The organism is Chryseobacterium amylolyticum, assembly GCF_051011775.1.
In the GTDB taxonomy this organism is placed as follows: domain Bacteria; phylum Bacteroidota; class Bacteroidia; order Flavobacteriales; family Weeksellaceae; genus Chryseobacterium.
On record NZ_JBPCHX010000009.1, the window covers coordinates 1 to 57,671 of the forward strand.

The following is a 57,671-nucleotide window of genomic DNA, read 5'->3' on the forward strand; positions in this document are numbered from 1 at the left end:
TCCCATTCCGAACACAGAAGTTAAGCCCACCAGCGCCGATGGTACTGCTAACGCGGGAGAGTAGGCCGCCGCCAGTTTTTATTTTATTTTTAAAAATCCTTTATCATAACGATAAAGGATTTTTTTTTGCTTTATACCCAAGACAGGCTTAAGCTATGAGTAATGAGTAATAATTGATGAATGATAAACGATACACCAATCACTCATTATTCATCATTCATCGTTTATCCCACGTTGTCACTCCGCAGGAGTCTAAACAATGCATTTACATTTGAAATTATAATTCATTATAAATCTTAAGCATTCAAAGCCTTTATGACCACTCAACTTTGGGACCCTGAAGCTCTGATAACTAAGTCTGGATTCCTGCGGAATGAGACAACTAGAACAGGGGTAAGACCATTGAAACACAGGGTATTTATAAACTCAAGGTGTATAACTCTTTATTACTTCCATCCCAAACCCCAGAATCCATACCCCGGAACCCGTATCCCGAGTCTTGTAACATCATTCATCATGGGTCTCTTATCAGTAAATGATGTACTGCTGTCACTATTACCGTTTATCATTCCCTCCACGTTGTCACTCCGCAGGAGTCTAAACAATGCATTTACATTTGAAATTATAGTTCATTATAAATCTTAAGCATCCAAAGCCTTTATGACCACTCAACTCTGGGACCCTGAAGCTCTGATAACTAAGCCTGGATTCCTGCGAATGACACAACTGGAACAGGAGTAAGACCATTGAGACAGAAGCATTATAACCCACGGTTTACAACTTTATAATTTATGGTATGGATTAAAACTCAGAAGCACATACCACGGTACGCGTATCCCGAACCCAGGTTCCGATCATTTATAACTCATCATTCATCGTTTATCATTTACCACTCATCACATACCCCCTTGTCACTCCGCAGGAGTCTAAACAAGCCATTTTACATTGAAATTATAGTTCATTATAAATCTTCAACATCCAAAGCCTTTGACTGTTCAACTCTGGGACCCTGAAGCTCTGATAACTAAGTCTGGATTCCTGCGGAATGACATAATTGGAACAGGATTAAGACCATTGAAACAGAAGCATTATAACCCATGGTTTCAACTTTATAATTTATGGTATGGCTTAAAACTCAGAAGCAGATACCACAGAACCCGTATCCTGAACCTGGTTCCCATCATTAATAACTTATCATTCATCATCATAGCCCCGATAGCAATGGTTACCCCGCAGCAAGCGCTGAGACCCTTCGGCTTCGCTCAGGGTGACAGCGCAGGCGCGAGGAGTAAGAATGAATAGCGGGAGAAAGCTCCTGATGTACAATTATATATATGATGGCCAACAGAATGAATAGCTACAGTCTGATGATAGCTGATATTTCTGAATTTGTATCCAACTTTATTCAATTATAAGAGATTTTTGTTTTTAGAATTCCAAAATTATGTAACTTAGTACCATCAAATTCATTACGAATCTAAAAATATATAATATGAAAAAACATTTATTCCCTTTATTTTTACTGCTATTAGGTTTAAATGCGCAAGCACAGCAGGATTTCTTTGCGATTACCGGAAAAGATACTCAAAGTATTACTTTCAATGATTTTCGTGCTATTGATGGTACAAACGGAGTGTCAGGAGAGAAATTTTTTACGGCAGATTCTTCTGCAAAAGTATTTTCACAAACTAAAAAAGGTATTGTAGCGGAAGACAGAAATTCTTACAGCAATTCTCAGGCAGTAACGTTAGCTGCACTTGCATATGATACTTCGAATAATAACCTGGTATACATGCCTATGTTTTCTTCGAATATCTATGTTTTGAATCCGAAGACAAAAGAAATCACTTTAGTGGAAAATAATGAGGCAAGAGTGTCATCATGTGATATTAATTCTCATATTGCCAGGATGGCAACGGGGTATAACGGTAAGATTTATGCTGTAAATAATGCCGGAACACAATTTTTAGAAATCAGTAGAAAGGATGGACAATATGTGGTGAATGACCTGGGAATTATCAAAGATGATGCTTCTAATGGCAGAAATTCATTTACCGCTATGGAAACTGGATTTGGAGGGGATATGGTCGCAGATGCAGATAACAATTTTTATATTTTTTCGGCTTCGGGAAATGTTTTCAAAGTCCTGACGAATGATTTAAAAGCTAAATTTATAGGTAAGATTGCAGGCATTCCGGATAACTATTCTGTAAACGGATCGGCAGTAAATGCTCAGGGCAAAGTCGTAATAGCCAGTGCAAAAGGGGGAGCATTATATGAAGTAGATCTTGCAACTTTACAGGCAAAACAGCTACCGGGTGAGCAAGGACTTCATATTTATGATCTGGCGAGTAAATATTTTGTGAATGATAAACATTCAACAGCAAACACTTTTGCAGATCTTGATATTTATCCAACAAGAGTTGATGAACATTATATTAATGTTCATGCTGGCAACAAAATAAAAGGCACTGTTAAGCTGAATATCTTTGATATGGCAGGTAAGAATGTTATGACTCAGAATGTTTCAGTAAAAGAAGGCTCATCAGATGAGAAAGTATACCTTAAAGGATTGGTGACCGGTGCTTATATTGTAAATATTACTGATGAATCAGGAAAAGTAATATTCAATAAAAAGATTCTTGTAACCAAATAGCAGATTGCTATAAATCAATATATAAAAACCTTTTCAATCTGTTTTGAGAAGGTTTTTTAATGATTATTTGATATTCAATAAGTTTTATTTTTCGATATTAAAATGTACTTTTATAAAAAAATATAGATGAAACTATACTTTAATGTAGGATATATTGTAAAGGCGGGAGAGAATTTGCAGCTGGTATTTGGTGAAGATGAACATGCCTTACACGTCCATACTATGTTTTATGCAGAAAATGGGTTATGGAAATGCGAAGTAGACTATTTCTCAAAATCCATTACTTATCGATATAGGGTTGTTAATGAAAAAGGAAATGTTTTAAGAGAGGAATTCGTTCCGCATCATTTAAGTTTTCCTCATAATTATAAGGAGTTTATCATCTTTGATGAATGGAACAATAAAAACTTTCCTGAAAATTATTTAAACAATAAAATTCTCTATAACAAGCTGCATGATTTTGTTCCTGAAAGAATAACGGTTTTAAAAAAACATACCCATCTCTTCAGAATAGAAGCTCCTATTTATAATCCGGATTGGAGAATTGTTCTTTTTGGAAGTACAGCATCTTTGGGAAACTGGAACTATGACAAGGTTATTCACCTGCACCAGACCGATTTTGGAATGTGGGAAGCCTCTGTTGAAATTCCTGAAAATGAATTTGTCGAGTTTAAATACTGTATATTTGATATCAAGGAAAACAGGGTCATAGATGTAGAAACCGGCGGAAACAGATCAACGGCTGCCAATCTGTTAAGCGATGTACTGCAGATTGTTTCCAATCATTATTTCAGGTTTAAAGGATACCAGATGTACCATGATGCCGGTGTGGCAGTTCCGGTATTCTCTCTGAGAAGTGAAGATGGCTTCGGGGTAGGAGAATTTGCGGATTTAAAAAAACTGGCAGACTGGACGAAAGAAACTAATCTTGGTATTATTCAGATTCTTCCGATTAATGATACTACAGCCAGTTATTCCTGGACAGATTCATATCCATACGCTGCAGTGTCCGTTTATGCTTTACACCCACAATATATCTCTTTAGAAAACCTTGACTACCTTATACCGAAAGAATTAGTTGAAGAGTATTTGTCTCAAAAAGAAAAGTTAAACGCCTTAGATCTGATCGACTATGAAACGATGATTGAAGGGAAATGGAAATATCTTACAGCTGTTTTCAATAAGGAAAAAGACAAAATTTATAAAGACAGAAACTTCAAAAAATTCATTAAGGATAATGAATACTGGCTCGTACCCTATTCAGCATTCTGTGTTTTGAGGGATAAATATAAGACACCGAATTTTAATGAGTGGAAAACCCACAAAAAATATATTGCCGGAAAGATCTCACAGTTCTTTACCACGAAAAGCAAAGATTACGATACCTCAATGCTCCATGCCTGGGTACAGTATCAATTACACTTGCAGCTGAAGGATGCCGTTGATTATACCCATAACCTGGGAATTTCGTTGAAAGGAGACCTCCCGATCGGTATTTACAGATACTCTGTGGAAGCATGGACAGAACCAGAGTTATTCGGAATGGATTTTCAGGCAGGTGCACCACCGGATCAGTTTACAGAATTGGGACAGAACTGGGAATTCCCTACCTACAATTGGGAAGCTATGAAAGCAGATGACTACAGATGGTGGAAAAACAGGTTCAAAGCATTGGAGCAATATTTTGATGCCATGAGAATCGACCATATTTTAGGTTTCTTCAGGATATGGAGAATGCCTGTTTCAGCCGTACAAGGAATATTAGGGTACTTTTATCCGGCTGTTCCTATTGTAGCGGATGAATTTAAGGCCTGGCAGATTCCGTTCAATTTTGACAGGTATTGTAAGCCATTTATCAACAACAAGATCTTATGGGATTATTTTGGAGATGAAAGCGGAAAGGCTCTTGAATTGATGAACCGTAATGAAGACGGTACCTATGCTTTTAAAGAAGAGTTTGATACCCAGAGGAAGCTGGTTGATTTCTTTAAGAAAAAATCCTATGGCCTGCTGGAAGAAAAACTGATTTCTCTATGTGCCAACGTTTTATTCCTCCCAGAGGAAAGAAATGGGAAAACGGTTTACCATCCGAGATTCAATGTATACAATACAGAATCTTATAAATACCTTCCGGAATCTGAGCAGAAAAATATTTATGATTTGTACCATGACTATTTCTTCAGAAGACAGGATCATTTGTGGTATGAAAAAGCCATGGAGAAACTTCCCGTTATTCTGAATGCTACCAAAATGCTGATCTGTGGAGAAGATCTGGGTATGGTACCTGCGTGTGTTCCTGTTGTCATGGATGAATTGGCCATTATCGCTCTTAAGGTGCAAAGAATGCCTTCTGAAAATATACCGTTCTATAATCCTAAATATGCCAATTATATGAATGTGGTAACCGCTTCTTCCCATGACAGCTCAACATTAAGACAGTGGTGGAAAGAAGATTCCGTTCTTACACAGAGATACTATAACGAACAGCTGATACAGTATGGCAAAGCACCTGAAGACCTGAACCCTCATCTTGCAGAGATTATTATGAAGCAGCATCTGTATAATGATGCCATGCTTGCTATTTTCCCGATTCAGGAATTTCTGGCAACTGATGCAGAACTTGCCAATAAGGAAATTGATAATGAAAGAATTAATAATCCCGCAGTTTTCCCCCATTACTGGCGCTACAGAATGCATATAAAACTGGAAGACCTGAAAGAAAGAACATCTTTCAATAAAAAAATCGCCCATTGGATAAAAGACAGTGGAAGAGTATAAATTTAACAATTGATTATCAGTTAGTTAAAAATATTTTAAAAGAAGTTTGATCTTAGGATTTAACTTCTTTTTTTTATTTATATCAAAGAGATAGAATTAAGATATTCTGCTATATATTAACCAATTAACGACTATAGAGATGAAAAAAATATTTTTAGGATTAGCTTTTGGGTTAGGCGTTTTGGCGTCTGCTCAGCAATATCCGAATAATGGTTGGAATGATGACGGTTATTATCAGAATGATGGAGGCTATTACAGCGATGAAGATGACAGAAATTATTTTCCTGACGATTATTACTACAATTATCCTCAGGATTATTATCCAAATGATTATTATCAAAGCTATTATAACGACTACAGAGGAAGTATTATTAATATCGACTGGAACGGATTTTTTATACAGAACAGATTAAGCAGATGGCAGGTAGATCAGATCATGAGATTGAATAACCTGTATGCAAGTTTTTCAGCATGGAATAATTTCTACAGATATAATCCGGACAGATGGTACTATGACAGGTTCTATGCACTGGAAAGAATCCTTGGACCAAGAGTATTTGTAGTTTTCCAGAATAACTACTACAGAGGCTACAGCCCGGTTGTATATTTCCAGAATTACAGAAGAACATATTATGTGCCGAGATATACTGTAATGCCGAGATACAGAAATATCAATGTTAATATTTACAGAGTAGACCGTTCAAGATTCCGCAGAATGGATAACCCTACTTTTAATATTATCAGAAGAGACAGCAGGCCGGACAATGGTTTCAGAAACACAAGAAGTGAGAACTCGGGAGGCTTCCGTGGTAACAATGGAAGTAACAATAATTCAGGATTCAGAAACGATCATAACGGTGGTTTCAGAAACAGCAATGGTGGCGGTTTCAGAGGGAATTCTGATAATGGAGGAAACAGAGGAAATGCAGATGGCGGCTTCAGGAATAATGGAGGTGGTTTCAGGGGAAACAGTGAAGTAAGAAGAGAAGCTCCTAAACGAGAAGATAATGGCGGTTTCAGAGGAAACAGCGGTGGAGGATTCAGACAGAGATCTGAAAATCCTGCTCCAAGACAAGAAAACCGTGGTAATAACGGAGGCGGCTTTAGAGGCAGTTTAGTAAGGAATTAATTTTCATATATTATATTTAAGTGGTGTGAAGGGCAGGTTTTTATAATCTGTCCTTTTTTTTGTTGTTTTATTGGTTTATTTTTGTTAAAAATTAACATTATTTATGAATTTGTTAATTTAACTTGTGTTTTAATTCATAATCAAAAAGACATATAACAATTAATTAAATTTTAAAAGATGAAAAAATTAGTTTTAGCAATAGCATTTATCGGAATGGGAAGTTTTGCAATGGCCCAACAAACTACAACCCCACAGGACAGACAGGCAAGAGCTGTTGAAAGGAAGCAGAGAATGGAGCAGAAACAACAGGAACATTTAGACAAGATGCAGAAAGACCTTAACCTTAATGCATCTCAGGTCGCGCAGATAAAGGCACTTCAGGATAAAAGAAAAGCTGAAATGAGAGCTGAGTTTGACAAAAATAAAATTGAAAGACAAGCTAAAATGCAGGAAATGCAGGCCAAAAGAGCACAAATGGATGCTGACATGAAAAAAATCCTTACTCCTGATCAATATGATAAATGGCAGGCTGACAGAAAAGCAAAAGCAGAGAAAATGAAAATGGCAATGAAAGAAAGAAGAATGATGAAAAAGCCTATGAATACGGGAACTGCTGATGTAAAATAACAGTTTGTAATTTTAGTTTTTTAATGTGTTAAGGATGGATATATTTCCATCCTTTTTATATTAATTTTCCCTAAAACTTTTGATTTCGGGCTTTTATTCCCTATTTTTGACTATAAATTTAATACTTATGGTTAGCGAAAAAATTGCGAAATTAATTAACGAACAAATTGCCCACGAACAATACGCTGCTCAATATTATCTTTCAATGTCTGCATGGTTTTCAGGAAAAGATTTGGATGGAATTGCCAACTATTTCAGAGTACAGAGCAAAGAAGAATTGATGCATGCAGATAAAATGTTTGATTATTTGAATGATGTAGGTGGGGAAATTATCATCGGGGAAATTCCAAAACCTCCGCATGAGTTCGAAAACGCAACAGATATTTTTGAGAAAGCACTGGCACATGAGAAAATCGTAACTAAAAGTATTTTCAATATTGTAAAAAATGCAAATGAGGAAGGAGATTTTGCAACGACATCATTCCTTCAATGGTTTATCAATGAGCAGGTAGAAGAAGAAGCAAGTGCCTCTCAATATGTAACGAAAATCAAAATGGTGTGTGATAATCCGTCAGCATTATACCTTTTTGACCAGGAATTGTCTCAGAGAGTGTTTACTCCTGATACAACAGCTTAAGATTGAAAAGCATTCAAAATATAAAACCGTTATCTTCTGGGATAGCGGTTTTTTTTAAGATGATATAGTTATTTCCTATACGGCTGCCTTTGGATTCTCACAGCGGAAATAAAAACTACTGCTCCCAATACAAAACCTAGAAATAAAGAATTGGCAATGTTTTCAGCGGCCATATAATAGTGGCCATCTGATGTAACGGGAGGATCTAAACAATCAACAATATTGTAAATGACCACTGTAGAAAATAACATGATGATCAGACTTATTAAAAAGGAGTTTAAGTATATTCTCATGGTTGGTTAGTTGTAATCAAAATATAATCAAAGACTATATAATTGTATTCGTCTTTGAATAAAAATAATAAAATCTTTTATATTTTGAAAGGGTTTTACAAAAAAATGTTATAGTAATGTTTTGAAAATGTTCAGATTATAGATAAATGATCTGAGTTTTGAGTACTTTTTTGCCCAGGCGTTCAAGTATATTTTTATAACCTTCTACCTGCGCCTCATCCTTGGCCTTTGGTTCACCGGTCTTGAAATCCACAATAATGTAACCTTCTTCACCTTTCAAGATACGGTCCGGCCTGAATAGGTGGCTTTCTCCTCTTTCAGTGATCATAATGTCTTTTTCATTGATCACTTCCCACTTCTCATCGAAGAATTCTGCATAGGTCCTGACAATTTCCTGCAGCGTAAATTGTATCTCATTTTTTTCCTCCAATGTGATCTGTCCCTCCAGGGCATACCCTTCCAATACCTTGTTGATGTCCTTTTCTGTATTGATCTTTGATAAAAGCTCATGTACAAAAAGTCCGATTCTTACCTTTTCATTCCGTACCTGGTAGTTTTTAGACGGAGTAGCGATTTTGATAGATGTACTCTTTTCATTAATGTTCTTCAGATGCCGGATATTCTGGGTCTTAAAAGAAGAAGTTTTATCCCTGGAATGTTTTTTCAGCATTTCAGGATGTACAGGATATACATCAAATTCGTCAGCCTGCTCCGGATTTTTTGTTTGAAGGAAATCCAGAAGTTCAAGATTGTTAGACGTTTTATTAGGTTTCTGTAGATAGAAAAAAAGCTGTTCAACAGGTCTCGTGGTAGCAACATACTGTAAACAGAGCCTGTCAATCAGATTTTTATAGGAATTTTTTGTGTTGAAAAAAAGAATTTCATCATCATAAGCCTCCAGGTTTTTGCTGAACTGGTTGATATTCACAGATTTTAATGTTTCATTTTCATTCGTGTCAAACCAGTTGGAAAATTCGCTGTCGCGGTTTTTGTTCATCATAGGAATAAAAACAATAGGAAATTCCAGCCCTTTAGATTTGTGAATGGTCATGATCTGGATAGCGTCAATGTTTTCCGAGGCTTGAATAGTGTACGACGACGCTTCTTCATCCCAGTATTTCAGAAACTCTTTGGTACTTGCTCCGGCATTTTGTGTAAAATTGAAAAGCATTTCCAGGAAATTCAATAAGAAATCAGTTTCCTTGTTTTCAACAGAAAATTCGTTGATATAATATTCAATAAAATTATAAAGATTAAATCTTGGGAAATTATCCTGTTTAAGCTGAAGTGAATATTTCTCCTGAATGAACTGCAATATTTCCTCATGGCCATCAAGATCCAGAATTTCTTTCATACCTAAGGTAAAATCCGGCATATGAATTTTTCCCAGTGTATTCAGATGATACATCATCATGATCAGGCAAGGCTTATTCTTTGGGTTAAGTTCCCATCTCAGAAATTCAATGACAGCTTTTACAGTATTGGAAAGCTCCAGTGTAAGGCCTTTATCAGAAATCGTTTTAATATTGGTTTCTTCACCCTTATAATTAACTTTTAAGCTTCCCAGCTTTTGAGAATAACTGAAAATATCAAAATTTCCCCGGCAAAGGATCGTAATATCGGAGAACTTAAAACCATTGTCCAGACATTCCTGGATATCTTTTTGCATCCTTGCGGAAGTATCGGTATAAAAGTCTTCATTCGTAAGATTTTCGATCAGATTGATCTTTACCCGCCCTTCAATCTTTGATTTGGAGCTTTGTTCAGCATCAGCACCGAAGATGTTTTTATGCTCTTCCAGAAGTCCTTCAGAATGGAAACGGTACAATTCATTGTTGAACTGTACAATGTTTCTGGCACTTCTCCAGTTGTCCTTTAAGACAAGAAGGTCTGCTTCTTTCGGTGAGAATTCTTTTTTGTTGATAATATCCAGCATCAGTTTACTTTCCCCGCCTCGGAAACGATAAATACTCTGCTTGGGATCACCTACCAGTGTGAAAGAAGTATATTCTGTAGAAACACTGTGATCTCTCAGCGGAACGAAATTCTGCCACTGCAGCTCAGAAGTATCCTGAAACTCATCAAAAAAATAATGTTGAAACTGTGAACCTACCTTTTCATAAATAAAAGCAGAAGGCTCATTTTTAAGATTTTCATTGATCAGGATATTAAACTTGGAAAGAAGGACAAGATCATTTTCTTCCTCAATTTTTTGAAGTTCGTCCTGGATATCCTTGTTTACTTTTAAAGGAAGAAGCGCTGATAAAACTTTCTCTTTCTTTTGAGTTTCAATATACATAAGGATAAGTTTCATCCTGTTTTCCAGAAGCTGATCAAGGATTTCAAAAATTTCAGATTCCTTATGCTTTGACTTTGAAGATGCTCCTTTCCTGTAATTGTTAATAACAGATTCCTCCAAAGTAGTCGGAAAAGGGAAGCCGGGTCTTTTCTGCTGATAAAAATCGATCACTTTAGTAAAGAAACCTCCGATTCCGTTTTTGCCCTGGGCAAAATCTTCAATATCTATATTTCTTGATTTGAATAGCTCAATAGAAGCAGCAGCCAGTTCCGCAGACTGCTTTTTATTCTGCACGATCTCTTTACGGAGTGCATTCTTTATATTTTCATAATTGGCATCATCAAAACTTTTATTGCTTTTCAGATGTTCGTAATGAATATCCTTTACAAATTCCTTTGCAGAATCATACAGGTTTTTATTGAGATTAATTCTTTCATTATTTTCAAGACTGTAGTCTACATAATCCATGAAAGAATTGGAGATGGTTTCATTCTCTCCGATCTGGTCCAGCATTTTATCAACCGCTTCTATCAGAAACGGTTCTGCTTCAATTTCAAGATTAAAATTCTTAGCCAGTCCCAGCTCATAGGAAAAGCTTCTTACCAGTCTTGAATTAAAACGGTCAATCGTTCCGATATTTAATGTGGAATAATTGTGGAGAACGTAATCCAGTAATTTCTTGGAACGCTGGTGAAGATCATCAATGGTAATTTTCAAACCCTGTTCTTCAAATGCTTTCTGGATATTTTTCAGGTCTGCATTCTCTGCATAATCTTTGGCTGAAAAATTGCCCAGCCACGATAAAATTCTCTCCTTCATTTCGTTGGCTGCTTTATTGGTAAAAGTCAGTGCGAGAATATTCCTGATCGACTGCTGCTGATTAGGATACCGGAGACAGATCATCAGAAGTCTTTGTACCAGAGCATATGTTTTCCCTGATCCGGCAGAAGCATTGATGACTGTATAAGAATTTTGCATTGTTGAAAGAGAATTGAGACTGCAAGTTAGCTAAAATTTAAAAGAAACTTTAACAATTTAATCAGCCTATTTAACAGTTTACAGAGTAAAAATCAAAAAGAAATATTAAAACGCGTTAACTGTGGTTAAACTTATGGTATAAATTAAAAATAATTTTAGCTTTGCTTTATAAAAAACAGCCCGTGAAACTCAAACTATTCTTTTTTCTATCCTTTATTCTCTTTATTCATACCCATGCCCAAAGCTATATCTTTGGTAAGATCACTTCAGAAAGCGGCACAGAAATGCAGGATGTGAATGTAATTAATATCAGAACAAATGAGATTGTAGTTTCAAACCGGGACGGGCACTTTATGATTTCCGGAAAGCAGGGCGATGAATTGCGCTTTATAAAAGCGGGTTATGAACGTATTACCAAAATAATTTCCCAGGAAAACACACAATCTCCAATGAATATAAGTATGGTTCGCCAGACTATCCAGATTCCTGAAGTTGAGGTGAAGCAAGGACTGACCGGAAACCTGAAGATTGATTCAAAACTTTATAATAAACCTAAAAAGGTGGAAAAACTGCTCAAAGATATGGATCGGTATATTGCTCAGAAATCAGATCCCAGAATACTGGCAGCAAAACCTGGGGAATTTGTACAGCCGAAAGGGCAGGGATTTTCTATTGGAAAAGTTAAAGATAAATGGGACGATGTAGATTTAATGAAATACATAAGAACAAGTCTGGGAGATGATTATTTTACCAATCTTAAAATAGAGAAGCCTCTGATAGATCATTTTATTTATTATGTTTTTGCAGGTGGTTTTGAAAGAAAAAAAATACTGAAATACGGATTTTGCAGTGATGCGGATCTGAACAGGTTTCAGCGTTTTGTCCTGACAAGAATTTCATCTTATCGTGCTCCGCAAACTCAAAGATAAATGGAAGTAAAATATATCAGCAGAGCTTTTTTTCTTGTGCTTTTTTGTATCACTTCTGGATTGTGGGGACAGCAGAAAGTATCAGGAAAGGTAATCACAGGGGATGAAATGGATTTAGCTCCTGTGCTCATTGTTAATATTTCAGCCGGCAAAAGCATATTGAGCAATATGTCCGGAACATTTGAAATCGAAGCCAAGGAAAATGATGAAATAAGATTTGTAAAAGAAGGATATTATCGGGTTGATAAGAAGATTACCAAAGAAGATATCAGCTCTCCGTTCAATATCATTCTGAAAAAAATAGAGATTCAGATCCCCGAAGTGAAAATTCAGTACAGACCTACCGGAAATCTTGCAAAAGATAATCAGCATTTGAATGAATCCAGAAAACTTCAGGCATTAAAATCAGACATGGAAGAATATATGAAAAGTCCGCTTAATCAGCCTTTACCTAGCAATGCCATATCTAAAACTTTTACCGGACATGATTTCAATGCAGGACAGGTCAATCTGTTTGGTGTCTTTAATGCTGTAAAGAAATTGGCAAAGCCTAAGGTTACCAAAGCGAATTATAATGAAACTCAGGATTTTCTTAAAAGAGTAAGGAATGAAGTGAATCTGGGCTTCCTGAAGAAATATGGAATGGATGAAGAGCAGATTGATGCATTTCTTCTGTATGCAGATAAAAACCGCTCATTGGCAAAAAGATACCGGAAGGATTTTAGTATTGATGTTATTGAATATGAGCTTAAAATAGCCTTCGGGGAATACAGTAAAATGAATAAATTAGAAGGAGGTAAAGAATAATTCTTATTAAAATTAAAAATTGAGTTATAGTACTGAAAATATGGAAGCATTTGGAAAACGGAAAATTTCTCTTTTCCTGATGCTTCTGTGCAGTATTTTTATTTTTTCCCAACAGACCGTCACAGGACGGATAGTGGATGATAACGGAGAAAACCTTAGCAAAGTAATTGTTATCAACATGTCTACTGATAAAAAAGTATATTCTGATACAGAAGGCATATTTTCTATTGATGCCAATCCTGATGATGAATTAAGATTTGTAAAGGAAGATTTCAACAGAACTTCAAGAAGAGTTCTTACCAACGGGACCAATTTACCATTGTTTATTACTCTTTATCAGATTCCGAAAGATGTGGGAGAAGTGAAGATTGTTAAAAAACTCACCGGAGATCTGGAAGCAGATTCCCGCATTGTGGCGAAAGCAGACAAAGGAGAGCAGGTAAGAGACGCTGTCGGTCTTCCGCAGCCGGTGGGAAAAATGAGGGAAAAACCGGCTGAGGTAAAAAGCGTTCTTCTGCCGATACTTTTAGGAAACTTGAATGTACAGGGAGTATATGACCTGATCAGTGGTAAAGCAAGGAGGCAGAAAAGACAGTATAGATATGATGATCTTCAGGAGCATATTGCCTGGGTACGGGACAGAATAGACGATGACTATTTTATCAAAGCAGGAGTTCCCGGTGACAGGATTTCAGAGTTTATTCAGTTTTCATTTTTGGCTAAACCTCAGGTACGGACCTATGTAAAAGCAAGAAATCTTTCCGGCGTAATGCTGAGACTGGAAGAAACGGTACCTCTTTTTCTGGAGAGACTGAAGCAGAATCAAAAGTAATTGAGATGTTAATAAAATCTTAAAATATTGGAATAGAAATTGATACAGTCATACTGTAACCAACTAAATTCACAAATTTTATGAATAAAAATATTCTTGCCGTAGCTATTGCAGCGCTTGGTTTTGTCATTGGCCTCGGTTTTTTAGGAAATGCCATTAAGAACAGAAATAAATCCGAAAACACAATTTCTGTAACAGGTTTAGGAACAAAACAATTTACTTCAGATCTCATTACTTGGTCAGGGAGTTTTTCCAAGAATAATGTAGATCTGAAATCTGCTTATGATGAACTGGCAACAGACAGAAAGGTTATCAATGATTATCTGCTTTCGAAAGGGATACCGCAAAAAGAGATCGTATTTTCTTCCGTAGATATTCAAAAACAGTTCAGAAGCTATAATGATTCAAACGGAAATTATGTACAGGGAGAATTCTCCGGCTATAACCTTACCCAAAAAGTTTCTATTGAAAGTAAAGAAGTTGGTAAAATAGAAAACTTATCCAGAAATATTACCGAAATCATCAACCGTGGGATTGAATTCACATCTTCTTCTCCGGCTTATTTCTATACCAAACTGGCAACTGTAAAACAGGAAATGATCGCCAGTGCAACTAAGGATGCAAAAGAACGTGCTGAAAAAATCGCAGAAAATTCCGGGAGCAGCCTGGGAAATCTGAAGAAAGCAACCATGGGAGTGATCCAGATTACAGCACCTAACTCCAATGAAGATTATTCTTACGGAGGAACTTTCAATACTTCATCCAAAGAAAAAGAAGCCAGTATTACAATAAAACTGGAATACGAAGTAAATTAACAGCAAAGTTATCTATTGAATTTTATACAACCGCAAAAGTCACAAAAGCATTCCTTTTAAAACAAGGTTAAAATGATAGGCCCCATAAGATGAAAATCAAAGATTTTCACAAAACTTTGGGGTACTCATTATGCATAAATTTTTGCTCTAAAAAACTAAAGTGTTTAAAACCTTTTATGCCTTTTGTGGTTAAAAAACATAAAAGAAAAATGCCGGAAAAACAATTCCGGCGTTATATTTAAGCATAAATAATTTTATGAATTTCTTTTTTAGCGTCCTCTATATTTTCAGGTGTGTAGCTAGCAAGCAGCCATAAGTTCAAAGATTTTTTTCCTTCACCATAACTAGGCTGTATATGAGTGGTATCTATCAGGCTGAAATTATTTCTCTGATAAAAAGAATATCGTCTTGAGGCGTCTTCACTTAACTCTGCAGGTTCAATTTCCAGGATAATGCTTGGATAATTTTCTGATAAGTGATTCATTATATGAGAGCCCAGCTTTTTACTTCTGAATGCTTCAAAAACTTCAAAATGTTCCACAAAAGCAAAAGAACTCAATTCCCAAAGGATGAGGTATCCAACAGCTTCCGATTCATGAATCACAGACATGAATTTTACATATGGATTTGAAAACAAGCCCATAAACTGTTCCTTATCTCTTTGTTCATCTACAGGAAAAGTGGCTGTGTAAGAAGCATAGATTTCCTGAACTCTTGGGTCTTCAGCAGAAGTAATCGGTAAAAATTCCATAATTTATAAATCAAAGACACTGGGTCTTCTGGTGATGAAAATATCTTTAATCCAAAGGGTGAATGCCAATCCCAGATAAATCAGAAAGAAAAAACCGGCGGTAGCAAAAGTAGAGTAGATGAAGAAAACCCTCAGTTTAGAAACAGGAATTCCCAGCTTGGCCCCCATTCTTGTCAGTACACCGAACCATTCTCTTTCCATTTTATGACGGATATTACTCAGCATTTTCAGATTGTTATTTAAAAGTTTAAATCTAATACTGCAAGGTAAGAAATTTTTCTGACAAAGATTTTGATGAAAAAACTGTCCAGCTAAGGTTATTCTTTTAAAAGTTTAAATCCGATACTGCAGGCCAGACAGTTTTTGGATTCACAATAGGTTTTGTGATGATAAATCAGACTTTGACTTTCCAAGGCATTGGTTATATTTAATCCAAGCTTTTTCCACCCTGTAATAATAATATTTTTCTCAGCAGAAATAGTTCTGTACAGTTCAGTGATTTCATCCGCAGTTTCTTCATGATGATATTTATGATAAGTATACTTTAAAGGGAGTACAGTGTTCAGAATAAGAAGATCAACAAAATCTTTACTCAATGTTTTAGACTGCACTTTGGCAATACTTCCGAAATTGAAATGAAAATCCCAATATTCTGAAGCTTTTACAGATTTGAAAACAGCATATAGCTGATCTGTATTGTTAGCTTCCATAATCTTTGAAAATAAATTCTGATGTGTATACAGATCTGCTAATTGTGACAAACGGATTGTAGGGAAATTGGGAGGTCTTAATCTTAAAAATTTCGGATGAAATTTTAAATCAGAGATAGAAAACTTGGCTTTAATAAAATTAAATTCTCTTTTCCATATTTTCATCTGACCATCCTGAGGATCCTCAAGCCACCCGGAAATTCCGAATAACAAGGCTTCAAGCTGAAGCGGGTTCTGACGGATTTTATTAATAATACTGTAATCGATACTTTCTGCCATTTGCCGGAAAATATGAGCATTTACTTTTAAGCCAAATGAATAGGCAAAGCTGTGGAATAAAATAGCCTCAAAATTATTTTTGTATTGATCTAAGCTTTGCTCAAGCTCAGAGGATTTCTCATCCAGCTTTTGCAGAATATTCTCTTCATGAAAGTTGACCGGGATTTTTTTCGGATCAAAGATTTTTTCACAGGGAATAAATTCATCTCCGTTAATAAGTTTTTCATACTTCCACAGGATATTTTCATCAATATAATTTTTAAGTTCCAAAGTGGGAATATGCTTTCCGGTATGTTCATGAATTTCCATGTCGTGCTGAAAAACAACATGAAGAATGACATTCTGATAATTGGGGTCCTGTGAATGATTGTGAAAAATCCAGTCTGAGGAACGGACATGCAGTTCTGTATTTCCTGCGAGAAGTAATCCGTTGATCCTGATTTGGGCATCAAGAAAATCAGGGCCGGCATTTTTATTCCATTTTCCGGAATGGATAATCTCAACGGAATTTCCTTCAATATCCTTGAAGTCAAAATTTTTGAAAACCTTATAGTTCCAAAGATATTGAAGTAGTTTTTCCGTCATAAGTGTGACGTAAATATAATAGAAATATTATACTTTCGTCAGCTCCTTATTAAAATTTTCGATGGTTGTTCTATACATTTTCTCATAGATAGGAAGAATGTTTTTCAAATCGAATTTTATCGCCTGATCTTTCGCATTTTGCTTCATTTTGGCTAAAAGCTCATCATTGCTCAACAGCTTGATGGTATAATTGCTCATGGCTTCCACATTTCCGATTTCAGCCAGATATCCCGTTTCTCCCTGAATGTTCACTTCAGGAATTCCTCCAGCGTTAGAGCTGATTACCGGAGTATAAGCTGCCATGGCTTCCAACGCTGCAAGACCGAAGCTTTCCTGCTCGGAAGGAAGTAAAAATACATCTGAAAGTTGTAGGATTTTATAAAGATCATTTACTTTTCCTAAAAGACGGATTTTGGAAATAAGCTCCGGGTTTTCCTCCAGGAACTGATTGACCTTTTCCATATCAGGCCCTTCACCAATAATGATTAGTTTGGATTTTACCTTTTTCTCCACATTTTTAAAGATCTGAAGTACTTCGTCCACACGCTTTACAGGACGGAGGTTAGATACATGGATCAGAATTTTTTCATCAGGATTGGCAAACTGTGTCCTCTGGCATTCAGTACAGTCATCAAATTCAGAATTGTCAATAAAATTGGTAATCACCTGAATTTCTTTTTTGATATTAAAAAACTGAAGAGTATCTTTTTTCAGGCTTTCAGAAACTGAAGTAATCGCATCAGACTGATTGATCGAAAATTCTACAGCATGCTTATAACTTGGGTGCTGGCCAACAAGAGTTATATCTGTTCCGTGCAAGGTCGTTACCAAAGGAATGTCATTATTGTCTTCCTTAAGCATTTGTTTTGCCGTAAATGCGGCATATGCGTAAGGAATAGCATAATGTGCGTGCAGAAGATCCAGTTTATAAAGATTGACAACCCTGTAGATCATCGAACTCAGCGCAATATCATAAGGCTGATACTGGAAAAGCGGATAGGTCTGAACATTTACCCTGTGAAAGAAAATATTCGGGTTGGTGATGTCTAATCTTGCAGGAAGTGCAGAACTGATGAAATGTACTTCATATCCTTTATTGGCAAGGGACATTCCTAATTCTGTTGCTACAATTCCGCTTCCTCCATATGTCGGATAGCAAAGTATGCCTATTTTCATTAGATTATTGTTGTTTGATATTGTATTATTTGGTGTTTGCGGAAGTTGCTGCATTAAGCTCTATGCCTATTCCTGGTTTTAACCGGTCATTAACCAGTACCGGAAGTTTTCCCCATATTTTTGTTTTCCCATTTAAAGCATCGGCAGTTGCATTCATAGAATCATCATTGTTTTCATAAGAGACAAGAACCGTTGAAACTTTTGAAATATCAATATCCTTCAATGCATAAGCGCTTCCGAAAACATTCAGAATTACATTTTGATTTTGAGTAAGATCAGAAAGTACTTTCTTAGATTCTGATGAAATTTTATAAGGCTTATAAGCTGTTGAATTATCTTTATGGAAACCTACGATTACTGTAGAACCCGCTGGAATAGTCTTAATCTCTCCAGCTTTTTTGATAATCACATTATTCCCTAACCTGTTGGCAAAAGTCTGGTAAGGAGCTTCTTCCAGAGGAACGTAATATATTTGTTTCCCGGTAAGAGGCAGTAATTTCTTTTCATCCTTTAATAAAGTCAAAGCATTGGAATAAAGGTTCTGTACCAATTGGGTATGAGAATTATTATTAAGATCTGCATTGATGTTTTCCGGATTTTTAGGGGTATATTGAGTCAGACCAAGGAAATACTTGGTCAGTAAGATCTTTTTCACACTTTCCTCTACTCTGGATTGAGGTATCTCACCTTTATCTATAGCTTTCTGAATTAATTTTTTGCCTTCGGAGACCCCTTGTGAGAAAAGCATGATGTCATTTCCTGCTTTAAAGGCCATAGCATCCAGTTCGCCTGGTTTATATTTGTTGGCTACAGCGCCCATATTTAATGCATCTGTAATGATTAAGCCTTTATAGCCCAGCTTATCTTTAAGTAAACCGGTAATAATATTTTTGGAAACAGAAGCCGGAATCCCTTTTCCTGATTCTAAATTCGGAACGTATAAATGAGCAACCATTACACCGCCAATTCCTTTGTCCATCAAAGCTTTGAATGGTGCCAGCTCTACTGTATTAAGTCTGTCAATGTTATGGGAAACTACAGGAAGATCAAGATGGGAATCTGTGCTGGTGTCCCCATGGCCCGGGAAATGTTTGATAGCAGCTAATATATTGTTATCCTGAAGACCGTTGGAATAGGATAGAGCAGAGCTGATTACATTGCTCACTTCAGATCCGAAACTCCTGTTACCGATAATCGGATTATCAGGGTTGGTATTGACATCTACTACAGGAGCAAAATCCCAGTTGATTCCCATCCTGTGACAATCTTCAGCAATTTTTGCAGCCATCTGATAGACAAGATTTTTATCCTGGATGGCACCTAACGTCATTGCCCATGGAAATTTGTGAGCCGTTGCAATTCTCTGATACAATCCCCATTCCGCATCCATACCAATCATCAGAGGAACTTTAGATTTTTGCTGGAATTCATTCACCAGACCGATTTCCCTTGCGGCATCATCCTGCATTAAAATCAGGCCTCCTATTTTATCATTGGTAACAATATTTCTTACCTGGCTGATATAGTCTTCTCCTTTATTGGTATACAGTGCAACAATAAAAAGCTGTCCAAGTTTTTCATCCTGAGAAAGATTTTTGTAAGTTTTATCAACCCATTGCTGAGCCTTTTTCAAATCTTCCTTGGATGCATTTTTAGGCTGATACTGCGCCTTAGCTTTAGGACTTATCAATGCAACAATAAAGAGTGAAGTATATATTAATTTCTTCATGACTTTTTTGAATAAGAACAAAAATACAATTAAAAAAATGATGAAAACAAAGTTTTCGAAATTTTTGGTATATGATTTGAATACGCAATATAAATAATTTACTAAACTTTAATAGAAATGAAAAAAATACTTCTCTTCTTATTCCTGGGCGCTGTAGGTTTTACAGCTTATAGCTGTGATAATAGTGATGACACTGTAGTACAGGGAACAGATTATGATACAATAAGCCAGTCATTTGATATTAGCCCAACTTTTACCAGAGTTAACGACAACCTTTATAGATGGAGTGATGACTTTAACAAGCCATTAGTACAATCTGATATGGTGCTTATTTATATGCAGATTGGAACTGACGGAGATGCTCCTGTCTGGAAGCTTCTGCCATATACTTATTATGTAGGGAATGCAACTAATGATGCCGTAGACTATATTTATGAATTCAGTAAGTATGCAGCTATGATTAATATTAATTCTACCAGTACTTTCAGTTTGACAGCTAATCCATCGTATTATCAGAACAAAAAATTCAGAGTCCTGATTCTACCTGCAAACAGTACAGGAACAGGTGGTGCAAAAATGGCTAAAGGCGCTTCTGTAGATTATAACGATTATAAGAGTGTAATCAAATATTACAATATTGACGAGTCTAAAATCAAGGCTAAATAATTCAGAATATCTTTTCAGTTTTTTATAATTAAAAAAGTCCCGGGAGAAATATCTTCCGGGGCTTTTGATTTTTTAGTTTCTAAAACCGCCGCCTTTAATATAATAAGCAGCGTCGTATGGTTTTTGTATTATTTTTACATTTCTTATGTCTAGCCAAAATGCGCTTTGTGGAACATGGGTAGCTGGAACTATTGATGATTGTTCTGGTAAATAGTAAATTTTAAGACTATTCTTAGGCTCAGTTGTAGAGAAATAAAAAGTATAAGTTTTATCTTCATTAGTCCACTGAGTAGTTTTCTCAGTTTTTTGTTTTTTATAATAGTTGGCAGAAGCGAATCCATTTCCAACATTTGGTCTTATGGCACAAGGGTCATCTCCTGGTATTTGCGGTGAATCTGCTAATTCCAATGCTAAAGTTGGAGCTGCTTCACTTTTATCAATATTAAATAGGTCGTCATCTAATCTGTTTTCTCGATTGTTGTTTTTAGTAGTATATATATAATCCTCTACATTAGTAGTTACAATAATCTCATAAGTTTTATTTGGCTCAAAATATTGCTCTATTGAAATTGCATTTGATATTGGGTCATTTACTAGTACTGATTCACCTCTAGAAATTATTGTCTTCCCTCGATTTTCAGCTTTAAGCATGACACCATGCCAATAATAACTAGTATTATAAGATGGTCTTCGGCGTGGCTTCCCATACCCTCTTATTTGGTAGCCATTTTGTTCTATTGGGTTTGGTCCGTAACATTTTGTTGAAGTAAAATAACTCCCTTGTGGACTTATTAAATCTGTAAAAGAGCATCCCCCATTTTCGTTTATGACACCAGTAGTAAAAGATAAATCCATTATAACTGATTCGGTAGCATTCTTAGCTAACATATTTTTAGACATCAATGAAAATTCAGTAGTGTTTTTTGGAATTGAACTTTCATCCTGAGAATAAATTAAATCATTGCTATTTGCACAAGCAATGAAAAATAGTGAAGAAACAACGAATAATGTTTTTTTCATAGTTGAATAATTTTCTGTGCAAAGATAATTTAACTTATAAAAAATACACTATATTGTGAATTATTGAATAATTAAAAATGTTTTTATTAATTTCCATAATTAAAAAGCTCCAAAAAATATATATTTTTTGGAGCTTTTTAATATTTACTTTATAAAATTAGTTATCATTGTCATCCAGAAGATGTCCAAAGAAGTCTTTTTTTGTCTGCAGATATCCTTTGCTTATTTCGTTGGCAGGAATCTGTAGCGGTACTCTTGAATTAAGGTGAATATTGCTGTCAACCACATACTTTACCTTTTCAGGGTTATTGGTCAAAAGATTGATGTCTTTTACATCCAGCAGATTAAGAATTTCAATGGCTACGCCAAAGTTTCTGTCGTCTGCAGGAAGACCCAGCTGAAGATTGGCCTGTACGGTATCCAATCCTTTTTCCTGTAGTGAGTAAGCTTTCAGCTTGTTGATGATCCCGATGTTTCTGCCTTCCTGGCGAAGGTAGATGATAATTCCACCGTTTTCATGGATATATTTCATTGCAGCATCCAATTGCTGGCCGCATTCACATTTTTTTGAATGGAAAACTTCTCCGGTAATACATTCTGAGTGGAAACGAACATTGACAGGCTTTGAGAAATCTGTGTTTTCTGCAACAATGGCCATATGAGGCATCCAGTCATTTTCGTTTTCGGAGAAAGCTATCATTCGGAAAGTACCGTGCTCTGTAGGAACATTGGCTTCCGCCTGAATTTTAATCATTGATAGTTCAATTAGTTTTTAACTTCCTGGCAAAGTATCTTCAATAACAGAAACATTGGTTTTTAAACGAACGAGATATCTGTTAAGAACTTCATCTTCATCTCTGTCAAGATTCTGCCTTAGCTTCTGTATTTTTTTGTATGATTTTTCGAAGCTTTTCAAGGCTCTGCTCTTTCCTGCAGAATTGCTGGCATCAATAGCATATAAATAATTCTGAAGGCTGTATTTCATGCTTGTAATCTCATCATTTAATCCGTTGTTTTTAAACTTGGGAAAAGTGGAGATCATATTTGAAATTTCAGAAGCATTTACATTCTGTTTTATATTGATATTGAAATTCTTCTTTGAGCCTCTATCGGAATCAGAACCTTTTGCATCGCTATAAAAATTACTTGACAACGGAGAAAGATTAAGTTTTTCCGTTGCACAGGAAGATGTTAATATGATAAGTACTCCAAAGAAAAATAGTCGTTTCATTTTTGTTGCCCTTTTTGATAAAGGATTGGGTTAAGACTTTCATCATTGTACATTTTCATTTGTTTGTACACTTTCATCTTAACGTTACCGTTTTCAATATCAGCAAGCAACTGATCTATAGAAGTTGATAAATCCTCTTTCTGAGTAAGCAGAACATCCAGTTTAGCCTGGCAGCTGTTTCTGTGTTCTTCAGAAGCGGATTCTCTGTTAGCTTCTAACGACATATGATAAACCTTTAATGCAAGAATGGAGAGCCTGTCTACTGCCCAAGCGGGAGTTTCCGTATTTATTTTTGCTTCCGGTTTAGGAGTTATATTTTCAAACTTATTAAGGAACCAGCCATCAATATATTCTACCAGATCAGTTCTTTTCTGATTGGAGGCGTCTATCGTTCTCTTGAGTTGAAGAGCTTCAGCCGGATCAATATTTTCATCTCTAATTATATCTTCCAAATGCCATTGAACGGTATCAATCCAGTTCTTTGCATACAAAATCCGTTCCAAACTATCTTTTTCGAACGGGTTATTAATTAGAGTGTTAACGTCATCAGACACGTGATAGTCTTCAATGGCTTGATTGAAGACTTTCCATGCAGTCTCAGTAAATTTCATTAATTCTAAGGAATTTAGTTGCTTGAAGAATTGTTATTGTTGGAAGCCGATTTATTTTCAGAACCTGGTTTGTCTTCTTCTTTTACTGCATCTTTAAATTCCTTGATTCCTGAACCTACTCCTCTCATTAATTCCGGAATTTTCTTTCCTCCAAAAAGCAATACTAAAATGATTGCAACGATAAGGATATGCTGCCAAGATAAGGCAAGTATTGTTAATGTATTCATCTCTTAAAATTTCTACAAAGGTACACTTTTTTTAATATGAAATCCAACCTAACGGATCAACCGGTGTACTTCCGTTCCATACTTGGAAATCAAGGGTATAGGCGCCATCAAAATCCTGAGCTATTGTCCCTACAGGAGTTCCTGAAGAAACCTGCTGTCCTTTTGAAACACTTACATTTCCTAAGTTGGAATAAATAGTAAAATAGCTGCCGTGTTTGATAATAACAGTCTTTGTTCCGTCATTGTTAGCCAGTACCGAAGATACTGATCCCGGGAACACTGATTTTGCACGTGTACCTGACGGGACGGAAATTTTAATCCCGTTATTTTCTTCTGTAATATTTTTGAAAACCGGGTGCGGCTGTCTTCCGAAACGGTGGGTGATCTGTCCGGCTCTGTCTGCAGGATAACCAAGTCTTCCCCTGTTGTCTGCAAAACTGCTTCCCGTTGCAGTAGAAACTCCGTAGCTTGTCATAGCTTTTGTTTCAGCTGCCTTTTTCTCGTCTTCTTTTCTCTTGGTAAGTGCTGCTTCTGCTGCTCTTGCTGCTGCCAGTTTATCTGCTGCTTCCTTAGCTCTTGCATTAGCTTCATCCGAAGCTTTTTTAGCAGCTACTCTTCTTGCTTCATCTCTTGCATTGGCTTCTGCTTTTGCAGCTTCTTCATTACGTTTTCTTTCTTCTTCTGCTCTTTTTGCGGCAAGATCTGCAGCTCTTTTGGCTTCTGCTTCTGCTAGTCTTCTTTCTCTTTCCAGAGCTTCTGCTCTTGCTTTAGCCTCTGCTTCAATTCTTGCTTTCTCTCTTTCAGCAGCCAGCTTTGCCAGACGTATTTTTTCTGCTTCTGCTTTCTTTCTGGCTTCTTCTTCTGCTTTAGCGATTCTTATTTCTTCAGCAATAATAGCCCTGATCTGTCCCTCCAATGCTTTAGACTGAACCTGTTTTTGCTTAAGTTCTGCAGTCAGCTTGGATTCGTTTTTCTTGAATTCGGCTACTAACTGTTCTTTTTGGGCTCTTTCAGCATTGATGGTCGCCAGATCTTTCTGTTGGTTGATCAAAAGGGATTCCTTCGCTTTTACAGAATTTTGTTTTTGTGCGATGGTCTTTTTGATGAGATTGGCAGCATCTGTGATTTCAGCTGCTTTTTTATCCTGGTAATCTGAGTATTGTTTCAGGTACTGAACTCTTCGTATCGCTTCTCCTAAATTTTTAGCAGAAAGAATAAAAGTTACTTTGTTCTGTACTCCTTTATTTTTATAAGCATTTACCAAAACTTCAGCGTAATTTTTTCTCAAAACGGCCAGTTCTTTATTCTGACGGTTGATTTCCAGCTGGCGTAAATAGATATCATCCTCAATGAATCTTTTTTCTTTCTGCGTGTTATTATACACCTTTTCTCTTAAAACCAATTTTTGGTTGACACTGGAAAGGTAAGCTACGGAAAGTTTAGATTCACTTCTGGTTTTGGCTAAATCGGTATTTATTTGTGCAATTTGTTTTTTAAGTTCGGCATTCTGCTTCTGCAGCTGTTCTTTGGTCTGCTGTCCATGGTGCAGTCCGAACATCAAAACACCTATTAAAAAGCTAAATTTTTTAATCATTTAATCTCAATTTTCTTATAACTGGATGGTACAGAATAAGGTGTTTCCATCCTCGAAAAGTCAAATTTCGTATTTTCCAGTAAAATCTGACTAGATTTTGAGCCTTTTATAATTATTTTAACATTTTTCGGAAGGCGGATTCCTTCATATTCATTCCAGTCACTATAAGAAATTTCCAGCTCGTCAGAGGACAGAATATCTTTTAAATTTACACTTAATAAATCGTAATTGGTATCATACTGAAGAGCTACTTTATACTCTCTGTTTTTTTCATCCGTTACAATTTTCTGATTGGTATTGGAAACCATTTTAAAACCCTGTGCATTTTGGGTGAGGTCAAACTGTCTGTCGTTGATCTTTACAAAAGTTCTTCCCAGTAAGATTTTTTCCAATGATTTGTAGTCAATGAAATTGACATTCAGTAAATTATTGAGATAATCAAAATCGGAATCTATATAAGTTTTATTGATTTTATCCTGTCCTTTTATTCCTTCTGGAGTGGCAATGCCTCTTGCAGCATTGATAAACAAAGCTCTAAGATTCATCCATACCTTTTTATCCTTTTCAATATAGACGGTTGCATCCAGCGTCGGAACATAGCTTCCCGTTTCTACCTTTACTTTGCTGTCTATTTTGATTTGTTCAAATTTTGGCGGAATCAATACATGCTCATAAAAAGTGAGCTTATCTCTCACCGGTTCATTGGCATCTTTTGGATTTCCACTATCTTTATCTTTTGCAGCATTAATGCTGTCCCGTGTACGATCTGTATCATTTTGAGCAGCAGTACGGGTCTTACAGGATGATAAGGCAAGAAGCAATAAAAGAAAAGGGATCCAGTTTTTCATGTATTTATCTTTAATTAAAAAATACGTTGCAATATTAACGCCAAACCACACAAAAGATTTTGTGTGGCTTGATGATAAACTGTATAAGTTAAATATTTTTGATTCTTATTTAGATAAAAAATCTAAAACGGAATAATCACCTAATGAAATTTCTCTGGCAACTCCGAAATACTGTGCAGAGTTACCGATCATAGAGTTGGATAGGTTTCCATGATTGATTCTTGTGTTTTCCTGAATCAGGGAGTTTTCAATATTGGAATTGACAACGGTAGTGTTGTTTCCTAAAGAAACACCAGGTCCCACTTTTGAATTGGAGATTTTTACATTTTCTCCAATAAAGCAAGGCTGAATGATCAAAGAATTTTCAATCACAGCAGAAGCAGGATAATGAGTCATTGCTTCTCTTTCATATTCAAGGATTTTGCTGTTGGTTTCTACTGTAGCATTTTTGTTACCGCAATCCATCCAGTCGTTTACTTTTCCAAGGGTAAACTTAGCGCCTTTGGATCTGAGGTTTTCAAGAGCGGTTGTTAACTGATATTCGCCTCCGTTTTTAATATCATTATCCATGATATAATTGATCTCATCCATCAGTTTTTCAGCACTGTTGAAATAATAAATACCGATGATGGCAAGATCTGAAACAAAAGTCTGGGGCTTTTCAACAAAGTCGGTAATGAAACCGTAATTATCCAGTTTTACTACTCCGAAAGCAGATGGATCTTCAACACTTTTCACCCAGATTACACCGTCAGAATTTTTGTCCAGCTGGAAATCTGCACGGAAAAGCGTATCTGCAAAAGCAATAACGACATCTCCCTGCATAGACTGCTCAGCACATTTGATGGCGTGAGCGGTTCCAAGAGGATCATTCTGATAATAAATACTACCCTTTGCTCCCAGCTTTTCAGCAATCTGAATAAGGGATCTTTCGATCTCAGAGCCAAAATCTCCGATGATAAAAGCTACCTCTTCAATGTTTTCTCCTGCAACTTTGGCAATATCTTCCACCAATCTCTGTACGATAGGTTTTCCTGCAATAGGAATAAGAGGTTTTGGAACTGTCAGGGTATGTGGACGTAATCTGGAACCACGTCCAGCCATAGGGACAATAATTTTCATAAATTATATGTATAAAAGATGTTTTATTAGTTGTTTTATATTAAGGCTAAAGATAATCATTAAAACATTTGATGTGGTATAATTTATATCTTTTTAAATATTTGTTTAAATTAACAATAGGTTTGTTTACAAGCAAAATAAAGACCAAAGTTTAATTCTTCCTGATTCTTGATAAAATAAGGTTTTTCTCAGAATAAATCAAAATTCCGGTAAAGATCAGAAACAGCAGATTACTTGTCAGAATATTATAGTTGAGATACTTTACAATGATAAAGCTAAAAATTCCAAGCAGTATCAGAAAGAAAGACATTTTTTTCATTCTGTAAGGAATAGGGTAGTACTTCTGGCCCAGCAGATAAGAAACAATCATCATAATAACATAAGCTCCGAAAGTAGCCCATGCAGAACCGATCATGCTGTGATAGTAATTCAGCGCTATCAGGTTGAGAGCAATATTAATTCCTGCCCCAAGCCATGAAATAACAGTTCCCATACTGGTTCTGTCCGTTACTTTATACCAGGTTGAAAAGTTATAATATATTCCGAAGCAAAGGTTGGCAATGACGATAATCGGGATGATATCTATAGCGATCCAGTAGGATTTATTAGGAATAAAGACGGCTTTCAGCCAGGATATATTGGCAATGATCCCTAAAGCAACGGCACATGCAAAAAAAGCAAAATATTCAGCTACATTGGCATAAGTCTTTTTAGCATCGCCTTTATCCATCTGTTTAAAAAAGAAGGGCTCAATTCCCATTCGGTAAGCGGTAACAAATAATGTCATCAGTACAGCCAGCTTATAGCAGCCGCCGTAAGCCCCTGCTTCTTCATCTGAAATATGATTCCTCTGAATAGATTTGTCAAAATTTTCATTCACCATGAAGGCAAGACCTGCCAGCATAAGAGGGAAGGAGTATTTGATCATTCGCCCGAATAGAGAAGTCACAAACTGGAACCTTACCTTTAATATAATAGGGAACAATAATAAAAAACCAAGTGCACTTCCTGCGAGATTACTGAAGAATGGATAGTCTACATTTTGATCCAGTCCTATACTTTTTGATATATTTTCCGGGATCCAGAAAAATAATGCGGCGGTAAAAACGGCCTGAAATATAGACTGAACAATTCTTACTGCAGAGTATTTGATAGGTTTATTATGAAAACGCAGCCACGCAAAAGGGATGACCAGTAAATTGTCAAAAAAGGCAATCAGCGCAAACCATCTGATGTATTCAGGATTGTTGTGATATCCTGCATAATCTGCAATGGGCTGGTTGAATAAATAACACAATGCCAGAAAAATAGTGGAAGTTGAAAATAAAAACCAGAACGAAGTATTGAAAGTCTTTTTTTCGTTATCCTCTTCGGCTGAAAATCTGAAATACGCTGTTTCAAAACCAAAAGAAAGGATAATGTTAACAAATGAGATCCATGCATACAGCTGCGTAAAAATCGCAAAACCTTCATTGGGAATCTTATAGATCAAAAGTGGATTAAGGATGAATAGAATAATCCTTGGCGCTATTGCTCCCACTCCGTAGATGATTGTCTGTCCTAATAGTTTCTTATACAAAGCCGAATTTTTTTTGCAAATGTAAAACTTTAAGCATTCGTTTTGCGATTTTGGAGTGAATTAAAACTTAAAATCTTAATTTTACAGGGAAATAAATTGAAATGAAAGTTCTTATAAAAAATGTAAATATCGTAAACGAGGGAAAAATTTTTGAAAGTGATATCTTAATAGAAAATGATTTAATCTCTAAAATAGCAGTTGGTATTTCTGAAGAAGCAGATCAGATCATTGACGGTTCAGGTAAATATCTTCTTCCCGGAGTCATTGATGACCAGGTACATTTCCGTGAACCCGGCCTTACTCATAAAGGAGATATTGAAAGTGAATCGCGAGCTGCCATTGCAGGTGGGGTAACGAGTTTTATCGATCAGCCGAATACAGTTCCAAATGCTGTTACTCAGGAATTATTAGCAGATAAATATGAAATTGCTTCCCAAAAAGCATATGCCAACTATGGTTTTATGATGGGAGGAACTAACGATAATCTGGAGGAAGTTTTGAAAACAAACCCCAGAAATGTTCCGGGAATCAAGTTGTTTTTAGGTTCATCTACAGGAAATATGCTTGTCGATAATCCGGAAACGCTGGAAAATATTTTCAGCAATACCAAAATGCTGATTGCTGTTCACTGTGAAGATGAAGCTACCATCAGAGCCAATACTCAGAAATATAGGGATGAATATGGGGATGATATTCCGGTAAAATTCCACCATCTGATCAGAAGTGAAGAAGCATGCTATAAATCTTCATCCAAAGCCATTGAACTTGCGAAAAAAACAGGAGCGAGACTTCACGTTTTCCACCTTTCGACAGCAAAAGAAATGGAGCTTTTCCGAAATGATATTCCTTTAAAAGATAAAAAGATCACTGCTGAGGTTTGTGTGCACCACCTGACTTTTACCAACGAGGATTACGAAACAAAAGGAGGACTTATCAAATGGAATCCGGCAGTAAAAACTCAGAAAGATAAAGAGGCCCTTTGGGAAGCATTATTAGATGACAGAATCGATGTTATCGCTACAGACCATGCTCCGCATACGGCAGAGGAAAAGAATAATGTATACACAAAATGTCCATCAGGAGCACCTCTGGTACAGCATTCACTGGTTGTAATGCTTGAGAACTATAAAAACGGTAAAATATCCCTTGAGAAAATCGTTGAAAAGATGGCTCATAATCCTGCTATCCTTTTCAGAGTCGAAAAAAGAGGTTTTGTAAGAGAAGGTTATAAAGCAGATCTTGTTTTGGTAGATGTAAATCAGGACTGGACGGTTTCTAAAGACAATTTACTGTACAAATGTGGCTGGAGCCCATTAGAAGGAACAAACTTCCATTCGAAAGTTACCCATACTTTTGTTAACGGACATCTGGTGTATGACAATGGTATAATTGCTGAGGATAAATTCGGAGAGAGGCTGCTTTTTGAAGCGAGGGACTAATAAGGTAAAAAGGCAAAATCGTAAATCGCAAAATTCTCTTTTACTTTTATATGAATAGAGACTATAATAATCAATAGGAGCGGGCTTTAGCCCGCTCTTTTATTTTAAATCTTCCATTGGCTTTAGCCGGAATTTATTTTTATTTCATTTATTCTCAATCTTTATTAATTAAAAGACTGCCTGAATTCCAATGGTGACATATTCGTCTTCTTTTTAAACAGCGTACTGAAAGACTGCGAATGTTCAAATCCCAGCTCATAAGCAATCTCACTGATCGACAGTTCCGTCGTAGAGAGCTTTTCTTTTGCTTTACTGATCAGCTTTTCATGAATATGCTGCTGTGTATTCTGCCCGGTATGAATTTTCAAAAGATCACTCAGATAATTGGGCGAAAGATTCATGGCTTCAGCAATCTGCTGAACGGTTAAAAGCCCTTTGTCTGAAGAATCCTGATTAAAATAATCATTCAGATAAGATTCGAATTTTGTCAAAAGCTGATGACTCCCGCTTTTTCTGGTGATAAACTGTCTCTCGTAAAACCGCTTCGAATAATTCAGTAATAATTCAATCTGTGACAAAATAATTTCCTGTGTGTGATGATCAATATGCTGGCATTCTTTATCAATTTTAAGCATAATTTCAAGCAAATCATTCTCTTCATCTTCGGACAGATGTAAGGCTTCATTTACGGCATATGAGAAAAAACCATATGATGAAATAGTCTTTGCCAGCGGATGTTTCAGCAGGAAATCTTCATGAAAAATAAGAAGATAACCGGTATTCTCACAATCCATCGTTTTCAGGTCCAGATACTGAACCTGGTTCGGGGCGGTAAAACTCAGAACACCTTTATCATAATCATAATGCTGCTGCCCGTATTTTATTTTCCCCTTCGCATTGCGCTTCAGCGCAACACAGTAATATCTGCTTACAAAACCTTTCCAGACCTCATCTTCAATGAAAACGCTCTCGTAAAGATTAATCACACTCACCATCGGGTGCTTCGGTTCAGGAAGAGAAAGCAATTTGTGAAATGCTGAAATCGATTGTATGGTGTTCATAACTGTAATTTTTTAAATATTGGGCAGCTTTTCCGCCTTCCGCTCCCAATCTTTTGTTCGTCGTGCCTCCTCTCAAAAGGATTTCCGCTCAAGTCGGGCTGTGAGCATACTGTATTTTAAGAATAGCAGAATGTTTAGGAACTTAACGATTAATGATCTTCTCTAAACAGAAATTAAAGTTACAAATTAATAATCCAAAAGTCCCATTCCGAATTCATCATAAGTAGCACCCGTATCTGTTCCCAGTGGCACAATGCTTTCCAGTTTCTGAAGTTCATATTCGCTTAGCCGGATGCCTGCAGCTTCTATATTTTGCTCAAGATACTTTCTGCGTTTCGTTCCCGGAATAGGAAGGATTCCTTTGCTGATAATCCATGCCAGAGCCAATTGTGATGAGGTAATATCTTTTTCTTTAGCCAGGTTTTCAATAGCTTCTACCAATTCAATGTTTTTATAGAAATGCTGTTCCTGAAAACGGGGAATTCCTCTTCTGAAATCATTTTCCGGCAAATCATCAATCGTACGGATCTGTCCGGATAAGAAACCTCTTCCCAAAGGAGAATAAGCTACAAAGCCAATTCCCAGTTCATTCAAAGTTTTGATAACACCCTTTTCTTCAACCGTTCTTTCAAAAAGAGAATATTCACTTTGTACGGCAGAAACAGGGTGAACAGCATGCGCTCTTTTCACCGTTTCTGAAGATACTTCGGACAGTCCTATATAACCGATTTTCCCTTCCTTCACCAAATCACCCATTGCCCCAACAGTTTCTTCAACAGGTGTATTTTTATCAAGACGGTGCATATAATAAAGATCAATGTAATCTGTTTTCAGATTTTTCAGAGAACGTTCCACAGACTTTTTTACATACTCTTTGGTTCCGTTGATTCTCCAGGTTACCTGGTCGTTATCATCAATTTCCCATCCGAATTTTGTAGCAATAATATACCGGTCACGATTATTCTCAATGGCTTTCGCAATCAATTGTTCATTTTTGAAAGGGCCATACAAATCTGCGGTGTCGAGAAAATTTCCACCTAATTCCAGAGAACGGTGAATGGTTGCAATAGCCTCTTTTTCATCGGTTTTACCGTACATATCTGCATCACCAAAGCCCGTCATTCCCATACATCCCAGACCAATATTCGGAACTATTAACCCCTGGCTTCCTAATTTTACCTGATTCAATTTCATATTGTTGATTTTATTGATACAAAATTCAGCAGAAATTAAAATCCGGATGTATGCAAAACCATGGTTGTTGTATGTAAATTACTGATTGTGGTTCATGGACAGTAGATGTATGAGGTAATAAGCTTTATAACTGACAAAAACATAGTACTTCAACAACACCCATTTTCCGCCTTTTCGCAATTTTGCCTTTTTACTTTTTTGCCTTACTTCCCATATAAAACGTAAGTTTCCCACCATTCATAATCTCAGAATGCTTCAGTGTAAAATTCTTTATTTCTTTTCCATTCAGAAGAACTTTCTGAACATACACATTTTTTGGGCTTTGATTGATGGCTTCAATTTCAAAAGTTTTTCCGTTTTCCAGATGTAATACAGCATGATCAATCGCAGGACTTCCGATAGAATAATCTTCTGATCCCGGAGCCACAGGATAGAAACCCAAAGAACTCAGAATATACCAGGCGCTCATTTGTCCGGCATCATCATTGCCGCCCAGGCCATCCGGTGTTGCCTTATACTGCATTTCCAGAATACGGCGGATCTGTGCCTGTGCTTTCCATGGCTGTCCGGCCCAGTTATAGAAATAGACAACATGATGGGCCGGTTCATTTCCGTGTACATATCCACCAATAATTCCTTCACGGGTAATATCTTCAGTGTCGGCAAAGAATTCATCAGGTAAATGCATCGTGAATAGTTCGTCCAGTTTGGATGCAAATTTCTTCTTTCCGCCCATCATCGTGATTAGCTCATCCGGATTTTGCGGAACAAAGAAACTGTAGTTCCAAGAATTTCCTTCAATAAAGCCTTGCCCATGGGTACTTAAGACATCAAAATCTTTCTTAAAACTTCCGTCTGCCAGACGCGGGCGCATAAAGCCGATGGTTTTGTCAAAATTATTTTTCCAGTTTTCAGATCGTTTGATAAACTGATTGTAGATTTCTGTTTTGTTTAAATGCTTTGCCAGTTGGGCAATTGCCCAGTCATCGTAGGCATATTCTAATGTATTGGAAACAGAAGTTCCGTTTTTCTCCGCCGGAATATATCCAAGATCAATATACAGTCCGATGCCTTCGTAATTTCTTTTGTTGGCTGTTTCTATACAGGCTTTTAATGCCTCTTCAGGATCACCGTCATAATTCCCTTTAATAATAGCATCAGCTACAACGCTTACACTGTGGTAGCCGCTCATACACCAGTTGTCGTTTGCATAATGTGACCAGATAGGCAGCATTTTCATTGAGAATTGATTATAATGAGCCATCATGGATTTTACCATGTCTCCATTTCGTTTGGGCTGGATGATATTAAAGAAAGGATGCAGCGTACGGTACGTATCCCACAGAGAGAAGGTTGTATAATTGGTAAAACCATCTGCTTTATGAATATTCTGATCCAGTCCTTTATATTCTCCATTGACATCCATATAAGTCGTAGGATTAATAAAGGTATGATACATGGCTGTATAAAAATTTGTCTTTTCTGTATCAGAACCTTTGATAACAATTTTATTTAATTCCTTATTCCAGCTGTTCTGCGCTTGAGCTTTAGCCTGATCGAACGTCATATTTCCCGCTTCCTTTTCCAGGTTTTCTAAAGCATTGATCTGGCTTACCGGAGAAATAGCAAGTTTTACTTCTATGGCTTCATTTTCATTGGTGTCAAAATCAAAATACATTTTCAGGTTCTTACCTGCAATTTCAGGGAAGTTCTTATTTTGATCGAATTTTCTCCAGAATCCTTTGTAAACCTGTTTTTCATCATAGTTTTGCTGACCATAAGATTTAAAAGGTTTTGAAAATTTCATGGCAAAATAAACCGTTCTGGTTCTTGCCCAGCCATTGGTCTGTCTGTAACCTGTGATGGTATTTCCATTTTCCACACGAACGTAGGTCCATACATTTTTTCCGTCATAATTATAAATACCAGCCATCAGATCCATAATAATGTGGGCCTGGTCAGATTTTGGAAAGGTATAGCGGTGAATTCCCACTCTTGGAGTTGCTGTCAGCTCTGCCAGAATATTGTAGTCATCCAGTTTTACTTTGTAATAGCCGGCTTCTGCAGTTTCGTTCTGATGCGAAAATCTGCTTCTGTAGCCGCTTTCAGGACGGGAAGCAGTTCCCGGATTCAGTTGGAGTTTTCCTACCGTAGGCATTATCAGAAAATCTCCGAGGTCAGAATGTCCTGTTCCGCTGAAGTGTGTAGAGCTGAAGCCTGCAATGGTTTTGTCTTCATAACGGTAGCCGGCACAGTATTTATAAACCTCACCATTGTATTTCCCGTTAAGCTCATAAGAAATGGTGTCCGTCTCGGGGCTTAGCTGTACGGCACCAAAAGGAACAGTAGCTCCGGGATAAGTATGTCCCATCTTTTCGGTCCCGATTAATGGATTGACATATTGAATTAATTTCTCAGATTTTTGAGCCTTAAAAGATACACTTAAAAATAAAAGGAATAGAAAAACAGTAGGTGTGTGATTTTTCATTAATGACAAATTTTCAAAGTTTAAAATTAATTAAAATCATCATTTGCTGTTTTTATTTTATGAATTCGCTTAATATTACTTTTTCTCAGAAAAACGGAAACCTATTCCGTGAAGATTTTCAATCAATACATCCTGCTCTTCCGCGAGCACTTTTCGCAACCTGGAAATAAATACGTCAAGGCTTCTCCCCATAAAATAATCGTCATCACCCCATATTGCTTTCAGGATATCCTGCCTTTTGACGACCAGGTTTTTATGGCGGATAAAATATAAAAGAAGATCAGACTCCCTTTGGGTAAGAGTAATGTTGTTTTCCACACCTTTCAACGTGTAATTGTTTGGATCAAAATCATATTTTCCGACTTTATATTTTACAGGTGCTGCATCTGTTTTTTTTGTACGTTTGAGAAAGACTTCAATTTTCAGCATCAGCTCTTCAATACTGAATGGTTTTACCAGATAATCATCAGCACCTATTTTCAGTCCTTTGATTCTGTCTTCTTTTAATGCTTTTGCAGAAATAAAAATAATGGGTATTTCAGAATTCTTACTGCGGATCTGTTGTGCCACTTCAAATCCGTTCATGCCGGGCATCATAATATCCAGCAGGCAGATATCGAAATTCTGGCTGTTAAATGCTTCCAATGCAGATTCACCGTCAGAGTAACAGCTGATGTCATAATAACTTTCCAGGCTGTCCTCAACCAGGAATGCTATTGTTTTATCATCTTCTGCATATAAAATTTTAGATTTCTCCATACTTACACATGATTATTTGAAAACGGGAAGAAGAGAGTAATGGTTATTCCTTTATCTTCATTATTCTCCACAGAAATTTTCCAGTGATGCTGCTGCACAACTTTTTTCACATAAAATAATCCTAATCCAAAACCGGTCACCTCTTCACTCCTTTTGGTATGTACCCGATAAAATTTATCAAAAATATGAGGAATATTTTTAGCAGGAATTCCCATTCCGTTGTCTTTAAACTTTAAATATAATCCTTTTGAATCTTTATAAGCTGAAATTTTAATAACAGGTTTTGTTTCACAATACTTGACAGAGTTATCCAAAAGGTTGTAAATAATATTGGTAAAGTGAAATTCGTCAGCCATTACCGAAGTGCTGTTTTCAATATCAATCTCAATGCTGAGACCTTTATTCTTGTGCTGAATATTATCAGCAATTTCCTGAATAAAGGGAAGCAACAGAATTTTCTGAGGCTTTAATGATAATCCGGCGGCATCGTTCTTAGCAATATTCAATATTTTTTCAATGTGATTATTAAGTTTATGGCTTTGGTTGATAATAATGGAAGTATAAGTCTGCAGTTTGGAATTATCCTGTACCAGTTCCTGCTTGTTGAGTGCTTCTGACGCTAAAAGTATCGAGGATAAAGGCGTTTTAAACTCATGAGTCATATTGTTGATAAAATCGCGCTGCAATTCAGAAAATTTCTTTTGCTGAATAATGGTATAGATAGAATATACATACACCAGAAGAATGATAATAAGGGCAAATGTAAGAAGATACCAGAATCTTAATGAGCTGATCAGATAAGTCGTTTTATCAGGAAAGCGTATGGAAAAGTAATAGATCAGGTTTTTATGCTTCGGGAAATTGATCGTTTTGTTGCCAGGGTTTTCCTGATGGGATGTCATATATTTTCCGTACACCATCTTATCACTGTGACAGTTGTATAACGCATATACATAATCTGTATTGATCTGGAAGCGGGTGAATTCTGTCTTCAGGTAATATTCCAGAACTACAGGATGAAACTCGTTGTTGATATTAACTACATAATAATCATTGGCTATGTTTTGTACAGGGTTTTCAGTATAGGAGGTCTTCCCGCCGGATAGCTTTTCTGCAACTTCCATTAAGGCGATATTGACCTTCTGATTAAATTTTTTATCTTCAAGATTATAAGCCTGTATCGTCCACATCAGCTGTGCTATTAAAATTCCGATAATAGCAACAAATCCTAGCGTTATGATAATATTGAGTCTTTTTATTTTCATTTCCTGAAACAATATTATCCAAAATTATCTATTTATCTTTTATCATTAACAACTTGTTAACAAATGTTTGACAGCGGTTAACAAGTTGTAATTACGGTCTGCTTTACATTTGTGATACCAAAAAAAACAATCAGTTTCAAATATTAAAATTTATACTCATGAAAAAATTAAAAATTACAGCTCTTTTAGCAGTGTTGGCATTCTCTCCGTTTTATGCGAATGTTCTCACTACAGATGCACCTTCCATTGTAAAAATGGTAGCTGATGCTATTAAGTGGAAATCAGAATCTATTGATGTGGGAAATATCCCTCAGGGAAAACCAAAACTGATCAGATTTGAATTCACCAACACAAGTTCAAAGCCGATCATTATACAAAATGTAGCTCCTTCATGCGGTTGTACAACGGCGGATTACACAAAAACGCCTATCCAGCCAGGAAAAAAAGGGTTTGTAGAAGCCAGTTACAACGCAGCAGCGGCAGGTCCGTTTATGAAAACTGTAAACGTTACGACCAGTGACAGCAAAACTCCTAAAACACTTTCGTTCAAAGGAGTGGTTACAGCATCTTAATATATTGTTTTAGAAAATAAAAATAGCCTGGTAGAAATTATCAGGCTATTTTTTTAAACAAAGTGACTTATTTGATGTATAATGTAAAGAATAACTATTTGTAGCATTATTTATCAACCTGTTTTAAGGGATCGCATTTCAATATTTATTATTTTTAAGAAAAAATATTTTATGAGTCTATATACACAACCCATGCTGCGCGAAGGTGCACTGAAAGATAAAGTAGCAATTGTAACAGGAGGCGGAAGCGGTCTTGGAAAAGCGATGACCAAATACTTTCTTGAACTGGGTGCCAAAGTAGTAATTACCTCCAGAAACCTGGAAAAACTGCAGGCTACAGCTAAGGAACTGGAAGACGAAACAGGAGGTAAAGTTCTTTGTGTGGCTTGTGATGTGAGGAACTGGGATGAGGTGGAAACCATGAGAGAAGCTGCATTGAAAGAATTCGGAAAGATTGATATTTTATTGAATAATGCTGCCGGAAACTTCATCTCTCCAACGGAAAAACTCACTCATTCTGCTTTTGACTCTATCCTTGATATTGTTTTAAAAGGAACGAAAAACTGTACACTTTCTGTAGGAAAACACTGGATAGATTCCAAAACTCCGGGAACTATACTGAATATTGTAACAACATATGCATGGACGGGTTCTGCCTATGTAGTACCGTCAGCCTGTGCAAAAGCGGGAGTTCTGGCGATGACCAGATCACTCGCTGTAGAATGGGCAAAATACGGAATCCGTTTCAATGCCATTGCTCCGGGACCTTTCCCTACAAAAGGAGCCTGGGACAGACTTCTTCCGGGAGACCTTCAGGAAAAATTTGATATGAAAAAGAAAGTTCCGTTGAGAAGAGTAGGAGAGCATCAGGAGCTGGCCAACCTTGCTGCTTATCTGGTTTCTGATTATTCAGCATATATGAATGGTGAAGTGGTAACCATTGATGGAGGAGAATGGCTTCAGGGCGCCGGAGAATTCAATATGCTTGAAGCAATTCCCCGTGAAATGTGGGATGCTTTGGAAGCCATGATTAAAGCTAAAAAATCTAATTAAATTAAACTTATATTAAAAAAACTCCCGGATGTGTAACAATTCCGGGAGTTTTTTTTACCTATACAGTAAATAATACTTTTTCAAAATGAATTTTAAACTTCCAACCCTTGTTTCGACGCTTGCAGTGGTCCTCTTCTCAGGATCGGTATATGCACAGCAGACTCCGAAATACGATTACGTAGAAGCATTTAAGCCGTTCTTCTACCCGCAGACAGGTACAGCCACACGTTCTGCAAGCGGGCAGCCGGGACATGCTTACTGGCAGAATTCAGCAGATTACCATTTGAATGTAAGCCTGAATGAAGACAAAAAAGAGATTAACGGTACAGCGCAGATTACCTATACCAACAACAGTCCGGATAAATTAGGCTTTCTCTGGCTGCAGCTGGATCAGAATCTGTTTGCAAAAGATTCAAGAGGAAATGGCGTAGTTCCGCTTTCAGGAAGCAGAAATGGTGCGCATGGAGAAGAATTTAACGGTGGATATACGATTAAATCAGTCAGGCTTGATGGTAAAGAAGTAAAATATACCATTACTGATACAAGAATGCAGATTGATCTTCCAAAAGAACTGAAAGCCAACGGTGGAGTTGCCAAAATAGAAATTGAATACTCTTTTGTTTCTCCGGATTACGGTTCAGACAGGATGGGTGTTCAGGAGACCAAAAATGGTAAGATTTTTACCATCGCACAATGGTATCCGAGAATGTGCGTGTATGATGATGTAATGGGCTGGAATACACTTCCTTACCTTGGAGCTTCGGAGTTTTATCTGGAATACGGAAATATCACAGCCAATATTACCGTTCCTGCCAATCATTATGTAGTGGCATCCGGAGAGCTTCTGAATGAGAAAGAGGTTTACAGCAAAGAAGAAATCAGCAGATGGAATGAGGCAAGAAACAGTGATAAAACGGTAATGATCCGTCCTGAATCTGAAATCGGTAAAAATAAAGCATCCGGTACAAAGACCTGGAAATTTAAGATTAATCAGACAAGAGATTTTGCATGGGCATCATCTGCCGGATTTATTTTAGATGCTGCAAAAATCAATTTACCAAGTGGAAAAAAATCTTTGGCTATTTCAGCTTATCCTGTAGAAAGTGCCGGTGATAAAGCCTGGGGAAGATCTACAGAATATACAAAGGCTGCTATAGAACATTATTCAAAAAAATGGTATGAATATACTTATCCTGCAGCCACCAATGTTGCAGGAAACGAAGGCGGAATGGAATATCCCGGGATCGTTTTCTGCCATATGGATTCCAAAGGGGAAGATCTTTGGGGGGTTACGGATCATGAGTTCGGGCACAACTGGTTTCCTATGATTGTCGGATCTAATGAAAGACTGTTTGCCTGGATGGATGAAGGGTTTAATACTTTTATTAACGGACTTTCCACCGAAGCCTTCAATAAAGGGGAATATTACCGTAAACCGAATCTGGCAAGATCGGGAGTTTACCTCCTGAATGACAATCTGGAACCTGTAATGGTAGGACCTGATAATATGAAAGAAAGAAGCATCGGTGCTTTAGCTTATTTCAAACCGGGAACAGGATTAGAGGTTTTAAGAGAAGCCATTCTCGGACCTGAAAAATTTGACAAAGCATTCAGAACCTATATAGATCGTTGGGCTTTTAAGCATCCTACACCATGGGATTTCTTCCATACAATGGAAAATGTATCCGGAGAAGAGCTGAACTGGTTCTGGAGAGGATGGTTCTTTAATAAATGGAAAATTGACCAGGCGGTTAAAAATGTACAGTATGTCAACGGGGACTTTAAGAATGGAGTTCAGATTACGGTTGAAAATATTGGCCAGTTGCCCATGCCGTCAACAGTACAGATCAGATTCAAAGACGGAACGGCACAAACGGTAAAAATTCCTGTTGAGGTCTGGAAGAGAAATACGGAATGGACCTTCAAAGTTGATTCTACCAAGGAAATAGATGAGGTAAAGCTTGATCCGGATTCAGTAGTTCCTGATGTGAATCTGGAAAACAACAGTAAAAAGCCGGTATAGAAATAGTGGATCTGTTAACGCAAAGATCTGATATCTGATGTTTGATTTTTAAGCGTAAGCATATTAATGCAGTTTCATCAGCAACTTTGCTGTTTTCTTAGCTTACTTTAAAATAAGAAGAAGATCATCTTTGCGTTTATGAAAGATAAATAACGCAAGATATTTTATTATAAAGCCTGAACTTACCACCGTAAGTTCAGGCTTTATATTTTTTAGGGTGTTTTTCCTGAACAAGTGGAGGTGTTCTCCTGAAATGTTTTGAAGGCCGGTGGTATAATTTTGTCCCACAATATTAATCAAAAACAAAAAACATGGAAACATTAAAATCAGTGCTTGAAGCAAGCCACGCCAAAAAAACAAAAAATGAGTTAATTGATCTCTTGTCAGGAGTAGAAAAAGTACTAACCCCTGCGGTCTATGAAAAAGTATCAGGAATCGAAACTTCAGAATTGAGTTCATTAACCAATAAGGAATTGTTAGCGATTGTAGACGAATTCAAAAAGAATTATGATGAAAAGTGGGAAAAATCTTTTTCCGGTGCCTCTTCAGAGATTATGAAACTGATTGCAGGTAGAATGGCTGCCGATGACGAGATCTTCAGAACTTCAGATGCAGCCAGCGCAGATTTTGCGGCAGAATTGGGGAGTATTGACTTTGCCACCATTATTGGCGGACCTTTGGATGCCTGTGTAAAAGCACAGTCCAATGCTTCTATAGCCACCGTCAATTTCATCAACGAAGTCGGTTTTGAGCTTACAGATCCTGCCAATGCAGCCAGTGCTAAAAAACTGAGAATGGCAGAATTCAAATACAAAAAAAATATTCCGAATCCGGATTTTAAAGAAGACGAGCCTGTCAGTGCTACCAATCCTAAAACAATTCCTAATGATGTAGAAATTTCAGTACCGTTTATTGCATTGCTGAATGTTCCAAGTTTCAGAATTGAAACCTGCGAAGTAGACTTTAATGTGAAACTTAATTCTACATACACCAAAGATGTAAGTGACGAGTTCGGTATCAATGCCGGAGTATCCGGTGGATGGGGCCCTGTAAAATTCAAAGTGGATGTCTCCTATAAAAGAACTTCCAGCACAGGGATCAAAGTGGAGAAAGAATATTCTCTTGGGGTAAAGGTACGTGCAACCAATGATGAAATGCCTGCGGGACTTGAAAAAGTACTCGGACTTCTTTCACAATAATACATTTTACGAAAAATGATAAAATTATCAGATTACCTGGATTATCTCAACAACGAGATAATTCAGGCTCGTAAAAAAGCTGACGAGAATGCCGTTCTTATTGCCAAAGAATATGCCCGCCATGAATACCTTAAGTATTTTAAGGTGCCGAGATACGCACTGCCCAGTGTAAAGATGGATATTCCCATAAAAATTACGGATATCGATTCAGATTCCAAATACAATTTTAAGCTGAACCAGGATCAGTTCGTTACCGAAATAAATGAGAGAATCCGTCTGGTAAATAAAGAGAAAAACCTGAATATTCCTGAAATCAGCAAAAGACAGCTCCAGACCGAGGAGTTCAAAATGCTGTTCAGCACACTGGAAAAAAATGATCAGAAATTCGGTAAGCTTCCTTCTGTCGAAGTCCTTAAGCTGGATCTCAGAAAAAAAGTCCAGCTTCTTAATTCCGGAATCTTCAGGCCTCAGGAAGGAACTACAGAAGAAACCGACGAGCTGAAAGAGATTTTTTCAAAGGTTCTCCTGAATACATATACACTGGTGAATGCGAAGCTGAATAATATTTACATAGATCCCAATACCAGCGCTGCAGAAGATAAAGATAAGCTGTTTATCAATCTTCATGTGGAAATGGAAGAAGAAGGAATCAGGATTGTCTCCTACAAAGATAAAGACGGTAATGAAATAGAACAGATAACTTTTGAGTAATGCAGGAACTTATTCACTTTACGGTACAGAAAATTAAAGAACTTCTGGAGCATTTCAATGAAATTCAGACGCTGTATCTGACGAAATCATTTGACTTTGATGCCCGTTTCGATGTCTTTCTCAACGAAGTATTGGAGTATTTCCGTGCAAAAGGAAACACGAGCCACGAATCTGACGTTCTGAAAATTATGAATATGATTGCAACCGTTAAAAGAGGTTTTAATCCTATAAAAATGGAGAAAATACTGACTGGAAGACGTGAAATTCTCGGAGGATTTTCATTCAACGGAATGGAAAGTATTCATGGAATTCTGATGGAAATATATAGCAGGGAAAATAAAAAACTTGAAGAAGCGGAAGAACTTATTTCGGGAATCATTGTATCCTTGTATCAGAACGGGATTCTTGATGATGAGAAATTAAAAGAAATGAATTCTGTTCCTGCAATTGAACGTTTCTGGACTTCTCTGTCTGAGCAGAATACAGCCATATCCGGAATTAACAAGAAGCTCAGACTGACCATTATTCCAGAGGATATTTTTCTTATTCTGGAAAAAGTATTTCTGAAGTTAATTTAAAAAAGAACGTTATGGAAACCGGAAGATATATTGTCCTGTTGAAAGATCAGCAGAAGACATCGCTCAGAAAAATAGAGAAAGATCTGGAAGTGAGCATTACTTCTTCAGAATTTCTTTCCAAAGAAAACCGTTCCTATAAAGTCATCGATCAGGATAACGGTGTCCTTTACAAAAACCTTGGAGTTCTTGTGGTGGATCATATGGATGAAGCACAACTGAAGAGCGCCGTTAAAGATGAATCCAATTCTATAGTTTACTATGAAAAAGAACGTGAGTTTTTTCCGGCAGATGAGCTGCAGCTGATCAACGAACTTAAAAAACAGTCTGCAGGGCTCGCAGAAAAAATTTCAGAGCTTGAAAAGTACATTACCAGCAAACCTTTACCCCAAAAATCATTCTCTGAGATGGAATGGGGATTACAGGCAATTGGTTTGGGAAATACCCATTATACAGGAAAAGGAGTTGATATCTGTATTCTTGATACAGGCCTTGAGACTTCCCATCCCGATTTTTCATCTGAAGAAATTGAAGGTAAATCTTTCATAGATGGTGAAGACTGGAACAGGGATCCCAACGGCCACGGTACACACTGTGCGGGAATTGCCACCGGAAACGTAAGAAGTGATACCGGAAAACGTTATGGAATAGCTAAGGATTCCAATCTGAAAATAGCAAAAGTATTGGCTGATAACGGGAGAGGTACTACCAGCAGTGTGATTGATGCAATAGACTGGGCGATTACGAAGAAGTTCAGGATACTGTCACTATCGCTGGCATGTCCGGTGAAGCTTGACGACCAGCCTTCTGTTCTTTTTGAAACCATTGGAGAAAGGGCACTGGAAAATAACTGCCTTATTATAGCGGCAGCGGGAAATGACAGCAACAGACCACAGATTCCACAGCCTGTTTCTATGCCTGCGAATTCAAAATCGATTATGGCTGTAGGAGCTATTGACAGCCAGATGAAGATCGCAAGATTTTCAAATGCGGGCCTTAATCCGTCTACCGGAGGAAGTATCAATGTCTGTGCTCCCGGAGTGGATATTGTAAGCGCCTACCCTAAAAATGCAAAGAATAAAAATAACTTTTATTATACAATGAGCGGGACCAGTATGGCAGCACCGCATGTTTCAGGGCTTGCCGCCTTATATATGGAGCAGTTTCCTGATCAATCAGCCAAAGAAATCTGGGAGCTTATTGAACATAAAGCAAGGCCGGTTGAAGGCATAAAATACAGAGATATAGGAAATGGTTTAATACAGGTATACTTATGAAAACTTATCTGGCAGTTTTAAAAAAAGATATCAATTTTAAAAAGCTTGAAACGCTTCTTAAAAGTAAAGAGATTAAGCTTGCGGCCTATTATAAAACCATTGGCGTTGTGAAACTCGAAAGTACATTGCCGGTTTCTGAAACTGAATTTCAGGAATATTTTTTATCCGTAGAAGAAGAAAAGATAATTTAACAATATAATCATATAAATCAGGCTTCTCTGTCAAAGAGAAGTTTTATTTTTGTTTTCTTATTGATAACATAGCATATGAATTTCAGATTTTCAATGGTGTTTCTGATGCTTTTTGCATTGGGATTTTCACAGGACCTTACCGTAATGAGTTTTAATATCAGACTGAACGTAGAGTCAGATAAAGACAATGCCTGGCCGAAGAGAAAGCAGGACGTTGCAGATTTACTTACCTATTACCATCCTGATTATTTCGGAGTACAGGAAGCACTTCCTGAGCAGATGAAAGATATTAAGACAGGATTAAAGAATTATGACTACATAGGAGTAGGAAGAGATGACGGCAAAGAAAAAGGGGAATTTTCAGCCATCTTTTATGATACCAACAGGCTTGATGTTGTAAAATCAGGTACATTCTGGTTATCTGAAACTCCGGAAAAACCTTCAAAAGGCTGGGATGCTGCACTGAACAGAATCTGTACCTATGCGGTATTTAAAGATAAAAAATCGAAGAGAGAATTCCTCGCAATGAATCTTCATTTCGATCATATTGGAAATGTGGCAAGAGTGAAATCTTCTGAACTGATTCTTAAAAAGATCAAAGAACTCAATCCCAAGAACCTTCCGGTAACGCTGAGCGGAGATTTTAACCTGACAGATGATTCGGAACCTATTAAGATTCTTTCCCAGAATATGAAAGATACTTTCTACCATTCTGAAACCAAACATTATGGTCCGGTAGGAACTTTCACAGCTTTTGATGTCAATACAGTTCCGAAAGACAGAATCGATTATATTTTTACACAAGGCTTTAAAATAAGGTCTCACCGGCACATCAATGACAGAAGAGAAAATCTTTTGTACCCGTCAGACCATTTTCCTGTGATTGTACATCTGTCACTATAAAAAATCATTGGTTGGAAAATCAACTTCAAATCCAATTCCTCTAAGGGATTGGATTTTTATTTGAGGATCACTGTTGAAATATTTGCGGAGCCTGCTGATGAACACATCAAGACTTCTTCCTGTAAAATAATCATTGGTTTCCCAAAGATTGTCCAGGATATTATCCCTTGTAATAATAGATCGGTTGTGTTTCAGAAGATACAGCAGTAATTCCTGTTCCCGTATGGTCAGCCGGTTATTTCCGTTAGGATGTGACAACAGAAGCTTGTTGGTGTCCAGTGAGAATTCTCCTATTTTTATTTGGGAAGCCATAACAGCAGGAAGACTTCTCTTCAGAATATTTTTGATTCGTAATACGAGCTCTTCAGGATCGCAGGGTTTGGCAATATAATCATCAGCACCTATTTTCAACCCGGTCAGACGGTCGATTTTCTGGTTTTTGGCTGTTAAAAACAATAATGGGAAATTACTTTTTTCTTTCAAAATCATTTTTGCCAGTGAGAATCCGTCTATATTAGGCATCATCACATCCAGAATTCCTATCTGATAAGGAAAATCAGCAGAAAGTAAGGGTAAAACTTCTTCGGGATTCTGAAACCAGCCGACTTCAAAATCTTCCAATTCAAGATACTGCTTCAGGATCATTCCGAAATCCGGATCATCCTCTGTAAGAAGGATTTTAGTTTTCATAAGGAATTGATATTTTAAAAGTGCTGCCTGTATGAAGCTGGCTCGAAACCTCTATTTTTCCACCATACTTGTCAATGATTTTTTTTACAAAATAAAGCCCCAGTCCAAGCCCTTTGCTATTGTGAATATTTTTGTTCTGTATTCTGTAAAATTTTTCAAAAATAGTATTCAGCTCCTTCGTTTCCATACCTTGTCCGTTGTCAGAAATTTCAATTTCCAGATGCTGAGAACGGGAGGTTAGATTTATTGTAATAACAGATGCTCCATATTTTACGCTGTTTTCACAAAGATTTTTAATAACAGTTTCCATCAGGTTTTTATCAAAAGGTAGCTTTTGTAAGATGGTGTTTTCAAATTTAAAATCTGCAGCAGGATAGGTAACCGCAAGATCCTGAATGAAAAAATCCCAGTCTTTAGGTTGGATTTCGACTATTTCGTCAGGTATTTCGTCCTTATGAAGCTGAAACATCAGGCTTTCAAGACGGGAAACCTGGCGGTCAATAAGAGGAAGCGTTTCCGGATTCCATTCTTTTTTTAACGCTTTTGATGCTATTTTTAAAGTAGCAATCGGAGTTTTAAACTCATGTGAAATATTATCCACAATGTTGTGGAGAACTTCCACCTGTTTTTGCTGGGCAGCCAGATTTTTAACTGTAAAAATATACAGCATCAGAACAAAGGATAAAATCGCAATACAAGACAGAAAGAGCAATGCCTGTTCTTTGAAAACAATACTTTTAATATTTAATATTTCAATACTGGTTCTGCTTCTTACCAGGAAAACATTATTTTTTCTGGTCTTGCGATTGATTTTTGAAGTTGAAGTTGTTTCCCATTTTCCCCGGCTTAAAATTTCGGGATTTATTATTTTGTTTTTCGTTTCATACAGTACAATGGGTTTGTCCAGAAGATTGATATTATCCGGCATGAAAGAAATAGACAGGTATTCTATTTTTACAGCAATTCTGTATCCTTCTTTTCTAAACATACTGTCAACATGATTACTGAATATTTCCATCGTCTGCTTTCTGTTTTCTTCGAAAAAATTCAGAAAATCTTTTTTACTGATTTCCTTATTGTTGTAGCGGATGAAAAAAGATTGTAAAGAATCATCGTCAGTTTTTTTTGCACCGCCGTTATCTTCCACTTCATCAGTATAATCTCTGAGAGGAGACTGTATTGCCCTGTAGATTTCTCTCTCTTTTACCTGATAGGTTTTATACATAAAGTAAACCTGTATTCCCAGCAAAAGAAGGAACAGGGCGGCAAAAACCGGAATCAGAATTTTACTCTTGGCTATCATCGAAACAAAGATAAAGCTTTAACATTTTAATGAAATCGTATTTTTATCATTAACCTTTTATTAACCTGATGATTAGTGTTTTTTTTGGTGATTTTAGAAAATTAAATCTGGATGTAATGAAAAAAGTATTCATTCTTATAAAAAGATATTTATAATCCTATAGTACCGGATAAGATAATCCCTTAAAAACATATTCCATTGATTTTAAAACCTGAATTTCCGGATTCAGGTTTATTATTTTTGAAGAAAAGAGATTAACCTATCATTAACCCATCGTTAACTGAAAATCTCCTGTTCAATGCAGAATTTTGTACCCATAGAATGCAACAACAGTCTTTGTTGGAGGATAAAAAATAACTATGTATAAAATTCTTTTTCTTTTGTGTTTTCCGGTTTTGATTCTTGCCCAGAAACAATTGCCTGGAGGAACAGTTGTAAACACTGAAAACGAAAAGCTGCCATCAGTAAAGCTGGAAGTGTATGATGTTCAGAATAAATTAATCAAAGAAGTAAAAACAAATGAAAACGGAGAATTTGTTTTGGAAGGCATTACAGAACGGAATGTAAAACTGGTGATTAAAAATCCGGGTTATTCTTTATTTGAGAGAAAGCTCGATCTGAATGAACCTGAACCGCTGAATGTTATTCTCCAAAAGGAGGCCCGGGAAATTGAAGGAGTTGTAATGACCGGGCGTAAACCCCTGGTAAAAAGAAAAGTTGACCGGCTGGAATTTAATGTGGAAAACAGTAATATTTCATCACTCAATGCCTGGGAAATCCTAAAAAATACCCCCAGTGTTACCATCAACAATAGTGTATTGAGTGTAAAGGGAAGCACGGGAATTCTCGTGACGATTAATGACAAAAAAGTAATGCTGACAGGGGATGAACTCAAAAATCTTCTGGAAAATACACAGGGAGATGAGGTGAAGTCAATAGAAGTGATTACCAATCCGCCTGCAAAATATGAAGCTTCAGGAAGTGCTGTTCTGAATATTGTTCTGAAGAAAAATAAAATTGAAGGCTACCGGGGAATTCTCTCCTCCAAATATGTGCAGACACAATATGCGAAAGGTGTTTTTGGGCTTTCCCAATATTATAAAAAGGATAAACTCTCCCTTATGGGAAGCTATTATAAAGGATTGGGGACTTACTACCGGGAAGGAACAGACTATGTGAGGTATCCGGAAAGCCAAACCCGATGGATCAGTACAATGAACAGGAAGGATAAAAACAATAATCAGAATACCCTGAATTTTAATGCGGAATATGAATTGGACAGCCTGACCAATATAAGCCTCAACTACTCAGGGTATTTTTCTCCAAAATCCTTCGGGATCTACAATGTTCCAACTTTGATTTATAATGAACAGGATATTGTAGAATCCAGCTATACTACAATTAATGATCATCGCTCAAGATCCATCAATAATTCTGTAAGCCTTCAGATAGACCGGAAACTGAACAAAAAAAGCAGCCTTTCCTGGATCAATTATTTTACGGGAAACAATGCAGATAAATATCAGAATGTAATGACCTATCTGAACTTTGCTGGGAAGCCTCCGAAAGAGGATAATTTTATTACGAAGAACAAAGCGGATGTTCAGTTGTATTCCACTCAATTTGATTACCAGTGGAAAGGGGATAAACTGGAACTGGAATCCGGAGCAAAATATAGTTTTGTAAAGACGAACAGTAAGCTTGTCTTTTCAGATAATGAGAATGGAGAATTGCAATACAGAGCGGAAAAAAGTAGTATATTTGATTATAAAGAGCATAATTTTGCACTGTATTCTTCATTGTCCTATAATATAGGAAAATGGAACTTCAAAGGAGGTCTCCGTGCAGAAATGACGGATCTTGAAGGGATTGTTTCTGAGCCTTATGAACTGAATAAAAGCAATTACTGGAAGTTTTTTCCCACTTTTTATGCACAGTATACGACAGAAAATAAACAGGAATTTGGGTTTTCTTATGGGAAAAGAATCAGCAGACCTTCCTATTCATGGCTGAACCCCGCAAAATCTTACTATAACCTGTTTTCATACTATCAGGGAGATCCGAAATTAAAGGCAACGATCACTCACAATCTGAATCTTACCTATTCCTGGAAAGATTGGAATGTGGATTTATATTACCGGAAAGAAATCTATCCATCCATGGAAATTTCATATCAGGAACCAAGTACCAACAGTTTGATCTATTATTTCACCAATATAGAGGAAGGAGAAGCTTTCGGATTAAGCCTGTATAAAAATTTTCAGGTCAAGCCATGGTGGAATATTATCGTGTCTGAAAATCTTGAACACAACGAAAATTATTTTAAAGGAACTGACGGACTCCTATATAAAAATAAAGTCTGGAACTTGGCATCCAATATTTCCACAAGCTTTACAATCGATAAAAACAGCGATTGGAAAATGGAAATCGGACACCGTTATTATTCTCCGGGGATACAGGGAACTTTCAGGATCTCAGAATCTTCTGCAACGTATCTGGTGGTCAATAAAAAATTCTTTAACAAAAAATTGGAAGCAAGCCTTTTGTTTAATGATATTTTTAAAACTTCACAGGAAAAAATAAGTACAAAGTATGCCAATCAGGATAATTATTTTTTAGATTACCGGGATACTCAGAGTTTTACATTTTCTTTGAAATTCAATTTTGGAAATCAGTCTGTGAAAAATGCAAAAACAATAAAGAAAACTGCAGAACAGGAAAGATTGTAAGCAAATTTAATATAAGAATCGTTACAATAAAATATTATTATATAACAAATGATCTACTGATGTCAGATTTTCGCTATTTTTGATGCCAATCTTTAAAAAGATCGTTATGAAGAAAATTTTTTCCATGATGCTGGTAGCAGTTTCTTTACTGCACTTATCAGCGCAGGAATTGTATATGCCGAGGAATATCAAAAAAGCATACGAAAAAGGGACCCGTGATATTTCAGGAGCACCGGGTAAAAATTACTGGCAGAACAAAGGAGTGTATAATGTAGAGGTAAAAGTGGATGCCGTTACCAAAATAGTTTCCGGAAAAGAAACGATTGTCTATACCAACAACAGTCCTGATAGCCTGAATGAGCTGGCCATACGCTTTGTGAATAACCTTCATAAACCACAGTCGCCAAGATCGGGATTTGTATCCAAAGATTTCCTGTCTTCAGGGCTTAAGATTAAATCTTTCATCGTAAACGGTGCAAAATATGATATCAACAGTGACGATTGGAGTACTGTTGAAAAAGTAAAACTGAAAACAGCTTTAAAATCAAAATCAAAAGCTGAGGTTAAAATAGAATGGGAGTATCCGTTGTCCGTACAGAGTGGAAGAGAAGGTCAGATTGATCCCGAAACATTCTATGTGGCTTATTCTTTTCCGAGAATTTCCGTGTATGATGATTACAACGGATGGGATATGATTCAGCATTCGGACAGACAGGAGTTCTATAATGACTTTAATGATTACAGCTTTAGTATTACAGCCCCGAAGAATTATGTGGTCTGGGCAACAGGAGATTTCCTTAATCCGGAAGCTGTGCTTCAGCCGGAATATTTAAAACGTTATAAAGCTTCATTAAAGAGCGATAAACTAATACACATTGCTACAGAACAGGAAATGAGGTCCGGAAAAGTGACCAAACCTAATAAATGGAATGTATGGAAATTTAAGGCTAACCATATCACAGATTTTTGTTTTGCACTGAGCAATCATTATGTGTGGGATGCGGCAAGTGTTCAGTTAAAAACAAAAAGAGCAAGCGTTCAGGCAGGATATAAATCCGGAGCGAAAGATTTTGAACATTATGTAGACTGGATGCGCTATAATCTGGATTGGTTCTCTAAGAACTGGCCTGGCGTAGAATATCCTTACAATGTAATGACAGCTATTCAGGGGTATGCAGATATGGAATACCCGATGATGATTAATGATACCAGTATCCCTGACAACCTCCAGGATGCGAGGCTGACAGCAGATCATGAGATTGCCCATACTTATTTCCCGTTTTATATGGGAATCAATGAAACAAGATATGCTTTTATGGATGAGGGCTGGGCTACTACGCTGGAATATCTTATAGGGATTGATGAAAACGGAGAAGCCGCGGCTAAAGAGTTTTATAAAAATTTCCGTGTTAAAAGATGGATCAATGACCCGTCTTCAGAGCAGGATCAGCCGGTGATTACCATGAGTACGCAGGTGAGTGGCGCAGGGTATGGAAATAATTCCTATGTGAAAGCATCTTTATCTTATCTGGCACTGAAAGATTATCTGGGGGACGAGCTGTTCAAAAAAGCATTACATCATTATATGAATAACTGGAATGGGAAACATCCGGTTCCATGGGATTATTTTAACTCTATGAATACAGGTTCAGGTAAAAATCTGAACTGGTTCTTCCAGAACTGGTTTTATACCAATAATTATATTGACTTAAAGATAACAGGAGCTTCCCAGATGAATGATATGCTTACCGTAAATGTTGCCAATGTAGGAGGCTTTGCCATTCCGTTTGATGCAATACTGTCTTATGAAGATGGAAGTACGGAAAAGTTACATTTCTCACCTTCTGTCTGGGAAAAAGATCAGAAGATGACTGATCTTGTGATTCCTATTAAGAAAAAAGTAAAATCGGTACAGCTGGATGGTGATCTGTTTATGGATTATACTCCGGAAAATAACCGTAAAAATTTATAAAGTAAAAGCCTTCATATTTTGAAGGCTTTGTATTTTAAAAATAGGCAGTTAATCTTAAACCTAATGTAATATAATTCACTTTTTCTTTTGCAATCAGGTTATTAAACTCCTGGTCCAGCTCAGCACTTTCTTTAATCTCATCACTGAAATGGTAACGAATGGTAGAGTTGATCTGATTATAATCTGTATAAAAGGTAAGACCTAATCCTGGATTGAACTTATAAGTCATGGAAGCTCCTGTATTCCATCGGAAGGCTGGCTTAGGTTTGTATCTGGCTATCTGCAGCTCGTGATTAGGGGTGTCTATTTCGTTTCCTTTTACAAATACTTTTCCACTTGCAGTTGCGGCATATCCTCCGGTTAATTTTAAGTAAGCTGCCATTTATCTGATAATTCGTGGGAAAAATAAGGACCAATGCCTGCAGCCAGGAATCCCATAGATTGTGTTTTGATTTCATGATCACCAAAATCCTGCCCGTCATCGAAAGTTATTCTTTGAGATTTAATTGGGAAGCTGCTGAAAGCTATATCGGCACCGATACCCCATTTTTTAGAGAAGAAATAAGCACCTTCCAGCCCGCCCTCAAAACCGGTTTGTTTTTTGTCGTCAAGCTCAGATTCTTTCAGGAAGTTGGTTGTACCTAATGCTGTACCCATCTTCAGGGCAAGAAAAGAAGGGTAATCGTTTCCCTCTATTCTTGATAAGATGCTTAAATTATCCCCTTTGTTCTTATAAACTTTGTCAATAAAGAAATATCCGGGTTCTGTTGATATGATTCCGATACCGGCCCCGGCAAGAATATCCGGAATCCAGTGTCTGTTATTTAAATTTCGTCCAAGTCCTGTTATTGTGGCAGACCCATATCCTGCGATACTGTATGCCGGATTTACCATTCCGTATTCTTTGTGTAGAAAGCCGGCATTGGTAAAAGCCATAGCGGTATGTCCTGATGGGAAAGAATTGTTTTTGGACCCGTCAGGCCGTTCAACTTTTGCTGTATATTTGATAGAGTTGACTAAAATAGCCATGATGGCTAAACTTGTACCATAGGATAAGGTTGCCCGTCCAATATTGTTCCGCCCCTTTACACCTGAGAGTTTTAATCCGTAAACAGCAACAGCAGGCGCATACTGAAGATAGTCATCATATTTGACTTTGAAGTTGGGAAGGTAGCGGTTTCTCACCTCACGGATATTTTCTTTTTCTCCCTAGGTTGCCGCCGCCGCAGTAAAAAGAATTGCAGGAGCCACTGATTTTTTTACCCATTCTTTTTTGAAAAAAGGAGTTTTAGAGCTAAATACACAACCTGACGAACTGATAAGTGCAATATCTTCTTTGAGATTTCTGGCCGGGATCGTATCCTGTTTTTTAATCCGGATCGTATCCTGTGCTTTAATACTGTATAAGTGCAATAGTATTCCGGATGCTAATGCTGTTTTTTTCATCGGTAGTGGTGCTGATTAAAATCGGGTAAAAATATTAAAATAGTCTATCCCACAAATTGAGATAGACTGTTTTAATATTTTTATAATATTCAGCTGTGCGGATTATCTCAGTCCGGATCTTGGTCCGGATGCTGATACTACTGCCTGCATTCTTGTTTTTTGATTGGCAGAGAACATAAACATAGATTTGTCATCCACATAATCCATATAATTCATAAACATTTGAGAACGGCTTACGCCACCACAGATTCTGTTGAGAGGATAGGTTGGATTTCCATAGTTAGGGCCGGGAGATGTAGGAGTGTCATTAGAATAATCTGTCTGGCATCCGGCATCAGATGACCCCCAAAGGTGTGGCAGGTTTAAATAGTGTCCTACCTCATGCGTTACAGTTCTTCCTAAATTGAAAGGCGCTGAAGCACCGGTTTTCCCTATATACTGATAACCGATGACAAGACCGTCATACCATTGTCCTGCATGTTCCGGGTAATAAGCGTAGCCTAAAGTTCCGGGCTGGCCATTCTCATCAAGAATTGAGTTCACGACCCAGATGTTCATATTTTTAGTTACGTCAGTAGCATCAATACCACCGGTACTGGCTTTTTTCATCTCTTCAAGATCAGATCTCCATCCTGTTTTTGTACTTTGTTTACGGTTGGTAGCTACCAGCTTGAAACGGATTTTTACATCACCTGCTGCTACAGGTTGAAATGCGGCCGGGATTTTAGTAATATCAGAATTGGTGCCGCCATAATCAGCATTAAGTACTGCAATCTGTTCTGCAATTCTTGCATCAGAGATATTTTGAGTGGAAGTATTATAAATTACATTAAACACTACCGGAATTTCAACCGTTCCATCTGCAAGAACTTTTCCCAGTTTAAGATTTTCAGCAAATTTTTCAGTCCCGAATTCAATATCGGCTATTTTCTGTTTAAGTGCAGGGTTTTTCATGAGCATTGCCTGTCTGATTTCTTCTGATAGACAGCTTCTTTTAAGAGCGCTGGGAGCTGAAGTCTCCTGATCCGGAAGTGTTTCGTTTTGATTGGTTAGGCTGTCAGTGTTACATGCTGACATAAAGCCCAGGATCAGGGCTCCGATTAAGAATTTTTTCATATCGTTATAATACAATTTGGTTGTGGGCGTGAAATTATAGTATTTGAAATTGATATGCAAATTATTTTGAAAAATATTTAAATAATTTATATTTAAATAGTAATTTATTTACTTATATTGTAATTTAAACGTGTTTTGATTGAATTTTAGTTAAATTGCTTTAATTGTTTTATATTTCACGCTTAAGTGTATTTTAATGTAAATAATTTTATGTTTTTGTTGAGAATTATAGAATATTTTTTACGGTGATTTAGGTGGCTGATGACACAATACGAGTATAAAAAAATCTATCCTAATCATTAGGATAGATTTTAGATTATAATTTAAAAATATCTTTTAATACACTCTTAATCCGGATCTTGCACCAGAAGAAGCTACTACAGACTGCATTCTTGTTTTCTGTCCTGCAGAGAACATAAACATAGCCGCATCATCTACATAGTCCATATAGTTCATGAACATTACAGATCTTTGTACACCGCTGCAGGTGTTGTATAACGGATAGGAAGGTTTTCCGTAATTAGCAGTAGTTTGTGTAGGAGTATCGCTTACCAGGTCATTTCCGCAATTGGCATCTCCCCAGATGTGTCTTAAGTTTAAGTAGTGGCCTACTTCATGCGTAGCTGTTCTTCCCAGGTTGAAAGGCGAAGAAGCTCCTGTTTTACCGAAAAACGGAGCAGCAATTACAACACCGTCATTCCATAAACCTGCAGATTCAGGGAAAGTTGCATATCCAAGAATTGTGCGTCCCTGGCTGGTCATTTTACCAACAACCCATAAATTTAAATAGTTAGTTGGATTAGTTGCATCAATTCCTCCTTTAGATGCTTTTTTCATATCATCATTAGTTGCCCAGCTTGTTTTTGTTGTGGATTTTCTAACGGTATTTACCAGTCTGAATTTTACTTTTGTATCACCGGAACTTACCGATTGGAATTCAGTTGGAATTTTGTTAACATCACTGTTGGTGCCTGAATAATCAGCATTCAATACGGCAATCTGCTCAGCAATTCTTGCATCAGAAACATTTTCAGCTGTAGTTTTGTAAATAACATTAACTACCACCGGAATTTCCACAGTACCATCAGCAAGAACTTTTCCCACTTTAAGATCGTTGGCAAATTTTTCTGTATTGGTTTCCAATGCCGCAAATCTTTGCTGAAGTTCAGGGTTTTTTTTCAATGCCTCCTGTCTGATTTCCTCGGAAGCACAGCCTCTTTGAACTAATCCTGCAGAAGTTACCGGTTCGTCAGTTGGATTTTCGTTTTGATTGTTAATGCTGTCATTGTTACATGCAGCCATTACAGTGAGCATAAAAGCTCCAAATAATAGTTTTTTCATATCAAAATCATTTAGGTTGAGGTTGTGAAATTATATTATTTGAAATTGATATGCAAGTATTTTTCTTAAATATTTAGTATTTTGTTAAAAATTTTATCCTTTAGTTGAATTAATTTTAATTTTATTTAATAAGTTTTGAATTTTAATCAATTTGATATTATGTTTATGTATTTTTGTTTTTTTAATGATTTTAAGTGAATTCTTTTCGCTTAAATTTAATTTATTAAATAAAATTTTCGCGGTGGATCTTAATTTGCAAAACCGTTTTTAATAGCAAAAACTGCCAGTCCTACACGGGTTTTCAGATCCAGTTTTTCACATAGCTGGTCACGGTAGCTCTCTACGGTTCTTGGGCTGCAGCACATTCTGTCTGCAATTTCCTTATAACTGAGTTCAGTCACAGTGTATTTCAGGAATTCTTTTTCCCTGTCGGAAATTTTTACCGCGATTTCAGATTCCGTTTCTTTGTTAAGATTGGTAAATATAATTTTGGAAGCCCAGTCCGGATAAAAGAAGCCGTCAGTATTCAGCCGGGTAAGAGCGGTTTCCAGATCTCTTGGATGGGTATTTTTTAAAAGATAGCCTTTTGCTCCGCTTTTAATCATCTTAATCACGCTGTTGTCATCTCCCTGCATGCTCAGAGCCATGATTTTAATGTTAGGATGGTTTTTTGTAAGCCATACTGCTGTTTCAAAACCATCCATGATCGGCATGCTGATATCCAGAAGAATAATATCCGGAATAGCATTCCCTTCTTCAAATTTTTGAATGAGGTCTTTGCCATTCTCACAGACATAGATGACTTCAAATTCATTGAAATTACCGATAATGCCTTCCAGGGCTTTTGCAATAAGTATATGGTCGTCAACGATTACGATGCTTTTTTTCATGATTGTTTTTTTAAGATGATATTAAGTTGGGTCCCCTCATTTTCCTTACTTTCCATACGAAAGCTGGCTCCTATGATTTCAGCTCTGTTTTTCATATTGGTAAGACCAATCCCGTTAGATTTGATCTGTGAAGTATCAAACCCGATTCCGTCATCACGGATGTCAAGTTCCCAAAGTATGTCTTCAGAAGTATTCAGAGTGATAAAAATATTTTTACAGCGGGAATGTTTTATACTGTTCTGAATGAATTCCTGCGTAATTCTTAACAGCATATTTTTATGAACAAAACCCAAATCCAGCTGTTTAAAATTATGCTCAAAACTGACTTTACACTTTTTAAAAGAATTGGTATTGTCTACTTCCTCCTGGATCAAAGTTACAATTTCCTTTTGGTTGATATTGTCATCCGTTAATGTTTTTGACAGGCTCCTCAGGTCCTGTAAAGATTGATTGATAATTTGTGAAACCTGATCTATTCTTTCACTTGCTTCCGGAACTTTGTTTTCATAAAGCATCTGCTGAACATAGAGACTTACCAGGGTAAGTTTCTGACCGATGTTATCATG

At 36.8% G+C, this 57,671-nt stretch carries 53 protein-coding genes and 1 rRNA gene (1 of these 54 running past the window's edge); 24 read left to right on the forward strand and 30 right to left on the reverse strand.

Going from position 1 to position 57,671, the window contains the following annotated elements; translation table 11 throughout:
* A 5S ribosomal RNA gene (gene rrf / locus ACR1PO_RS20890) occupies positions 1-77 on the forward strand; the annotation flags it as partial.
* A gap of 369 nt (positions 78-446) precedes the next feature.
* On the opposite strand, the gene ACR1PO_RS20895 is transcribed toward rrf, so the two are convergent.
* On the reverse strand, positions 447-569 hold the full coding sequence (locus tag ACR1PO_RS20895) for a hypothetical protein (protein WP_433988049.1): 123 nt from the start codon (positions 567-569) through the stop codon (positions 447-449).
* A gap of 418 nt (positions 570-987) precedes the next feature.
* Here ACR1PO_RS20895 and ACR1PO_RS20900 point away from each other — a divergent pair, with 418 nt between their 5' ends.
* From ACR1PO_RS20900 to ACR1PO_RS20925, 6 genes are all read left to right on the forward strand, one after another.
* Positions 988-1,302 carry a hypothetical protein gene (locus ACR1PO_RS20900; protein ID WP_433988050.1) on the forward strand — a complete coding sequence of 105 codons (315 nt, stop codon included), beginning with the start codon at positions 988-990 and terminating at the stop codon, positions 1,300-1,302.
* A 190-nt stretch (positions 1,303-1,492) separates the two neighbouring features.
* Positions 1,493-2,656: a T9SS type A sorting domain-containing protein gene (locus ACR1PO_RS20905; protein ID WP_433988051.1), complete on the forward strand. Its 1,164-nt coding sequence runs from the start codon at positions 1,493-1,495 to the stop codon at positions 2,654-2,656.
* A 126-nt stretch (positions 2,657-2,782) separates the two neighbouring features.
* On the forward strand, positions 2,783-5,434 hold the full coding sequence (locus ACR1PO_RS20910) for a 4-alpha-glucanotransferase (RefSeq protein ID WP_433988052.1): 2,652 nt from the start codon (positions 2,783-2,785) through the stop codon (positions 5,432-5,434).
* 139 nt (positions 5,435-5,573) lie between these two features.
* The gene (locus tag ACR1PO_RS20915) at positions 5,574-6,563 is read left to right on the forward strand and encodes a hypothetical protein (protein ID WP_332388223.1); all 990 of its coding nucleotides are present in this window, start codon (positions 5,574-5,576) and stop codon (positions 6,561-6,563) included.
* 177 nt (positions 6,564-6,740) lie between these two features.
* Entirely contained in the window at positions 6,741-7,190 is a 450-nt protein-coding gene (locus tag ACR1PO_RS20920) for a DUF4890 domain-containing protein (RefSeq protein ID WP_433988053.1), read from the forward strand.
* 127 nt (positions 7,191-7,317) lie between these two features.
* Positions 7,318-7,827, forward strand: a complete 510-nt coding sequence (locus ACR1PO_RS20925) for a ferritin (protein WP_002981834.1) — start codon at positions 7,318-7,320, stop codon at positions 7,825-7,827.
* A gap of 429 nt (positions 7,828-8,256) precedes the next feature.
* On the opposite strand, the gene ACR1PO_RS20930 is transcribed toward ACR1PO_RS20925, so the two are convergent.
* Positions 8,257-11,397 carry a UvrD-helicase domain-containing protein gene (locus ACR1PO_RS20930; protein ID WP_433988054.1) on the reverse strand — a complete coding sequence of 1,047 codons (3,141 nt, stop codon included), beginning with the start codon at positions 11,395-11,397 and terminating at the stop codon, positions 8,257-8,259.
* A 182-nt stretch (positions 11,398-11,579) separates the two neighbouring features.
* Here ACR1PO_RS20930 and ACR1PO_RS20935 point away from each other — a divergent pair, with 182 nt between their 5' ends.
* From ACR1PO_RS20935 to ACR1PO_RS20950, 4 genes are all read left to right on the forward strand, one after another.
* Positions 11,580-12,326 carry a hypothetical protein gene (locus ACR1PO_RS20935; protein ID WP_433988055.1) on the forward strand — a complete coding sequence of 249 codons (747 nt, stop codon included), beginning with the start codon at positions 11,580-11,582 and terminating at the stop codon, positions 12,324-12,326.
* Entirely contained in the window at positions 12,327-13,133 is an 807-nt protein-coding gene (locus tag ACR1PO_RS20940; RefSeq protein ID WP_433988056.1) for a hypothetical protein, read from the forward strand.
* A gap of 19 nt (positions 13,134-13,152) precedes the next feature.
* The gene (locus ACR1PO_RS20945) at positions 13,153-13,965 is read left to right on the forward strand and encodes a carboxypeptidase-like regulatory domain-containing protein (RefSeq protein ID WP_332388218.1); all 813 of its coding nucleotides are present in this window, start codon (positions 13,153-13,155) and stop codon (positions 13,963-13,965) included.
* 80 nt (positions 13,966-14,045) lie between these two features.
* Positions 14,046-14,780 carry an SIMPL domain-containing protein gene (locus tag ACR1PO_RS20950; RefSeq protein WP_332388217.1) on the forward strand — a complete coding sequence of 245 codons (735 nt, stop codon included), beginning with the start codon at positions 14,046-14,048 and terminating at the stop codon, positions 14,778-14,780.
* A gap of 238 nt (positions 14,781-15,018) precedes the next feature.
* Here the strand turns inward: ACR1PO_RS20950 and ACR1PO_RS20955 are convergent, their stop codons facing one another.
* The 5 genes from ACR1PO_RS20955 to ACR1PO_RS20975 all read right to left on the reverse strand — a co-directional run bounded on the left by ACR1PO_RS20955 (position 15,019) and on the right by ACR1PO_RS20975 (position 20,010).
* Positions 15,019-15,531: a GNAT family N-acetyltransferase gene (locus ACR1PO_RS20955; RefSeq protein ID WP_433988057.1), complete on the reverse strand. Its 513-nt coding sequence runs from the start codon at positions 15,529-15,531 to the stop codon at positions 15,019-15,021.
* A gap of 3 nt (positions 15,532-15,534) precedes the next feature.
* Positions 15,535-15,756: a PspC family transcriptional regulator gene (locus ACR1PO_RS20960; protein WP_002981826.1), complete on the reverse strand. Its 222-nt coding sequence runs from the start codon at positions 15,754-15,756 to the stop codon at positions 15,535-15,537.
* Positions 15,757-15,848: 92 nt separating this feature from the next.
* Positions 15,849-17,105, reverse strand: coding sequence for a DUF2851 family protein (locus ACR1PO_RS20965; protein ID WP_433988058.1), 1,257 nt, complete (start codon positions 17,103-17,105; stop codon positions 15,849-15,851).
* A 27-nt stretch (positions 17,106-17,132) separates the two neighbouring features.
* On the reverse strand, positions 17,133-18,281 hold the full coding sequence (gene bshA, locus ACR1PO_RS20970) for an N-acetyl-alpha-D-glucosaminyl L-malate synthase BshA (protein WP_332388214.1): 1,149 nt from the start codon (positions 18,279-18,281) through the stop codon (positions 17,133-17,135).
* 25 nt (positions 18,282-18,306) lie between these two features.
* Complete coding sequence (locus ACR1PO_RS20975) at positions 18,307-20,010, reverse strand: glycoside hydrolase family 3 protein (protein WP_433988059.1); 1,704 nt, start codon at positions 20,008-20,010, stop codon at positions 18,307-18,309.
* Positions 20,011-20,127: 117 nt separating this feature from the next.
* On the opposite strand from ACR1PO_RS20975, the gene ACR1PO_RS20980 reads away from it, so the two are divergent.
* Complete coding sequence (locus ACR1PO_RS20980; RefSeq protein WP_433988060.1) at positions 20,128-20,676, forward strand: hypothetical protein; 549 nt, start codon at positions 20,128-20,130, stop codon at positions 20,674-20,676.
* Positions 20,677-20,748: 72 nt separating this feature from the next.
* Here the strand turns inward: ACR1PO_RS20980 and ACR1PO_RS20985 are convergent, their stop codons facing one another.
* From ACR1PO_RS20985 to ACR1PO_RS21025, 9 genes are all read right to left on the reverse strand, one after another.
* Entirely contained in the window at positions 20,749-21,696 is a 948-nt protein-coding gene (locus ACR1PO_RS20985) for a hypothetical protein (protein ID WP_433988061.1), read from the reverse strand.
* 157 nt (positions 21,697-21,853) lie between these two features.
* Complete coding sequence (ribA, locus tag ACR1PO_RS20990; protein ID WP_374463224.1) at positions 21,854-22,450, reverse strand: GTP cyclohydrolase II; 597 nt, start codon at positions 22,448-22,450, stop codon at positions 21,854-21,856.
* 18 nt (positions 22,451-22,468) lie between these two features.
* Positions 22,469-22,927, reverse strand: a complete 459-nt coding sequence (locus ACR1PO_RS20995) for a hypothetical protein (RefSeq protein ID WP_002981820.1) — start codon at positions 22,925-22,927, stop codon at positions 22,469-22,471.
* Entirely contained in the window at positions 22,924-23,538 is a 615-nt protein-coding gene (locus tag ACR1PO_RS21000; RefSeq protein WP_332388209.1) for a DUF4254 domain-containing protein, read from the reverse strand. Before ACR1PO_RS21000 ends, ACR1PO_RS20995 begins: the two co-directional genes overlap by 4 nt.
* 14 nt (positions 23,539-23,552) lie before the next feature.
* Entirely contained in the window at positions 23,553-23,765 is a 213-nt protein-coding gene (locus tag ACR1PO_RS21005) for a Sec-independent protein translocase subunit TatA/TatB (protein WP_002981818.1), read from the reverse strand.
* 31 nt (positions 23,766-23,796) lie between these two features.
* Positions 23,797-25,359 carry a murein hydrolase activator EnvC family protein gene (locus tag ACR1PO_RS21010; RefSeq protein ID WP_433988062.1) on the reverse strand — a complete coding sequence of 521 codons (1,563 nt, stop codon included), beginning with the start codon at positions 25,357-25,359 and terminating at the stop codon, positions 23,797-23,799.
* Positions 25,356-26,207: a lipoprotein insertase outer membrane protein LolB1 gene (gene lolB1, locus ACR1PO_RS21015; RefSeq protein WP_332388207.1), complete on the reverse strand. Its 852-nt coding sequence runs from the start codon at positions 26,205-26,207 to the stop codon at positions 25,356-25,358. The genes ACR1PO_RS21010 and lolB1 overlap by 4 nt, the downstream gene beginning before the upstream one ends.
* A gap of 105 nt (positions 26,208-26,312) precedes the next feature.
* Positions 26,313-27,329 (reverse strand): sugar phosphate nucleotidyltransferase, encoded by a 1,017-nt coding sequence (locus ACR1PO_RS21020; RefSeq protein WP_332388206.1) that lies wholly within the window; start codon positions 27,327-27,329, stop codon positions 26,313-26,315.
* A 151-nt stretch (positions 27,330-27,480) separates the two neighbouring features.
* On the reverse strand, positions 27,481-28,908 hold the full coding sequence (locus ACR1PO_RS21025) for an oligosaccharide flippase family protein (RefSeq protein WP_433988063.1): 1,428 nt from the start codon (positions 28,906-28,908) through the stop codon (positions 27,481-27,483).
* A gap of 101 nt (positions 28,909-29,009) precedes the next feature.
* Between ACR1PO_RS21025 and ACR1PO_RS21030 the strand changes: the two genes are divergently transcribed.
* Positions 29,010-30,347: a dihydroorotase gene (locus ACR1PO_RS21030; RefSeq protein ID WP_332388205.1), complete on the forward strand. Its 1,338-nt coding sequence runs from the start codon at positions 29,010-29,012 to the stop codon at positions 30,345-30,347.
* A gap of 164 nt (positions 30,348-30,511) precedes the next feature.
* Here ACR1PO_RS21030 and ACR1PO_RS21035 read toward each other — a convergent pair whose 3' ends face one another.
* The 5 genes from ACR1PO_RS21035 to ACR1PO_RS21055 form a co-directional block, all read right to left on the reverse strand.
* Positions 30,512-31,408: a helix-turn-helix domain-containing protein gene (locus ACR1PO_RS21035; protein ID WP_433988064.1), complete on the reverse strand. Its 897-nt coding sequence runs from the start codon at positions 31,406-31,408 to the stop codon at positions 30,512-30,514.
* Positions 31,409-31,594: 186 nt separating this feature from the next.
* Positions 31,595-32,602: an aldo/keto reductase gene (locus ACR1PO_RS21040; RefSeq protein ID WP_332388201.1), complete on the reverse strand. Its 1,008-nt coding sequence runs from the start codon at positions 32,600-32,602 to the stop codon at positions 31,595-31,597.
* Between the two features lie 190 nt (positions 32,603-32,792).
* Entirely contained in the window at positions 32,793-35,090 is a 2,298-nt protein-coding gene (locus ACR1PO_RS21045; RefSeq protein WP_433988065.1) for a GH92 family glycosyl hydrolase, read from the reverse strand.
* A 75-nt stretch (positions 35,091-35,165) separates the two neighbouring features.
* Complete coding sequence (locus ACR1PO_RS21050) at positions 35,166-35,849, reverse strand: response regulator transcription factor (protein WP_332388199.1); 684 nt, start codon at positions 35,847-35,849, stop codon at positions 35,166-35,168.
* A gap of 2 nt (positions 35,850-35,851) precedes the next feature.
* Entirely contained in the window at positions 35,852-37,114 is a 1,263-nt protein-coding gene (locus ACR1PO_RS21055; protein ID WP_433988066.1) for a sensor histidine kinase, read from the reverse strand.
* Between the two features lie 158 nt (positions 37,115-37,272).
* On the opposite strand from ACR1PO_RS21055, the gene ACR1PO_RS21060 reads away from it, so the two are divergent.
* The 9 genes from ACR1PO_RS21060 (at position 37,273) to ACR1PO_RS21100 (ending at position 45,618) form a co-directional block, all read left to right on the forward strand.
* Complete coding sequence (locus ACR1PO_RS21060; protein WP_374463238.1) at positions 37,273-37,686, forward strand: DUF1573 domain-containing protein; 414 nt, start codon at positions 37,273-37,275, stop codon at positions 37,684-37,686.
* Positions 37,687-37,857: 171 nt separating this feature from the next.
* On the forward strand, positions 37,858-38,739 hold the full coding sequence (locus tag ACR1PO_RS21065) for an SDR family oxidoreductase (RefSeq protein WP_433988067.1): 882 nt from the start codon (positions 37,858-37,860) through the stop codon (positions 38,737-38,739).
* A gap of 85 nt (positions 38,740-38,824) precedes the next feature.
* Complete coding sequence (locus tag ACR1PO_RS21070) at positions 38,825-40,762, forward strand: M1 family metallopeptidase (protein ID WP_433988068.1); 1,938 nt, start codon at positions 38,825-38,827, stop codon at positions 40,760-40,762.
* A gap of 311 nt (positions 40,763-41,073) precedes the next feature.
* Entirely contained in the window at positions 41,074-41,961 is an 888-nt protein-coding gene (locus ACR1PO_RS21075) for a DUF2589 domain-containing protein (RefSeq protein ID WP_310406160.1), read from the forward strand.
* 15 nt (positions 41,962-41,976) lie between these two features.
* The gene (locus ACR1PO_RS21080; protein WP_433988069.1) at positions 41,977-42,672 is read left to right on the forward strand and encodes a hypothetical protein; all 696 of its coding nucleotides are present in this window, start codon (positions 41,977-41,979) and stop codon (positions 42,670-42,672) included.
* The gene (locus ACR1PO_RS21085) at positions 42,672-43,250 is read left to right on the forward strand and encodes a hypothetical protein (protein WP_433988070.1); all 579 of its coding nucleotides are present in this window, start codon (positions 42,672-42,674) and stop codon (positions 43,248-43,250) included. Before ACR1PO_RS21080 ends, ACR1PO_RS21085 begins: the two co-directional genes overlap by 1 nt.
* A gap of 11 nt (positions 43,251-43,261) precedes the next feature.
* Positions 43,262-44,524, forward strand: coding sequence for a S8 family peptidase (locus tag ACR1PO_RS21090; RefSeq protein WP_433988071.1), 1,263 nt, complete (start codon positions 43,262-43,264; stop codon positions 44,522-44,524).
* Positions 44,521-44,715: a hypothetical protein gene (locus ACR1PO_RS21095; protein ID WP_433988072.1), complete on the forward strand. Its 195-nt coding sequence runs from the start codon at positions 44,521-44,523 to the stop codon at positions 44,713-44,715. The genes ACR1PO_RS21090 and ACR1PO_RS21095 overlap by 4 nt, the downstream gene beginning before the upstream one ends.
* 75 nt (positions 44,716-44,790) lie before the next feature.
* Positions 44,791-45,618, forward strand: a complete 828-nt coding sequence (locus tag ACR1PO_RS21100; RefSeq protein ID WP_332388186.1) for an endonuclease/exonuclease/phosphatase family protein — start codon at positions 44,791-44,793, stop codon at positions 45,616-45,618.
* Here ACR1PO_RS21100 and ACR1PO_RS21105 read toward each other — a convergent pair.
* Positions 45,613-46,308, reverse strand: a complete 696-nt coding sequence (locus ACR1PO_RS21105; protein WP_332388185.1) for a response regulator transcription factor — start codon at positions 46,306-46,308, stop codon at positions 45,613-45,615. The genes ACR1PO_RS21100 and ACR1PO_RS21105 overlap by 6 nt on opposite strands.
* A complete protein-coding gene (locus ACR1PO_RS21110) occupies positions 46,298-47,611 on the reverse strand; it encodes a sensor histidine kinase (protein ID WP_433988073.1) in 1,314 nt (437 codons plus the stop codon). The genes ACR1PO_RS21105 and ACR1PO_RS21110 overlap by 11 nt, the downstream gene beginning before the upstream one ends.
* Positions 47,612-47,970: 359 nt before the next feature.
* On the opposite strand from ACR1PO_RS21110, the gene ACR1PO_RS21115 reads away from it, so the two are divergent.
* Complete coding sequence (locus tag ACR1PO_RS21115) at positions 47,971-50,340, forward strand: outer membrane beta-barrel protein (protein WP_433988074.1); 2,370 nt, start codon at positions 47,971-47,973, stop codon at positions 50,338-50,340.
* A gap of 106 nt (positions 50,341-50,446) precedes the next feature.
* A complete protein-coding gene (locus tag ACR1PO_RS21120) occupies positions 50,447-52,312 on the forward strand; it encodes a M1 family metallopeptidase (protein WP_433988075.1) in 1,866 nt (621 codons plus the stop codon).
* A 34-nt stretch (positions 52,313-52,346) separates the two neighbouring features.
* Here the strand turns inward: ACR1PO_RS21120 and ACR1PO_RS21125 are convergent, their stop codons facing one another.
* The 7 genes from ACR1PO_RS21125 to ACR1PO_RS21155 all read right to left on the reverse strand — a co-directional run.
* Positions 52,347-52,694, reverse strand: coding sequence for a hypothetical protein (locus ACR1PO_RS21125; RefSeq protein ID WP_433988076.1), 348 nt, complete (start codon positions 52,692-52,694; stop codon positions 52,347-52,349).
* Positions 52,679-53,497, reverse strand: a complete 819-nt coding sequence (locus ACR1PO_RS21130) for a phosphatase PAP2 family protein (RefSeq protein ID WP_433988077.1) — start codon at positions 53,495-53,497, stop codon at positions 52,679-52,681. The genes ACR1PO_RS21125 and ACR1PO_RS21130 overlap by 16 nt, the downstream gene beginning before the upstream one ends.
* A gap of 24 nt (positions 53,498-53,521) precedes the next feature.
* Positions 53,522-53,758 (reverse strand): hypothetical protein, encoded by a 237-nt coding sequence (locus ACR1PO_RS21135; protein ID WP_433988078.1) that lies wholly within the window; start codon positions 53,756-53,758, stop codon positions 53,522-53,524.
* 102 nt (positions 53,759-53,860) lie between these two features.
* Positions 53,861-54,874 carry a zinc metalloprotease gene (locus ACR1PO_RS21140; protein WP_433988079.1) on the reverse strand — a complete coding sequence of 338 codons (1,014 nt, stop codon included), beginning with the start codon at positions 54,872-54,874 and terminating at the stop codon, positions 53,861-53,863.
* Positions 54,875-55,210: 336 nt separating this feature from the next.
* Complete coding sequence (locus ACR1PO_RS21145) at positions 55,211-56,215, reverse strand: zinc metalloprotease (protein ID WP_433988080.1); 1,005 nt, start codon at positions 56,213-56,215, stop codon at positions 55,211-55,213.
* Between the two features lie 248 nt (positions 56,216-56,463).
* Positions 56,464-57,105 (reverse strand): response regulator transcription factor, encoded by a 642-nt coding sequence (locus ACR1PO_RS21150; RefSeq protein ID WP_332388178.1) that lies wholly within the window; start codon positions 57,103-57,105, stop codon positions 56,464-56,466.
* Positions 57,102-57,671, reverse strand: the 3' portion of a protein-coding gene (locus ACR1PO_RS21155) for a sensor histidine kinase (RefSeq protein ID WP_433988081.1). The gene runs 87 nt beyond the window's last position; only the last 570 of its 657 coding nucleotides appear in the window; its start codon lies off the right edge, out of view — the gene reads right to left on this strand; it ends in the stop codon at positions 57,102-57,104. Before ACR1PO_RS21155 ends, ACR1PO_RS21150 begins: the two co-directional genes overlap by 4 nt.

What these genes read in the sequence shown, in the direction of transcription:
- ACR1PO_RS20895 (WP_433988049.1), bottom strand. Translation starts at nt 569, where the DNA reads ATGATAAACGGTAATAGTGACAGCAGTACATCATTTACTGATAAGAGA.
- ACR1PO_RS20905 (WP_433988051.1), top strand. Translation starts at nt 1,493, where the DNA reads ATGAAAAAACATTTATTCCCTTTATTTTTACTGCTATTAGGTTTAAAT.
- ACR1PO_RS20910 (WP_433988052.1), top strand. Translation starts at nt 2,783, where the DNA reads ATGAAACTATACTTTAATGTAGGATATATTGTAAAGGCGGGAGAGAAT.
- ACR1PO_RS20915 (WP_332388223.1), top strand. Translation starts at nt 5,574, where the DNA reads ATGAAAAAAATATTTTTAGGATTAGCTTTTGGGTTAGGCGTTTTGGCG.
- ACR1PO_RS20920 (WP_433988053.1), top strand. Translation starts at nt 6,741, where the DNA reads ATGAAAAAATTAGTTTTAGCAATAGCATTTATCGGAATGGGAAGTTTT.
- ACR1PO_RS20925 (WP_002981834.1), top strand. Translation starts at nt 7,318, where the DNA reads ATGGTTAGCGAAAAAATTGCGAAATTAATTAACGAACAAATTGCCCAC.
- ACR1PO_RS20930 (WP_433988054.1), bottom strand. Translation starts at nt 11,397, where the DNA reads ATGCAAAATTCTTATACAGTCATCAATGCTTCTGCCGGATCAGGGAAA.
- ACR1PO_RS20940 (WP_433988056.1), top strand. Translation starts at nt 12,327, where the DNA reads ATGGAAGTAAAATATATCAGCAGAGCTTTTTTTCTTGTGCTTTTTTGT.
- ACR1PO_RS20950 (WP_332388217.1), top strand. Translation starts at nt 14,046, where the DNA reads ATGAATAAAAATATTCTTGCCGTAGCTATTGCAGCGCTTGGTTTTGTC.
- ACR1PO_RS20955 (WP_433988057.1), bottom strand. Translation starts at nt 15,531, where the DNA reads ATGGAATTTTTACCGATTACTTCTGCTGAAGACCCAAGAGTTCAGGAA.
- ACR1PO_RS20960 (WP_002981826.1), bottom strand. Translation starts at nt 15,756, where the DNA reads ATGCTGAGTAATATCCGTCATAAAATGGAAAGAGAATGGTTCGGTGTA.
- ACR1PO_RS20965 (WP_433988058.1), bottom strand. Translation starts at nt 17,105, where the DNA reads ATGACGGAAAAACTACTTCAATATCTTTGGAACTATAAGGTTTTCAAA.
- bshA (WP_332388214.1), bottom strand. Translation starts at nt 18,281, where the DNA reads ATGAAAATAGGCATACTTTGCTATCCGACATATGGAGGAAGCGGAATT.
- ACR1PO_RS20975 (WP_433988059.1), bottom strand. Translation starts at nt 20,010, where the DNA reads ATGAAGAAATTAATATATACTTCACTCTTTATTGTTGCATTGATAAGT.
- ACR1PO_RS20980 (WP_433988060.1), top strand. Translation starts at nt 20,128, where the DNA reads ATGAAAAAAATACTTCTCTTCTTATTCCTGGGCGCTGTAGGTTTTACA.
- ACR1PO_RS20985 (WP_433988061.1), bottom strand. Translation starts at nt 21,696, where the DNA reads ATGAAAAAAACATTATTCGTTGTTTCTTCACTATTTTTCATTGCTTGT.
- ribA (WP_374463224.1), bottom strand. Translation starts at nt 22,450, where the DNA reads ATGATTAAAATTCAGGCGGAAGCCAATGTTCCTACAGAGCACGGTACT.
- ACR1PO_RS20995 (WP_002981820.1), bottom strand. Translation starts at nt 22,927, where the DNA reads ATGAAACGACTATTTTTCTTTGGAGTACTTATCATATTAACATCTTCC.
- ACR1PO_RS21000 (WP_332388209.1), bottom strand. Translation starts at nt 23,538, where the DNA reads ATGAAATTTACTGAGACTGCATGGAAAGTCTTCAATCAAGCCATTGAA.
- ACR1PO_RS21005 (WP_002981818.1), bottom strand. Translation starts at nt 23,765, where the DNA reads ATGAATACATTAACAATACTTGCCTTATCTTGGCAGCATATCCTTATC.
- ACR1PO_RS21010 (WP_433988062.1), bottom strand. Translation starts at nt 25,359, where the DNA reads ATGATTAAAAAATTTAGCTTTTTAATAGGTGTTTTGATGTTCGGACTG.
- lolB1 (WP_332388207.1), bottom strand. Translation starts at nt 26,207, where the DNA reads ATGAAAAACTGGATCCCTTTTCTTTTATTGCTTCTTGCCTTATCATCC.
- ACR1PO_RS21020 (WP_332388206.1), bottom strand. Translation starts at nt 27,329, where the DNA reads ATGAAAATTATTGTCCCTATGGCTGGACGTGGTTCCAGATTACGTCCA.
- ACR1PO_RS21030 (WP_332388205.1), top strand. Translation starts at nt 29,010, where the DNA reads ATGAAAGTTCTTATAAAAAATGTAAATATCGTAAACGAGGGAAAAATT.
- ACR1PO_RS21035 (WP_433988064.1), bottom strand. Translation starts at nt 31,408, where the DNA reads ATGAACACCATACAATCGATTTCAGCATTTCACAAATTGCTTTCTCTT.
- ACR1PO_RS21040 (WP_332388201.1), bottom strand. Translation starts at nt 32,602, where the DNA reads ATGAAATTGAATCAGGTAAAATTAGGAAGCCAGGGGTTAATAGTTCCG.
- ACR1PO_RS21045 (WP_433988065.1), bottom strand. Translation starts at nt 35,090, where the DNA reads ATGAAAAATCACACACCTACTGTTTTTCTATTCCTTTTATTTTTAAGT.
- ACR1PO_RS21050 (WP_332388199.1), bottom strand. Translation starts at nt 35,849, where the DNA reads ATGGAGAAATCTAAAATTTTATATGCAGAAGATGATAAAACAATAGCA.
- ACR1PO_RS21055 (WP_433988066.1), bottom strand. Translation starts at nt 37,114, where the DNA reads ATGAAAATAAAAAGACTCAATATTATCATAACGCTAGGATTTGTTGCT.
- ACR1PO_RS21060 (WP_374463238.1), top strand. Translation starts at nt 37,273, where the DNA reads ATGAAAAAATTAAAAATTACAGCTCTTTTAGCAGTGTTGGCATTCTCT.
- ACR1PO_RS21065 (WP_433988067.1), top strand. Translation starts at nt 37,858, where the DNA reads ATGAGTCTATATACACAACCCATGCTGCGCGAAGGTGCACTGAAAGAT.
- ACR1PO_RS21070 (WP_433988068.1), top strand. Translation starts at nt 38,825, where the DNA reads ATGAATTTTAAACTTCCAACCCTTGTTTCGACGCTTGCAGTGGTCCTC.
- ACR1PO_RS21075 (WP_310406160.1), top strand. Translation starts at nt 41,074, where the DNA reads ATGGAAACATTAAAATCAGTGCTTGAAGCAAGCCACGCCAAAAAAACA.
- ACR1PO_RS21080 (WP_433988069.1), top strand. Translation starts at nt 41,977, where the DNA reads ATGATAAAATTATCAGATTACCTGGATTATCTCAACAACGAGATAATT.
- ACR1PO_RS21085 (WP_433988070.1), top strand. Translation starts at nt 42,672, where the DNA reads ATGCAGGAACTTATTCACTTTACGGTACAGAAAATTAAAGAACTTCTG.
- ACR1PO_RS21090 (WP_433988071.1), top strand. Translation starts at nt 43,262, where the DNA reads ATGGAAACCGGAAGATATATTGTCCTGTTGAAAGATCAGCAGAAGACA.
- ACR1PO_RS21095 (WP_433988072.1), top strand. Translation starts at nt 44,521, where the DNA reads ATGAAAACTTATCTGGCAGTTTTAAAAAAAGATATCAATTTTAAAAAG.
- ACR1PO_RS21100 (WP_332388186.1), top strand. Translation starts at nt 44,791, where the DNA reads ATGAATTTCAGATTTTCAATGGTGTTTCTGATGCTTTTTGCATTGGGA.
- ACR1PO_RS21105 (WP_332388185.1), bottom strand. Translation starts at nt 46,308, where the DNA reads ATGAAAACTAAAATCCTTCTTACAGAGGATGATCCGGATTTCGGAATG.
- ACR1PO_RS21110 (WP_433988073.1), bottom strand. Translation starts at nt 47,611, where the DNA reads ATGATAGCCAAGAGTAAAATTCTGATTCCGGTTTTTGCCGCCCTGTTC.
- ACR1PO_RS21115 (WP_433988074.1), top strand. Translation starts at nt 47,971, where the DNA reads ATGTATAAAATTCTTTTTCTTTTGTGTTTTCCGGTTTTGATTCTTGCC.
- ACR1PO_RS21120 (WP_433988075.1), top strand. Translation starts at nt 50,447, where the DNA reads ATGAAGAAAATTTTTTCCATGATGCTGGTAGCAGTTTCTTTACTGCAC.
- ACR1PO_RS21125 (WP_433988076.1), bottom strand. Translation starts at nt 52,694, where the DNA reads ATGGCAGCTTACTTAAAATTAACCGGAGGATATGCCGCAACTGCAAGT.
- ACR1PO_RS21135 (WP_433988078.1), bottom strand. Translation starts at nt 53,758, where the DNA reads ATGAAAAAAACAGCATTAGCATCCGGAATACTATTGCACTTATACAGT.
- ACR1PO_RS21140 (WP_433988079.1), bottom strand. Translation starts at nt 54,874, where the DNA reads ATGAAAAAATTCTTAATCGGAGCCCTGATCCTGGGCTTTATGTCAGCA.
- ACR1PO_RS21145 (WP_433988080.1), bottom strand. Translation starts at nt 56,215, where the DNA reads ATGAAAAAACTATTATTTGGAGCTTTTATGCTCACTGTAATGGCTGCA.
- ACR1PO_RS21150 (WP_332388178.1), bottom strand. Translation starts at nt 57,105, where the DNA reads ATGAAAAAAAGCATCGTAATCGTTGACGACCATATACTTATTGCAAAA.